43 protein-coding genes, 2 tRNA genes and 1 pseudogene are annotated in these 44,831 nt (G+C 66.5%); 30 read left to right on the plus strand and 16 right to left on the minus strand.

Annotation, left to right across the window (positions count from 1 at the left end):
- The 3 genes and pseudogenes from ACR2MZ_RS08285 to ACR2MZ_RS08295 form a co-directional block, all read left to right on the plus strand.
- A pseudogene (locus tag ACR2MZ_RS08285) lies at positions 1-644 on the plus strand (hypothetical protein); the annotation flags it as partial.
- Between the two features lie 443 nt (positions 645-1,087).
- Positions 1,088-1,450: a MerR family transcriptional regulator gene (locus ACR2MZ_RS08290; RefSeq protein ID WP_434004593.1), complete on the plus strand. Its 363-nt coding sequence runs from the start codon at positions 1,088-1,090 to the stop codon at positions 1,448-1,450.
- 36 nt (positions 1,451-1,486) lie between these two features.
- Entirely contained in the window at positions 1,487-2,611 is a 1,125-nt protein-coding gene (locus ACR2MZ_RS08295; protein ID WP_434004594.1) for a zinc-dependent metalloprotease, read from the plus strand.
- On the opposite strand, the gene ACR2MZ_RS08300 is transcribed toward ACR2MZ_RS08295, so the two are convergent.
- From ACR2MZ_RS08300 to ACR2MZ_RS08315, 4 genes are all read right to left on the minus strand, one after another.
- Positions 2,601-3,053 carry a DUF7768 domain-containing protein gene (locus ACR2MZ_RS08300; RefSeq protein ID WP_434004595.1) on the minus strand — a complete coding sequence of 151 codons (453 nt, stop codon included), beginning with the start codon at positions 3,051-3,053 and terminating at the stop codon, positions 2,601-2,603. The genes ACR2MZ_RS08295 and ACR2MZ_RS08300 overlap by 11 nt on opposite strands.
- A gap of 14 nt (positions 3,054-3,067) precedes the next feature.
- Positions 3,068-4,114: an NAD-dependent epimerase/dehydratase family protein gene (locus tag ACR2MZ_RS08305; protein WP_434004596.1), complete on the minus strand. Its 1,047-nt coding sequence runs from the start codon at positions 4,112-4,114 to the stop codon at positions 3,068-3,070.
- A 13-nt stretch (positions 4,115-4,127) separates the two neighbouring features.
- Positions 4,128-4,685 carry a hypoxanthine phosphoribosyltransferase gene (hpt, locus tag ACR2MZ_RS08310; RefSeq protein ID WP_434004597.1) on the minus strand — a complete coding sequence of 186 codons (558 nt, stop codon included), beginning with the start codon at positions 4,683-4,685 and terminating at the stop codon, positions 4,128-4,130.
- Positions 4,686-4,901: 216 nt separating this feature from the next.
- On the minus strand, positions 4,902-5,651 hold the full coding sequence (locus ACR2MZ_RS08315; RefSeq protein ID WP_434004598.1) for a metallophosphoesterase: 750 nt from the start codon (positions 5,649-5,651) through the stop codon (positions 4,902-4,904).
- Positions 5,652-5,735: 84 nt separating this feature from the next.
- Here ACR2MZ_RS08315 and ACR2MZ_RS08320 point away from each other — a divergent pair.
- The 5 genes from ACR2MZ_RS08320 to ACR2MZ_RS08340 all read left to right on the plus strand — a co-directional run bounded on the left by ACR2MZ_RS08320 (position 5,736) and on the right by ACR2MZ_RS08340 (position 10,474).
- A tRNA-Trp gene (locus ACR2MZ_RS08320) sits at positions 5,736-5,813 on the plus strand.
- Between the two features lie 15 nt (positions 5,814-5,828).
- A tRNA-Ile gene (locus ACR2MZ_RS08325) sits at positions 5,829-5,904 on the plus strand.
- A 50-nt stretch (positions 5,905-5,954) separates the two neighbouring features.
- The gene (locus tag ACR2MZ_RS08330; protein WP_434004599.1) at positions 5,955-7,118 is read left to right on the plus strand and encodes a potassium channel family protein; all 1,164 of its coding nucleotides are present in this window, start codon (positions 5,955-5,957) and stop codon (positions 7,116-7,118) included.
- A gap of 548 nt (positions 7,119-7,666) precedes the next feature.
- A protein-coding gene (locus tag ACR2MZ_RS08335) for an IS3 family transposase (protein ID WP_434004600.1) occupies positions 7,667-8,826 on the plus strand; the annotation gives its coding sequence in 2 pieces (ribosomal slippage) (positions 7,667-7,928 and positions 7,928-8,826; 1,161 coding nt in all).
- Positions 8,827-9,328: 502 nt separating this feature from the next.
- The gene (locus ACR2MZ_RS08340; RefSeq protein WP_434004601.1) at positions 9,329-10,474 is read left to right on the plus strand and encodes an ice-binding family protein; all 1,146 of its coding nucleotides are present in this window, start codon (positions 9,329-9,331) and stop codon (positions 10,472-10,474) included.
- A 239-nt stretch (positions 10,475-10,713) separates the two neighbouring features.
- Here ACR2MZ_RS08340 and ACR2MZ_RS08345 read toward each other — a convergent pair whose 3' ends face one another.
- Positions 10,714-11,001, minus strand: a complete 288-nt coding sequence (locus ACR2MZ_RS08345) for a hypothetical protein (RefSeq protein WP_434004602.1) — start codon at positions 10,999-11,001, stop codon at positions 10,714-10,716.
- Between the two features lie 916 nt (positions 11,002-11,917).
- Here ACR2MZ_RS08345 and ACR2MZ_RS08350 point away from each other — a divergent pair.
- From ACR2MZ_RS08350 to ACR2MZ_RS08375, 6 genes are all read left to right on the plus strand, one after another.
- The gene (locus ACR2MZ_RS08350; protein ID WP_434004635.1) at positions 11,918-12,394 is read left to right on the plus strand and encodes an ion transporter; all 477 of its coding nucleotides are present in this window, start codon (positions 11,918-11,920) and stop codon (positions 12,392-12,394) included.
- Positions 12,395-12,535: 141 nt separating this feature from the next.
- Positions 12,536-13,570: a hypothetical protein gene (locus ACR2MZ_RS08355; protein WP_434004603.1), complete on the plus strand. Its 1,035-nt coding sequence runs from the start codon at positions 12,536-12,538 to the stop codon at positions 13,568-13,570.
- A 51-nt stretch (positions 13,571-13,621) separates the two neighbouring features.
- Positions 13,622-13,825 (plus strand): hypothetical protein, encoded by a 204-nt coding sequence (locus tag ACR2MZ_RS08360; RefSeq protein ID WP_434004604.1) that lies wholly within the window; start codon positions 13,622-13,624, stop codon positions 13,823-13,825.
- A gap of 87 nt (positions 13,826-13,912) precedes the next feature.
- Complete coding sequence (locus ACR2MZ_RS08365; RefSeq protein WP_434004605.1) at positions 13,913-14,092, plus strand: hypothetical protein; 180 nt, start codon at positions 13,913-13,915, stop codon at positions 14,090-14,092.
- Between the two features lie 64 nt (positions 14,093-14,156).
- On the plus strand, positions 14,157-15,062 hold the full coding sequence (locus ACR2MZ_RS08370; RefSeq protein WP_434004606.1) for a pseudouridine-5'-phosphate glycosidase: 906 nt from the start codon (positions 14,157-14,159) through the stop codon (positions 15,060-15,062).
- Positions 15,063-15,095: 33 nt separating this feature from the next.
- Positions 15,096-15,917: a carbohydrate kinase family protein gene (locus ACR2MZ_RS08375; RefSeq protein ID WP_434004607.1), complete on the plus strand. Its 822-nt coding sequence runs from the start codon at positions 15,096-15,098 to the stop codon at positions 15,915-15,917.
- Between the two features lie 117 nt (positions 15,918-16,034).
- Here ACR2MZ_RS08375 and ACR2MZ_RS08380 read toward each other — a convergent pair whose 3' ends face one another.
- The 3 genes from ACR2MZ_RS08380 to ACR2MZ_RS08390 all read right to left on the minus strand — a co-directional run bounded on the left by ACR2MZ_RS08380 (position 16,035) and on the right by ACR2MZ_RS08390 (position 19,014).
- Positions 16,035-16,766 carry a YceI family protein gene (locus tag ACR2MZ_RS08380; protein ID WP_434004608.1) on the minus strand — a complete coding sequence of 244 codons (732 nt, stop codon included), beginning with the start codon at positions 16,764-16,766 and terminating at the stop codon, positions 16,035-16,037.
- A gap of 162 nt (positions 16,767-16,928) precedes the next feature.
- Positions 16,929-18,368, minus strand: coding sequence for a sugar porter family MFS transporter (locus ACR2MZ_RS08385; RefSeq protein ID WP_434004609.1), 1,440 nt, complete (start codon positions 18,366-18,368; stop codon positions 16,929-16,931).
- Positions 18,369-18,495: 127 nt separating this feature from the next.
- Positions 18,496-19,014 (minus strand): MaoC family dehydratase, encoded by a 519-nt coding sequence (locus ACR2MZ_RS08390; protein WP_434004610.1) that lies wholly within the window; start codon positions 19,012-19,014, stop codon positions 18,496-18,498.
- Between the two features lie 21 nt (positions 19,015-19,035).
- Between ACR2MZ_RS08390 and ACR2MZ_RS08395 the strand changes: the two genes are divergently transcribed.
- The gene (locus tag ACR2MZ_RS08395; RefSeq protein WP_434004611.1) at positions 19,036-20,358 is read left to right on the plus strand and encodes a M20/M25/M40 family metallo-hydrolase; all 1,323 of its coding nucleotides are present in this window, start codon (positions 19,036-19,038) and stop codon (positions 20,356-20,358) included.
- A 68-nt stretch (positions 20,359-20,426) separates the two neighbouring features.
- Positions 20,427-22,511 (plus strand): sensor histidine kinase, encoded by a 2,085-nt coding sequence (locus ACR2MZ_RS08400; RefSeq protein ID WP_434004612.1) that lies wholly within the window; start codon positions 20,427-20,429, stop codon positions 22,509-22,511.
- Here ACR2MZ_RS08400 and ACR2MZ_RS08405 read toward each other — a convergent pair.
- Both ACR2MZ_RS08405 and ACR2MZ_RS08410 read right to left on the minus strand, forming a co-directional pair.
- On the minus strand, positions 22,495-23,928 hold the full coding sequence (locus ACR2MZ_RS08405) for an alpha-amylase family glycosyl hydrolase (RefSeq protein ID WP_434004613.1): 1,434 nt from the start codon (positions 23,926-23,928) through the stop codon (positions 22,495-22,497). The genes ACR2MZ_RS08400 and ACR2MZ_RS08405 overlap by 17 nt on opposite strands.
- A gap of 53 nt (positions 23,929-23,981) precedes the next feature.
- Positions 23,982-24,389 carry a bactofilin family protein gene (locus ACR2MZ_RS08410; protein WP_434004614.1) on the minus strand — a complete coding sequence of 136 codons (408 nt, stop codon included), beginning with the start codon at positions 24,387-24,389 and terminating at the stop codon, positions 23,982-23,984.
- 227 nt (positions 24,390-24,616) lie between these two features.
- Here ACR2MZ_RS08410 and ACR2MZ_RS08415 point away from each other — a divergent pair, with 227 nt between their 5' ends.
- Complete coding sequence (locus ACR2MZ_RS08415; protein ID WP_434004615.1) at positions 24,617-25,504, plus strand: class I SAM-dependent methyltransferase; 888 nt, start codon at positions 24,617-24,619, stop codon at positions 25,502-25,504.
- Between the two features lie 9 nt (positions 25,505-25,513).
- The gene (locus tag ACR2MZ_RS08420; RefSeq protein ID WP_434004616.1) at positions 25,514-26,062 is read left to right on the plus strand and encodes a YqgE/AlgH family protein; all 549 of its coding nucleotides are present in this window, start codon (positions 25,514-25,516) and stop codon (positions 26,060-26,062) included.
- A 16-nt stretch (positions 26,063-26,078) separates the two neighbouring features.
- On the opposite strand, the gene ACR2MZ_RS08425 is transcribed toward ACR2MZ_RS08420, so the two are convergent.
- Positions 26,079-26,882, minus strand: a complete 804-nt coding sequence (locus tag ACR2MZ_RS08425) for an enoyl-CoA hydratase (RefSeq protein ID WP_434004617.1) — start codon at positions 26,880-26,882, stop codon at positions 26,079-26,081.
- A 126-nt stretch (positions 26,883-27,008) separates the two neighbouring features.
- On the opposite strand from ACR2MZ_RS08425, the gene ACR2MZ_RS08430 reads away from it, so the two are divergent.
- The 6 genes from ACR2MZ_RS08430 (at position 27,009) to ACR2MZ_RS08455 (ending at position 32,888) form a co-directional block, all read left to right on the plus strand.
- The gene (locus ACR2MZ_RS08430) at positions 27,009-29,141 is read left to right on the plus strand and encodes an MMPL family transporter (protein WP_434004618.1); all 2,133 of its coding nucleotides are present in this window, start codon (positions 27,009-27,011) and stop codon (positions 29,139-29,141) included.
- 48 nt (positions 29,142-29,189) lie between these two features.
- Complete coding sequence (gene rbsK / locus ACR2MZ_RS08435; RefSeq protein WP_434004619.1) at positions 29,190-30,164, plus strand: ribokinase; 975 nt, start codon at positions 29,190-29,192, stop codon at positions 30,162-30,164.
- A 103-nt stretch (positions 30,165-30,267) separates the two neighbouring features.
- Positions 30,268-31,200, plus strand: a complete 933-nt coding sequence (locus tag ACR2MZ_RS08440) for a nucleoside hydrolase (RefSeq protein WP_434004620.1) — start codon at positions 30,268-30,270, stop codon at positions 31,198-31,200.
- Positions 31,201-31,299: 99 nt separating this feature from the next.
- Positions 31,300-31,656, plus strand: a complete 357-nt coding sequence (locus ACR2MZ_RS08445) for a hypothetical protein (protein WP_434004621.1) — start codon at positions 31,300-31,302, stop codon at positions 31,654-31,656.
- A gap of 34 nt (positions 31,657-31,690) precedes the next feature.
- Positions 31,691-32,335, plus strand: a complete 645-nt coding sequence (locus ACR2MZ_RS08450; protein WP_434004622.1) for a sortase — start codon at positions 31,691-31,693, stop codon at positions 32,333-32,335.
- Positions 32,336-32,369: 34 nt separating this feature from the next.
- Positions 32,370-32,888, plus strand: coding sequence for a hypothetical protein (locus ACR2MZ_RS08455; protein WP_434004623.1), 519 nt, complete (start codon positions 32,370-32,372; stop codon positions 32,886-32,888).
- A 281-nt stretch (positions 32,889-33,169) separates the two neighbouring features.
- Here ACR2MZ_RS08455 and ubiG read toward each other — a convergent pair whose 3' ends face one another.
- Positions 33,170-33,973, minus strand: a complete 804-nt coding sequence (ubiG, locus tag ACR2MZ_RS08460) for a bifunctional 2-polyprenyl-6-hydroxyphenol methylase/3-demethylubiquinol 3-O-methyltransferase UbiG (protein ID WP_434004624.1) — start codon at positions 33,971-33,973, stop codon at positions 33,170-33,172.
- 60 nt (positions 33,974-34,033) lie between these two features.
- On the minus strand, positions 34,034-35,218 hold the full coding sequence (gene nagA, locus ACR2MZ_RS08465; protein WP_434004625.1) for an N-acetylglucosamine-6-phosphate deacetylase: 1,185 nt from the start codon (positions 35,216-35,218) through the stop codon (positions 34,034-34,036).
- A gap of 477 nt (positions 35,219-35,695) precedes the next feature.
- On the opposite strand from nagA, the gene ACR2MZ_RS08470 reads away from it, so the two are divergent.
- From ACR2MZ_RS08470 to ACR2MZ_RS08490, 5 genes are all read left to right on the plus strand, one after another.
- On the plus strand, positions 35,696-37,171 hold the full coding sequence (locus ACR2MZ_RS08470; RefSeq protein WP_434004626.1) for a DUF1800 domain-containing protein: 1,476 nt from the start codon (positions 35,696-35,698) through the stop codon (positions 37,169-37,171).
- 7 nt (positions 37,172-37,178) lie between these two features.
- Entirely contained in the window at positions 37,179-38,477 is a 1,299-nt protein-coding gene (locus ACR2MZ_RS08475; protein ID WP_434004627.1) for a DUF1501 domain-containing protein, read from the plus strand.
- Positions 38,478-38,510: 33 nt separating this feature from the next.
- On the plus strand, positions 38,511-38,705 hold the full coding sequence (locus tag ACR2MZ_RS08480; RefSeq protein WP_434004628.1) for a hypothetical protein: 195 nt from the start codon (positions 38,511-38,513) through the stop codon (positions 38,703-38,705).
- Positions 38,706-38,969: 264 nt separating this feature from the next.
- Positions 38,970-39,929 (plus strand): FAD:protein FMN transferase, encoded by a 960-nt coding sequence (locus ACR2MZ_RS08485; RefSeq protein WP_434004629.1) that lies wholly within the window; start codon positions 38,970-38,972, stop codon positions 39,927-39,929.
- Positions 39,929-40,483 carry a ferric reductase-like transmembrane domain-containing protein gene (locus tag ACR2MZ_RS08490; protein ID WP_434004630.1) on the plus strand — a complete coding sequence of 185 codons (555 nt, stop codon included), beginning with the start codon at positions 39,929-39,931 and terminating at the stop codon, positions 40,481-40,483. The genes ACR2MZ_RS08485 and ACR2MZ_RS08490 overlap by 1 nt, the downstream gene beginning before the upstream one ends.
- On the opposite strand, the gene ACR2MZ_RS08495 is transcribed toward ACR2MZ_RS08490, so the two are convergent.
- Genes ACR2MZ_RS08495 through ACR2MZ_RS08505 form a run of 3 tightly spaced genes read right to left on the minus strand, consistent with a single transcriptional unit; the run spans position 40,480 to position 43,556 of the window.
- Positions 40,480-41,868, minus strand: coding sequence for a PrsW family intramembrane metalloprotease (locus tag ACR2MZ_RS08495; protein WP_434004631.1), 1,389 nt, complete (start codon positions 41,866-41,868; stop codon positions 40,480-40,482). The genes ACR2MZ_RS08490 and ACR2MZ_RS08495 overlap by 4 nt on opposite strands.
- Positions 41,865-42,374, minus strand: coding sequence for a hypothetical protein (locus ACR2MZ_RS08500; RefSeq protein WP_434004632.1), 510 nt, complete (start codon positions 42,372-42,374; stop codon positions 41,865-41,867). Before ACR2MZ_RS08500 ends, ACR2MZ_RS08495 begins: the two co-directional genes overlap by 4 nt.
- A gap of 51 nt (positions 42,375-42,425) precedes the next feature.
- Complete coding sequence (locus ACR2MZ_RS08505; protein ID WP_434004633.1) at positions 42,426-43,556, minus strand: ATP-binding protein; 1,131 nt, start codon at positions 43,554-43,556, stop codon at positions 42,426-42,428.
- Positions 43,557-43,668: 112 nt separating this feature from the next.
- Between ACR2MZ_RS08505 and ACR2MZ_RS08510 the strand changes: the two genes are divergently transcribed.
- A complete protein-coding gene (locus ACR2MZ_RS08510) occupies positions 43,669-44,496 on the plus strand; it encodes an LLM class F420-dependent oxidoreductase (protein ID WP_434004634.1) in 828 nt (275 codons plus the stop codon).
- Positions 44,497-44,831: the final 335 nt, after the last annotated feature.

Genomic DNA, 44,831 nt, shown 5'->3' on the forward strand with positions numbered 1-44,831 from the left:
CCCCGTGCACGTTCACCGGACCGTTCACCGGCAGGGCCGGAGACTCTCAGACAGACACCATCACAGTCACCGGTACGAACCTGGGTGTAACGGTCACCGCCACCGCGCAGGCCACAGTGGCCCTCACCCCGGCCCCCGCTCAGATAGCTGTCACCAAGGTGGCGAGCCCATTGACCCAGGCCGAGCCGGGCGGAAACTTCACTTTCACCGCCACGGTGTCCAACCCGAGCCAGTTTGAACCGGTCACTATCACTCGCATGACCGACAACGTCTACGGCGACCTGGCAACGAGGCCGGGTAGCACCTGTGGGGTTCTCATCGGCATCACCCTGACACCAGGGGCGAGCGTCCAGTGCTCCTTCACCGGAGCATTCACCGGCAAGGCTGGGGACGCTCAGACCGACACCATCACTGTCGACGGCACGAACCTCGGGACCACGGTCACCGCCACCGCGGATGCCACCGTCACCCTCACAGCGGCGCCCCCGCCGCCTGCGTTGCCCCCCACCGGTCATGGGCCGGTGACGCCCACGGCGCAAAGCCCCTCCCTCATTGGGGTGGCGGTGGCGGGGACGGCACTGGTCCAGCTCCTCGTCGGCCTGGTTTGGCTGTTGGGATTCCGTCCGTCTCGCCGGACCTCCTAACCCGGCCCGGGGGCCGACCGATCCGCTGATCGGTCGGCCCTATCGACCGAAACTAGGCGACAGCGGAGTTGAGATAGCGCGAAAACCAGCGGGGCCTCTGGATGCTTCATGCCTCAATTCGGATCAGCGTCACCTGGACAGGATTCAGCCCCCAGGCCGAGGCGCTGGGCGCCCGCGACGATGAGGCTAGGACCGCCAATCAAGGCTCAGACAACCGCTCTCGCCAGCGAATCGGCCGAATTCCGCAAACCGGACGCTTACCGCCGTGAGGCGGCCGGCACTAATAGCACGAACTGGGGCCTCACCGGTCTTCTCCCAAGGGGACGGCGCGCCGCCAGCCACTCTGACAAACCCTACGGGTAGCATTAGCCGTAGTCGAAGCCGAACTGCGCACGGCGCCTGTCGAGCGGCGGCTTCAAAACAAGGGAATGCAAAAGAACCGGATGGAGACCACAGAGCGGCCCGGTAATCCTCCGCGGGCGGCTGTCGATGCCACGAACATCCACCTGGACAAGCCGATCTACACCCTGAGCGTCGCCTCCGAGATCCTGGAGACCCATCCCCGAACCCTGATGATGTACGAGCACCTCGGCATGGTCCAGCCCAAGCGGACAGTGACCAATCGCCGCCGCTACTCGCAACGCGACCTGATGAAGCTGCAGGCCATTCAGACGCTTACCCGCAAGCACGGGGTGAACCTGGCCGGCGTTCGTTACGTGCTGGCGCTGCTGAAGAAGCTGGAGACCAATGGCATCCAGCCGCCCGACGGCCTGAAAGAGATCGACGTCAGCCTCCTTGACGTCTAGCCACCCCAGCCCAGAACCGGTCTGGGTGATTCAACAATGAACGCCGGCCAGAGGCGCACAGCCGCGGCGGCGGTGACAGGGGTCGTCGCAGCAGCAGTCCTGGGCGAGCTGGTCAGGCCCCGTTCAGGTCGGACCGAGATGTTGGATTGGTCGGAAATCGAAGCGCTCGGTCTGCGCCAGCTGAAGGGCAGCGACCTGAGCGCAGTGGAGTTGGACCGCCTCGAAGCGCATTACGCGGCGCTGAGCTCTCGTCTTGAGGATCCCTTGCTCGAGTACCTAGGCGGCCTGCCGCCGGGTACGCAGCTGCCGCACTTCCAGGCGCTTGATCGGCCCGCCTGGCTGCGCCTCAATCTGGCAGTGCTGCGCCGAGCCTTGGATCCGCTCCAAAGCTCGCTCTCCCTGCAGCGCTCCCACCTCAATGACCTGGGCCAGTACGGCATCAATCGCTACACAGCCGGCATCCTCGCCTTCCTCGCCAAGCGCGTGCTGGGCCAGTTCGATCCGCAGCTGTTGGGCCGCGAACCAGTGCAGCCGGCGCTGTACCTGGTCGAGACGAACATCGCCGCCTTCGAGCGCAAGGAAGACCTCCCGGGGGAGGAGCTGCGCAGCTGGATCATCCTCCACGAGCTCACTCACGCGTGGCAGTTCGCCACCAACCCCTGGCTGGCGAAGCACTTGAACACCGAGCTGGAGCGCGTGCTCAAAATGGCGGCCGACCGTCAGGTCGGCTGGCAGCGACTCCGGGCTCTGACAGTGGGCCTCCCGCGGCAATGGGAGGCCATCCGCCGCTTGCAGGCGATCATGACGCTGGCCGAGGGTCACGGCAACCTGGTCATGAACGAGCTGGGCAGGCGCCTTCTGCCCAGCTTCGAGCGTCTGGAGAAGGCCCACGCCAAACGCTCGCGGGAGCGGAGCGCCTTGGAGCAGCTGTTCTGGCGCATCACTGGCCTCGAGCTGAAGCTGCGCCAGTACGAGGTGGGGGAGGCCTTCTGCCGACGGATCGTCGAGCGCCACGGCGTGGCCGCACTCAACCTGGCCTGGCAGAGTCCGGAGACGATGCCGCGACCGGACGAGTTCAAAGATCCCGAGCGCTGGTACCGGCGGGTGGTAGGCGGTCGCGCCCTGCCGGCCGGCCAGCCAGCCCGGCCGGTCAGTCCCTGAGCTCTTCCTCGGCAGTCTCGGCGCTGATGGGCAGCACCGCCACCGGCAGCTCCGAGATATCAAAATAGCGGACAGGTTTGTTGAGACGCTTGGCGATGCCAATCTGAACCTTCACCCCCAGCGACAGCGTTCCGAACACCCACACTTCGTCGCTCCTCGCAAGCAAGTTGTTCATAGCTTCTCGCACAGCGGCTTTGGGCACCGTGTGGAGCAGGTAGTACTCGAAGAGCATGAAGGGGCTGAGCGGCACCAGCCCTGAGTCGAGGATGAATTTCTGCACGTGGTGGCGCCAGAAGAAGTTGCGATTCGACATGGCGGCGTAGACGAGCTTCTTCGGGTGCCGCAGGGTCTCCTCCGCCTGATCCAAAGCGCTGGGCTTCGGCGTGGGGGCGAAAATCCGATCCAGGATGTCATCGGCGGCCTTGGTTGAGACGGCTTCCATATTGGCGACTTATCCTAACCGCGGCGCCGGCTTGGCGCGCGCGACCGGATAAACTCCTCCAGCTCCTGCTCGAACTGGTGATGCTGCCGATCGGGCAGTAAGGAAAGCACCCTGGCGTGTTCCAGGAATTCGCGGTAAGCGGATTGCGTGTCCAGCTCCGGGCGGAACTTGAGCAGACGCGTTGCCCGCGAGGTGCTGAGCACGCGTCCATGGCGGAGCAGGCTCAGGAGCTGATCACTGAGCGTGATGCCGGCCAGGCGCAGCAAAGTGGCGGTCAGGCCGGTGGCCAACGGCGGCAGTAGCGGAGCATGCAGCTTGGCTGCATCCTCGAGCAGTTCGGACAGGGGAACGGCCATTGCGGGGGCGATGTTGTAGGCCCCGGCCGGCCCGCTCATTGCTGCTCGGGCCAGCGCCGCTGTGCAGTCGGCGTGGTGAATCAGCTGCAGGCTGGGATCACAACCGAGCACTGTCGGAACCAGCGGCAGATTCAGATACCTGGCCAGCGGCTGCGGCTCCTCCGCGTTCAGGCTGTTGGCGAATCGGAGGATCAGCACCTGCAGTTTGCCGGTGCTCAGCGCGAAGTCCTGCGCCTGCTGCTCGACCTCGATCATGTCCTGCACAAAGGTCGGCGCCGAATCTGGACTCAGGCGCCGGTCCTCGCGGAGGGGGATGGGAAAATCGGGACCGGCGCCGTACACGTGCGCCGACGACTTGAGCACGAAGCGGCGCACCGGGCTGCCGGCTCCCGAGCAGCCCGCGAGGAGGTTCATGGTGCCGATCACGTTCGTCTCGTGGGCAGCTCTGGGGTCGGGGTTGAAGGAATCGACAGTGGTGGCCGTGTGCACGACCGTGTCAATGCCGACCGCCCGTACCAGCTTGCCGATCAGCGAATGGCGAATGTCAAGTCGGAGGAACTCACCCCTGCCGAAGTCGTAGCTGGGCTCCTGGGTGTCGATGCCGATGACCTCCGCCACGTCTGGCTGTTCGCTCAGGCGCTGGACCAGCCGGCCGCCCCACCAGCGCGCCACGCCGGTGACCAGAATCCGCCGTCGCCTCGGCATGCAGTGGACGGTATCAGCCGAGCGCGTGCACGCCGGGCAGTTCTCGGTAGAGGCCTGCGTAATCGAGACCGTAGCCGACGACGAAGCGGTCGGGGATGGTGAAGCCTGTGAAGTCGATCTGCACCGGCAGTTCGCGGCGGGCCGGGCGATCCAGCAGCGCCACCAGCCGCAGGGAAGCCGGTTTGTGGCTCTTCAGCTCTTTCCGGATGACGTTGATGGTGCGGCCGGAGTCGACTATGTCCTCGACCAGGAGAATGTCGCGGCCCGTCAGCGGTCCGTCGACCATGTGGGCGAGCTTGACGCGGCCCGAGCTCTGGGAGCCGCGTCCGTAGCTCGACGCGCGCACGAACTCCAGCTCGGCGGGGATGGAGAGGCTGCGCAGCAGGTCGGCCGCAAACACAGTGGCTCCCTTCAGGACGACCACCAGGACCAGCGGTTGCTCGCTATCGGCATAAAGCTGAGAGACCTGCTCACCCAACTGACGGACCCGCTTGCCAATGCGCCGGGCGGAGATCAGAGGCTTGCCGCCGTCCCGCACAGGAGGTGCCAGTTGCGCCAGACCAGCCTGCATAACCGCTGCCAAGTCTAGTTGCCTGTCTCAGCCAATTAGGCCGCATCTCGGGGCTCAGGAGGCCGATGCGTGCGTCAGGGGGCCCGGCCCTCCGTCGTCACGGATCTTGAGATCCGCTCCTCCTCGTTCCACCCTTTCCTTCGCCTAGGCCCCCTGACCGGCGCCCTTGACGGGGCACCTGCCCCGAGCTACGGCCCAATCCACTGACACAGGCAACTAGTGGTGGCCAAGCGGAGGGAGAGGTGCAACCGTCGCCCCGGCTGGACCCCCGCCACGGCGCCCCGCGCTGTGCTCGTAGCGGCTCAGGCCGCCGTCGTAGTTCAGGGCCCGGCCACCGTGATAGAGAAGCGGTTCGCGGCCTCTGTGAGGCACGTGGCCGTGGACGACCCGGGTGGTCGACATGCGGCGCAGCCAGTTCTCCAAGCGGAACTCCTGGCCCAGGATGTTCGGCCCCGACAGCAGGTCCCAAAGCAGGTCCTCGCGCCCGTTCTCGAGGAGCATCCGGCCGCAGCGGTTGATCTCGGCGACAGGCTCAGCGCCACTGTCCTCGACGAGTGCGAAGTAGCGGTCGGTTCCAGTGTGCTGGATGAGCGTGCCGTCGGCAAGCTTCATCAGCAGTGGGCGTTCGCGCAGCCAGTCCCGCAGCCGTTGGTCCTTGGCCAGCTCGTCCAAGTCATGCGGCTGCCCGCCCCAACCCAACCAGTAGGTACGGATGTCTGGCTGCCGAAGGGCCCAGAGCAGCGCGACTTCATGGTTGCCCAAAAGCAGCTCTGAGTTGGGCCGGTCGCGCGCGTAGCGGAGTGCGCCGACGCCGAACGGTCCCCGGTCGACCAGGTCGCCCAGAAAGATGGTCCGCCAGTCGCTGTCTGGATAGGGCCGCAGGGCTTTGAAGAGCCGCTCCAGGTCGCCGTGAACGTCGCCGACGATCAGAACCGGCAGCTCATTGGCCGCCTCTTGGCCGCTCACTTGGGGGATGGTACTGAGCGTGATAGCGGTCCTCGGCCGCGGTGGCGGGGCCGGCGAGCCTTGGGTAAACTTTCGGATGGCTTTAGGGGCGTAGCTCAGTCTGGTCAGAGCGTCGGTCTCCAAAACCGAATGCCGAGGGTTCGAATCCTTCCGCCCCTGCCAAGCTAAGCAGACGATGGGCCGCTAGCTCAACTGGTAGAGCGCCGTGCTGATAACGCGGAGGTACGTGGTTCGAGTCCACGGCGGCCCACCACGGTTTCACCCTCGGGTCCACTACGCCGCGAGGCTACATTTGATGGCTCGATGGCAATGGCAGTTCGCGTGGTAGAGGGCCTGTTCGGCTTCCTGATCGTGGTGGGCGTCCTCCTCGACGTCTTCCAGACGGTGGTCATGCCCCGGCCGGTCGCGGGACGGGTCAGGGCCAGCCGCTACCTGGTCCGTGGCCTCTGGGCGGCCGTACGCTGGCTGTCCCTTCGGATCCGCAACGTGAGCAAACGCGAGAGCCTGCTGGGCAGCTTCGGACCCTTCTCAGTGTTGGCGATGCTGGCGATGTGGGTGGTCCTGCTGCTACTGGGCTACGCCTTCATCCTGGACTCGCTTCGGGACCAAGTCAGGCCGCAACCCTCCGGGCTGGGCACCTCGCTCTACTTTGCCGCCACATCCATGTTTACCATCGGGTTTGGCGACTACGTCCCTATCCAGGCGCCTGCCCGGTTGGTGTCCATCGCCGCCGGAGCCACCGGGCTGGGAATGTTCGCGCTCGTAATCACCTTCCTCTACAGCCTGACCGCGGCCTTCCAGCGCAGGGAGGTGGTGGTGGTCACCATCGAGGCGGGAGCTGGTGCGCCGCCCTCCGGAGTGAACCTGCTCGAGACCTACGCCCTGGCAGGCGTCACCGAGGACCTTGGCCGGTCCTTCGAACGCTGGCAGGAGTGGGCGGCGGAGTTGCTGGACTCGCAGCTCTCCTATCCCTCGCTGGCCTACTTTCGCTCCAGCCACGACAACGATTCCTGGATCGGATCCCTCGGGGCAGTGATGGACGCGGCGACCCTGATCCTCACAACCATCGAGGAGAGCAGCGGGGGCCCCGGCAGCAACGAGGTTCCCCTGCCCCGAAGCGTGAAGGGCTGGGCCAAGCTGGCCCGCTCAGTGGGCGGTCACTGCATCGAGGACATGGTCCTCTACTTCCGCCTGGCCGACGGTCGAGAGCCCGGAGTCGAGCTGGAGGAATACCGAGCGGCCCGAACGCGGCTCGCGCTCGCCGGTTACCGGCTGCGCCCAGAGGCGGAGGCCTGGGAGGCGTTCCGCGAGCAGCGAGGCCGGTACGCCGTCCGGATCAATTCGCTTGCGGAATTCTGGGCCTCGCCGCCCGCGCAGTGGATCGGCGACCGCTCACCGCTCAAACACCGCGTCCACCACGACGGCCACGTCTTCTCCAGCCCAAGGACTGACAGCACTCAGGGTTAAGGGAGAGAAAGCGGTGGGCAGGTCCAAGGCGGTCTGAGTGCAGATCCAGCTCACCGTGGAGCAGACCCAGCGGCTGCGGGAATGCGCGAGGCAGCGGCGGATGTCGATCGCGGCTGTCGTCCGGGATGCCGTTGATTCGACATGCTGAGCTTGGAGGTCATGCGTCGCGTCGGCACCCAGGCGGTATTCGCGTTCGACGCCATTTCGGCCGCTTTGGTTTTGAGGTCAAGCCCAACTGACTGGCCCAACGACCGCTCGCCGCTACTAGGCTGGGCCCTTCGCCACAGTCCGCATTGCCGGCTCCGTGCCTGTGGAGCTTGAGAGTGTGGAGTCCTACAGTTACGAGCCAGCCTACGTACGAGGCGAGTAAGAAGCGGCCGAACAGAGCAGCCCGCACACTTGGACCGACCTGGCCGTCGTATGGCAGCGCAAGCATAAATGCCGCCAGCGCGACGAGCGTAATGCCGGCTGTGATGAACAGCCACTGGGGCCTGACCCGATAAGACGGACCACCATGATGTGGGGACAAGCCCACGAAGGAGGTCCAGATGGCTCGACGGGAGCGTCGGAAGTTCAGCGACGAGTACAAGGCCGAAGTGGTCGCTTTGGTGCGCTCTTCGGGTAAGAGCATCGGGGAGATCAGCCGCGACCTCGATCTCACTGAGACCGCCGTCCGCGAATGGGTGCAGCGCGCCGAAGTGGACGGTGGCAAGCGCATCGGCCTGAGCACAGCCGAACGCGAGGAGCTATCGCGACTGCGGCGCCAGGTCCGCCTGCTCGAGGAGGAGCGCTCGATCCTCAAGAAGGCCGCAACTTTCTTCGCCAAGGAGACCCGGTGAGCCGCTATCGGTTCATCGAGGTGAAGAAGGTCAATCACGCTGTCAGGACGCTCTGCCGCGTGCTCCAGGTCTCCAGAACCGCCTACTACCACTGGTCGATCCATCCTCTGTCCGCGCGCGCTCGCGCCGACCTCGTGCTCACCGAACGCATCGCCGCCATCCATACGCGTAGCCGGCAGACGTACGGAGCGCCGCGCGTGCATGCGGAGCTGCGGATCTGCGGCGAGCGGCACGGCCGCAAGCGGGTGGCGCGGCTGATGCGCGGCGCCGGCCTCGCCGGACGTGCCCCCAAGCGCTACCGCCGCACCACCATCGGAGATCCCTTCAGCATGCTGCCCGACCTGGTGCAGCGTGATTTCACGCCGACGCATCCAGACCAACTCTGGGTCGGCGACATCACCTACATCCGCACCTGGGAGGGCTGGCTCTACCTGGCTACTGTGCTGGACTGCTTCTCGCGCCGCGTGGTGGGCTGGGCGATGGCCGATCACCTACGCACCGAGCTGCCACTGCGGGCCCTGCACATGGCCCTGGCCCGGCGCACCCCTGCCGACACCCTGATCCACCACAGCGACCGCGGCTGCCAGTACATCTCCGAGGCATACACCGAGGTGCTCGAGAGCTACGGCATCCGCTCCAGCCTGAGCCGGCCAGGCAACTGCTGGGACAACGCCGTGGCCGAAAGCTTCTTCTCCACGCTCAAGCTCGATCTCCTGTACCGCCATAGCTGGCCAACTCGCGCCGCCGCGAGAAGCGCGGTCTTCGAGTACATCGAGGCCTTCTACAACCGTGAGCGGCGCCATTCGACGCTTGGCAACCTCAGTCCGGCAGACTACGAATCCGCCCACACCGCTGCGTGTTCGGGCTAACAACCGTGTCCGTTAAACCGGGTCAGGCCCATACCACGACGGAGCGGCTTGTTTGTCTCCCCCTCTGGCCAGTTGGAGAGGCTCGCCCACCCAGCCTGTCTCGCATGTCTACCCAGGACATTTGCCTAGTGCCTAGGACACTCGTCCTATGTATGTGCTATCCTCCGCCCAGGGGAGGAAGGGCGCCACTGTCCGTTTGGTCATTGAGGGGTGCTGCCAGTGCCATCGACTCTCCGAGGGCGCCGTCTTCCAGACCGTAGCCCTGACCGCCTAAGGTCGGGATGCTGGCAGCGAGGTTCGCGGTGAAGTGACCTTCACGATCCTGGAAGGGTCTTCTTCTGTCAACAACCTTTATTGCGCAGGACATCTAGAGCCGCCTCGGACTAGGCATCAGCAACGCGTGCATCGCTTGAACCGGAGAGTCTAGGAGACGAAAATGATGCGACGATGGAGCGCCACCCAGCGCTTACCCGCCCGGCTTCGGGAACCCAGATGGCTCGGAATGCTTGGCAGCGCGCTCGTCCTTGGCTCGGCTCTCGCCCTGGCGCCGCTCAGTGCCATCGCAGCCGTAGCACCCCGCCTAGGCACCGACACTAGTTTCGCGGTCCTGGCTGCCAGCACGGTGACCAACACCGGCCCCACCTCTATAACCGGCGACCTTGGGCTGAGCCCGGGCAGTTCGGTGACAGGGTTCCCGCCCGGTCAGGTGAACGGGGCAACGCACGTCGATGATGCGGTGGCAGTTGGGGCCAAGAGAGATCTATCAACCGCCTACGACGACGCGTTTGGAGCACCGTGCACGGCGACGTTGACCGGTGTCGACTTGGGCGGCCTGACGCTGGTCCCCGGCGTCTACTGCTTCGCAACTTCGGCACAGCTGACCGGCACTCTTACGCTCAACGGTTTGGGCGACCCCAATGGCGTCTTCATCTTCAAGACCGGGAGCACGCTTACCACCGCGAGTAGCTCCAAGGTCGCGATCATTAACGGAGGACCCTGCGGAGTCTTCTGGCAGATCGGTAGCTCGGCAACGCTGGGAACCGACACCTCATTCGTCGGCACCCTGCTGGTCAACACCAGCATCACCATGAACACTCGAGCCACCATCTTGCCCGGCCGGGCGCTCGCTGGAGCGAAGACGCCGAGTGGCGCCGTTACGTTGGACAGCAACATTATTCAGACCCCTCCTGGTACGTGCACCACCCCAAGCAGCTCGACCACCACCACCCTGACCACATCCCCCAACCCTTCAACAGCGGCCTCGCCTGTTAGGTTCGCCGCCTCCGTCAGGTCGGCCGCCATCCCGCCCGCCACTCCAGTGGGTAGCGTGACCTTCCCTGAGGGCTCGACGACGCTGGGCACGGCACCCCTTGACACCACCGGCAACGCCACCTTCACGACGCCTGCTCTGGCGCCTGGCAGCCACACCATCCGCGCTGTCTACCAGGGTGCTCCCGGCTTTCTCCCGAGCGCCTCAACGGCAGTAGTGCAGACCGTGACCCCAGCACCAACGCCGACGCCAACCCCCACCCCGACGCCCACCCCCGGCCTCCCAGGCACAGGGCACCCCGCTTGGTCTCTGGCGACAACTCCTTGGACGCCTGGAGTATGGGCGCCTCCGGAATGCCTCTCGATGCCAGCACCGTGATGCACCCGGATCCACACAGCTGAAGTCGAGCCGAACCGGTCCGCGCAGCACTCGCGGATCCGACACCCAGGGGAGGCCGAAATACGGTGAGTGCTAACCGGAACCTGGGACGCAGTGGCTGCTGGGTTCTTCGCCGCCCTCGGGCGCCTGAGGCCGCGGGCTTCGGCGGCTCGGGATGGAAGCGCGGGCCTCATTCTCATCCCGGTCGCGATTTGTGCAATCGGGTGCGCTTGGTATCACTAGACCAGACCGGCGTTCAAGGCGGGCCGCTTGATCCGCGACGCGCGGTGTTTGCCCCGCGATAGGGCGGTCCCCTTGCTGCACCGGGCGATCTTGATAGATCCGAGCGGAAAGGGACGCTCAAAGTCTGCGGCGAATGGTTCTTTGCGCAGCACTGTTGGCAGGATGCGTGCGAGGCATACGGTGACTATCTCCACCAGGTCACTGACTGGGAAGCCGAGGTAAACTACACGAAGAGCCTTCTGCACGCGGGCCACCTTGATGAGGCAATCGCGCGACTTGACCATTTCCGGACCATCCCCATAATCACCGACGAGAGCCGTGCGACCATGATCTCCGCCCTGGCGATGGCCTGGGCGATCAAGGGCGATGTGGCACAGGCGCGAGCGGTCATCGATACTGCTCACTTGCAGAAACGAAACCTGGACATCCCCGACATCAGCAATGCCTTGCCATGCGGGCAGCCTGCAAGTTCCTGCAGGGCCAACGAGCGCAAGCCATCGCGGACATCGATCGCCTCTATGCAGTCAACCCGGAATATCCGAACGTCACCGAGGAGAAGAGAGGGATGCTGGCTGGGACGTTCAAGCTGGAGCCACCCCAGCACTTTCCGGATTGGTACCCGAACGATGTCACCGCGTCGTCCGTAGCAGAGGCCGCGGCGCAGGTGTCCCCAGACGCCAGTGGCGGTGGGACGGCGCTGCATCGGTGCCCAAGCCACACGCAAGCCGGGACGAGTATGTCCAGTAAGAGCCTGCGGACATAACCCTCGTACCTCTTGCTGCCCTCGTTTCGCGTGACCGTCGCCATATACTTCGAGTCAGCCGGTCGTGAACAGGGCTACTGGATTTGCTCACCGCTTCAGGCGGCTTCGGCGGCGGTTCGGCATGACGCAAACCATGGCAGCGCACTCCACTTCAGCAATTTCTGGCGACGAGGAAGCTTAACCGTCTTCATTCAGCGCCATGAGTTCGCCTGGGACCTGGTTATAAGAGTTCTCACCGTTCCTTACGTGATCTTGGCGTTTCGTGAGGACTCGGCCACCGGACCAGCCAGTTACACCATTGTGGGTCTAGCTACAATCTTTCTGCTCGAATTCGGTGCGCGGTGCTACGATTCGTCCGATCGAGGCAAGTACTTCAGGACGCACTGGCTCGATTTGATCACAGCCATTCCGATACCTGACATTCCGGCCTCCGAACGATCCGACTCCTGCGGCTCCTCAGATTTCTAAGGGTGGGGGTCTCGGTCCGCCGCATGCTGTTGAGTCGTGACTGGGGCGAGACGGGGCTGATCTGGCCCACGCTTGCGCTCTTTTGGATCGTGTCAGCACTGGCGCTTTGGTCGGTAAAGCATGATGCACCAGGGACCAACATCACTACATTTCCGGACGCAATGACAGCCGCCTTTCTAACCGCGGCCACGCTCGGCTACGGTAAGCACGCGGTACCAGTGACTCAGGATGGCCAGATCATCGCGGCAGTAATCGTCTTCTTTGCTCTGGGACTGTGGGGCTTCGCGTCGAGCCGTCTAACTGGGATGTGGCTTCATGCAAGAGGGGATCTTGCCAGTGAAGATATGGTCCTGCGTCATCAGGTGAATGCCATGCGCGAAGAGCTGAGCGGTCATAACAGATGCTGTGCTCGGCAGGCCAAGGGTCGCAACGACACCCACTCTTGAGGAGCGACCTTCAGCAGGGGGCGAAGCGGACTCGGGGCGGCGGCAAGCCTAGCACCCTCCTGCGACGAGCAGAGCATTTCAAACAAGTCGCTGGGGTTCGTTTGCAGACCTCGTCCTGAGCCGCGTCGGTAGACTCCTGCCGTGAGCACTACCACGAGCCGCGGCGCGCTGCTCGTGGGAAGCGTGCCCGCTGCCAGCGCCGAGGAGGCGATGTCGGAGGCGTTGACCCGGCTCGGCGCTCGCCTTCAGACCCTCCCCGACGGCGAGACTGGCGAGCGCAAGAACTGGATCATCCACATAGTCGAGTCCTTCCGCTCGCACCCGGACCTGGAGGTGGCGAAGGAGGGCGACTGGTCCGACTACAACAAGACACCGCGGTTCAAAGTGCGCAGCGGCCGGAAGCTGACCGCGGACAAGCTGGACCTCGGCTATCTGCGCGCATTCCGCTCCAGCTATCCCATATTCCAGGCTGCCCGGGCCAAGGCGGGTCTGAAGACCCTGGCCTTCCAGGTCGGCATACCCGGCGACCTGGATATGGCTCTCTTCACCTTCGGACCGGCTGGGATCCTGAGGCGGCGAAGACTCTTCGCCGGGGCCACAGCCCGCGACATCAATGCCATCGAGGCTGAGGCGGGCGACGACGTGGTCTTCCAGATCGAGGTTCCGGCCGAGCTGGTCTTTGTCGCGCAAACGCCACGACCAGCACGCCCTCTCGTGGCGCGCTACATGGCGCGCGGCATCGCAAGGATGGTCAGGAAGGCGCCGGAGGGATCGCGCTTTGGGATCCACCTCTGCCTTGGCGACATGAACCACAAGTCGCTGACCAAGCTCAAAGACGTCGGTCCGGTGGTCCAGTTGGCGAATGCGATTATCAAGCGCTGGCCGGAGGGACGGCAGCTGCAGTACATCCATGCACCCTTCGCCGCCGCCGACATCCCGCCGACTCTGGACGCCGCCTGGTACGCGCCGCTCAGTCGTCTGCGCTTGCCCGAGTCGGTCCGCTTTGTGGCCGGCTGCATCCATGAGGACCTGAGCCTCGACGACCAGCGCCTGGTTCTCGGCCTGATCGAGGAGAGGCTGGGCCGCAGGGTCGACCTGGCGACCGCCTGCGGCCTCGGGCGGCGGGAGCCCGCTGCCGCGATTGCCGCGATCGACCAGACCGCCACCGTCTCCTAAGTCCTGGATCCAAGCAGCCCAACCGCCAGCCAAGAACTGTAAGCTGCCGGCATGGAAGAGCAGCCCAAGTACCTGTCGAAAGTCCGCATCGTCAGGGACCAAGGCCCGATCCGACGGGCGTTCCTGCCGGCGGAAACGGAGCCTGTCACCTTCGGCACTCACGACGAGGTCCGCGAGCACTACGGGACAGCCACAGGGCTCTACCCTGACCACGCAACCACCCTCGACTATGTTGTGGCCGCGGCGGCCGGTTGACTGACCGGGACCCTCGGGGGCGCGCTGGAGGCGCGCGGGATCGACGCGGCGGAGGGCAGGCTCAGCTCGGACGCTGAGGGCGACGTAGTGCTGGAGCAGAAGGTGCTGGTGATCAAGCGCATCCGCGTCCGCTACCGTCTGGAGGGCTGCCCGAGCGACAAACGCGAGGCGGCGCTGCGGGCCCACGAGTTTCACGCCAGCCGCTGTCCGGTGGCGGTTAGCATCGGCAGCGCCATCTCGATCAGCACTGAGCTGCAGTTCGCGTAAGGAGACGTCCTGACCCTCGCCCCGCCCAGACCGTCAGCAGCAGTCGTAAGAAGGCGCTAACCCAATGACCGAGCTCATCAAGCTCACCGAAGAGGTCGAGTCGGCTCTGCACGCCGCTGACCCTGTGGTGGCGCTGGAGACGACGCTCGTCTCGCACGGCTTCCCCTATCCCGAGGGTGCCGAGGTGGCGCTCGAGTCCGAACGGCGCGTGCGCGCGGCGGGCGCAGTCCCGGCCACCGTGGGTGTGGTCGACGGTACTGTCCGCGTCGGCCTTGCCAAGGCCGAGCTGGAGCGCTTCGCATTGGCCGGACAGAAGGCGCGGAAGGTGGGACCGCGCGATCTGGCCGCCTGCGCAGTGCAGGGGGCGCTGGGCGCAACCACCGTCGGTGGCACCCTCGCCGCTTGCCGCCTGACTGGCATTCGCTTTATGGGCACCGGCGGTCTCGGCGGCGTTCATCGCGGCTTTCCGCGCCCCCCGGACGTCTCCGCGGACCTCGCCGAGCTCGCTCGTGCCCAGGTGCTGGTGGTCGCGGCCGGCGTCAAATCCATCCTGGACGTTCCGGCCACCGCAGAGGTACTCGAGACGCTCGGCATACCGACGCTTGGCTGGCGGACTAACGAGCTGCCGCTCTTTTACGCCGCTCGGGGCGGTCCGGTCGTGAGTGCGCGAGTGGACACGGTGGAGGAGGCCGCCCGCGTCGCCCAGGCCCACTGGCGCCTTGACCGGCACACGGCGCTTCTCCTCGCCCGGCCGGCCGACGAGGGCCTCGACGACCTGGAGCCGCTGATCGAGAAGGCCGTCGCTGCTGCCGCCGAGCGCGGCGTGTCCGGCCAGGCGGTGACGCCTTTCGTGCTTGCCTACCTGCACGAGCACACGGGCGGGCGAACTGTTGCCGTGAACAAGCGCCTGATCACCGAGAACGCCGGCCTGGCCGCTGAGGTCGCCGCGGCCTTCAGCGCGCTGTTGTGAAGAGCCGCAAGCGGGCGTGCGATCATCGACTGCGTGCTTATCTGCACCCTCGGCGACCTGGTGCTGGACGTCATCGTGCGCCTCGATGGGCCGCTCGCCCCTGACGACGATGCGCTGGCCCAGACACTGGTGTCCGCCGGCGGCCAGGCGGCGAACGTGGCGGCCTGGGCCGCCGCCCTGGGCGCTCGGGCCCGATACATCGGCAAGCGCGGAGCCGACCTCACGGGCAGACTCGTCGACGAACAGCTGACGACGCGTCGCGGCGTCGACGTGGTCGGTCCTCTCGCCGGCCGGACGGGGGTTGTCGTCTCGCTGGTCAACGTCGAGGGAACCCGCTCGATGGCGTCCGATCGCGGCTCAGCCTCGGAGTTCACGCCTGACGAGTTTGAACCAAGCTGGGTCGAGCACTGTGACTGGCTGCACGTTTCTGGTTACGCGCTCGCGCGCGGAAGACTCGCGGATACGGCGCTCACGGCGGCCAGGGTCGCGCGGGATATCGGCGCCCGAATCAGCGTCGATGCGTCATCCTGGACGGTGATCCGCGATCTCGGCTCGCACCTTTTCCGAGAGCGAGTGGCTGAACTTCGCCCCACAGTCATCTTTGCGACCGAGAAGGAGCTGCACGCGCTCGGTGACCAACCGTGGCCGGGCGTCACGGTCGTGGTCAAGCGCGGGTCCCGCGGCTGCACCGTCCTGGAGGCCGGCGTGCGCAAGGACCTGCCCGCAGTGCCGGCAACCTTGATCGATTCGACAGGCGCGGGCGACGCATTCGCCGCCGGCTATCTGGTCGGCGGCCCCGCTCTCGCGCTCGAGGCAGGAGCCCGGTGCGCCTCGCATCTTGGTGCGATGCCGTGATGGATTGGTAGATGCCGATGTACGAAGCAGACCATCCTGGCCGACTGGCTCCAGACCGGCGACGTCAACACCCGCGACGAGACCGGCCGCATTCGCGGCTCCAGCCGCCGGCCCCGCTCAGGTCTTGGTGAGGACGAGCTGGAACTCCAGGGTGACTTCAGGCTGAACAGTGGTTATGGACACCTGGGGCGGTGAGATGCCGAAGTCAGTCATGTTGAAAGTGGTCGACCCATTGATCTGAGCCTGACTGCCATTCAGCTTTACCAGTGCCGTGACCTGCTCGGCCTTCGTTACACCGTGAATGGTCAGCTGGCCGGGGACCGTGACGGTCTCCGTACTGCCGCTCGGGAGGCTGGCAGGAAGGTTGACGCTCTGAGCCTGGAAGGTGGCTTCCGGGTACTGCGACACCGAGAGTGTCCTTGCCACTATGCGGTCCCGCTGCGAGACGTTGAACCCGGCGACCTGGTCGACACTCTGCAGGCTGGCCAGCTGAGCATTGAACTTGAGGCCCGTGGCCTGCACCCCACTGCCGGCCTCTTGTACGACCAAGCCGCCGGTTACCGAAGTGGTTCGAGCCACTGCCTCATGCTGGGAAGACTGCCCGGCGAACTGTTCTTTGACCCGATAGCCCGCCTGCGAGCCGCTGCCCACCGACCAGTTGCCGACCAAGCCTGCGCTGCTGACCGGACTTGCGCCGGGCGAACCAGGGGCGGCCGGGGTTGCCGAGGTGAAGGCAAGTGACTTGGGGGTCGTCCGGAGACCTGAGAAGAAGTACGCGTAGGCCGCGCCCAACCCGACCAGCAGGACGAGGACTACCGCTCCGACTGCCAGCACGATAGGTGGCTTCATAACGTCGTTCCTCCCCTGCTATTGGCCAGACTCCTCCCCTCCAAGTGAGAAACGATGGTCCGCCAGCCTGGGACATGGCTGAGAAGAACGTTTGCCTTTCCTGGGAATCGGCGGGCTTACCCGCGGTGAGTTCGAGCGGCAGGTCGTCTTCAGATTTCAGGTTCAGGCGGGCAGCGGCTTTGCTTCGGCCTGCTGCTCGAACAGGTGGATGACCTCTTCGACCGACAACCCCTTTGTCTCCGGGAGAAAGCGAACGATGAAGAGAATTGCAAGCAGGGAGAGACCGGCGAAGCAAACCATCACCCCCGCCAGGCCGATCGCCTGCTGCGCGGCCGGAAAAACCTGGATCAGGGCGAAGTTCGCCACCCAGTCGATGCTGGCGCCGATCGCCGCTGCCCGGCCGCGGACGGCAGTGGGAAAGACCTCGCCCTGAATGAGCCAGCCTGTGCCCCCCACCCCTATCGCAAAGCAGGTGATGAAGAGGGCGAACCCGATCATGACCACGACGATCTGGGGCACACCGGCCAGGAAAGCGACGCCCGCGCCCGCGAGCAGGATGAACACCGCCATGCCCGCGTAGGCGGCGATGGCGAGCGGCTTCCTGCCCACCTTGTCGATGTAGCGAAACGCGAAGAAGGTCGCCACAACGTTGACAGCGCCCAGAATCGCTGTGACCTGGACGCCGGCGACGGCCGAGGTGACCGCGTCCGAGTGCGGACCCTGGAAGAAGCCGGCCATCAGCTTGGGACCGTAGTAGAAGGGGATGTTGATTCCGGTGATCTGCTGGAAGATGAAGAAGACGCAGACCACTATCAGCGCCCGTTTCACACCTGGCGTCCAGTTGCTCTCCTGCGCATGCTTACCCTCTTCCTCCTCCAGCCGCTCAGCGGTCGCCCGCACCTCCTCCTCGGTGACGTCCATGCCCAGGATGCCGAGCGCCTTCCGCGTGTCGGCGAAGCGGCCGTGGAGCATCAACCACCTGGGCGATTCAGGCATGCGGGCTCGTAGGGCCAACCCGATCAGGGCGGGGACCGCGCCCAGGCCGAGCATCAGCCGCCAGTCGACGGTGCCCGCCGCTCCCGGTGCGACCTTCAGGATGATGATGGCGATGATGTAGGAGACCAGGATCCCCACAGTGATCATCCACTGCTGGATGATGCTGAGCGAGCCCCTGCGATCGCGAGGCGCGAACTCGCAGATGTAAGCAGTCGCGATGGCGGAATCCGCCCCGATGGCGAGACCGATGAGCGTGCGTGCAGCGAGCAGCATCTCGATGTTGACCGCAAACGCTGACAGGATCGCCCCCACCGCAAAGATGGCGGCGTCGACGATGAGCAGGGACTTTCGTCCGAAGCGGTCAGTTAACGGGCCGGCCGCGATCGCGCCCACCGCTGCCCCGATGGAAGCGCCGGCGACGAGATAGCCCTCAGCGAAGTTGGACAGCTTGTAAGGCAGGAAGCCGAGCGCCGAGCCGATGTTGGCTGTGTCGTATCCGAACAGAAATCCACCGATCGTCGCTAAGAGGCCCAGGTACCAGTAGAAGGATGTGGCGCCCTGGTTGTCCAGCCTGTCGAGAACGCCGCGGCTCTTACCGTTCGTCATCGCTCAACTCCCCTTGCTCAAGAGATTCCCGCAGGTTAACCTACCTCGTGGGCTGATTCGCTGCCACGCCCAACAGGAATCTGACCAGCCGGAGTTGCTTGTGCTAGTTAGATGTTTGAGCGCCGCGTCAGGGGTCGGGCCAGTCCTGCTTGGCGGTGGGGAAGAGGTCCTGCGAAGGTCCCTGGCCGCGCTTGTAGACCAGGAAGCTGCGGCGGTAGGTCATGATCACCTCGCCGTCCTGGTTCACGCCTCGTGTCTGCACCGCGACTATGCCCGCGTAGGGCCGAGATGTGCTCTCGCGCTTTTCCAGCACGCGGTTCTCGACGTAGATGGTGTCGCCCGCGAAGACCGGATGGCTCAGCTTGATGTCTGTCATCTCGAGGTTCGCCAGTGCATTCTGACTGACCTCGCTCACCGACATGCCCAGCACCAGCGCGATTGTGAAGCCGGAGTTGATGAGGATCTTGCCGAAGGGTGTCCGGCCGGCGTAGTGGGCATCGAAGTGGATGGGGTTGCTGTTCATGGTCAGCATGGTGAGGAAGGCGTTGTCCGCCTCGGTGACAGTTCGGCCCAGGGGAAACTGGTAGACGTCGCCGATCTCGAAGTCCTCGTAGAAGCGGCCCCGCCACCCCTGCCTCAACGTCATCTCTGCGATGCTAACGTCATCGTGCCGAACGCCAACGCGCGCACAGTGACCGAGCAGATGAAGGCTGAAGACGAAGTCGTGGACCTCTGCCGGGAACTGCTCCGATTCGACACCTCCAACCCGACCAGCAATGAGCAGGCGGCGGCCGATTGGGTGGCTGAGAAACTTCGCGAGGTTGGGCTCCAGCCCGAGCTGCTGGCCGCAGAACCTGGCCGGACGAACGTCGTGGCTCGCCTGCCCGGCGCGGATCGGGAGCGGCCGGGCTTGGTCGCCCACTCTCATCTCGACGTGGTTCCGGCAGTGGCGACCGATTGGCGGCAGCCGCCCTTCGCCGGGGTCATCGCCGACGGCGAACTCTGGGGGCGGGGCGCTCTGGACATGAAGAGCTCCGGCGCGATGTACCTGGCTGCCGTGCGCGCCTACGCGCGCTCGGGCCGCCGGCCGGCGCGCGACGTGGTGATCGCGTTCACCGCCGACGAGGAGGCCGGCAGCCGGCTCGGCATGGCCTGGCTCGTGAAGGACCAGCCACGGCTGTTCCAGAACTGCAGCGAGGCAGTCAGCGAGATCGGGGGCTTCAGCGTCAGCCTGGCCGGCGACCAGCGGCTCTACCCCATCCAGACGGCGGAGAAGGGAGGGCTCCAGCTTGTGCTGCGAGCGTCGGGCCGGGCGGGGCATGCTTCGATCCTGAACGCCGACAACCCCATTCCCCGGCTCTGCGCCGCCGTCGCCCGCCTCACCGAGACTGTGCAGCCACTGCTGTACATCGAGGCCAGCCGGTCGTTCCTCAAGGGCGTCGCGGAACTTCTGGGCGAGCCGTTCGACGAAGCCCGGCCCGAGCTGCTGACCAGGCACCTGGAAAGCCTCGGCCCGATGGTCGAGTCCTCGCTGCGCAACACCATTCAAGCGACGATTTTCAATGCCGGCTACAAGAACAATGTGGTGCCGGGCGAGGCCGCTGTGCGGCTGGACTGCCGGGTGGTGCCCGGTCACCGGGCGGGAGTGGTGGAAGAGATTGACCGCATAGCCGGGCCCGGCATAACTGTTGAGGTGGAGATGGCGGGCGATGGCGTCGAGGTCCCTTACCAGGGCCGGACCTTCGAGGCCATGCAAGAGGCCCTGCGCAGCGAAGATCCCGGGGCAGTCATCCTGCCCTACTGCATGTCTGGCGGCACCGATGGTCGCTTCCTGGCTCAGATCGGGATCCACTCATTCGGCTTCTCGCCCCTGCGCCTGCCGGAGGGCTTCGACTTCACAGGCCTGATTCACTCAGCCGACGAGAGGGTGCCCGTGGAGGGACTTCGCTTCGGCGCCCGGGTTGTTGACCGCTTTCTGGCAGTGGCCTGACTGCGGGAGTCTGACTTCACATCTCGATGGGTTTGCGAAGAGGCTTTCTGGCGCACAATTCGGGTCGCTTGAACACGCAACGCGGCCCCTGGGCCGGGCGGGAAACGAGGCTGAGCGCGATCGAGATCGATCGCACCAGCGCGCTCCTCAGCCTGCTGCTCGCGGGGGCGATAGTGCTGCCAGCGCTCCTCTTTCGCAGTCAGCGAATCCAGCTCGACTGGTTCGTCCCGGTCGCCGACGTGGTGGCGATCGGCTGCCTTGTCATCTGCCTCGTAATGGCAGCGCTGGACGCCTTGCTGCGCCGCGAGACACGTTCTCTGCCCATCCTCGCCCTCTCGATGGCGCTGGGACTGCTCTGGATCAGCCACTTCCTGGCCTTCCCAGGCACGCTTCCGGGCAACAACGTGGCCCTCAAGAGTCAAATCGCGGCTTGGATCTTCCTGACCGTCAACCTCCTGACGCCAGCATTCCTGGCGGTGACCTTCCTCTACAGGTCCCGCCCGCTGCGCTCCAATCCTCTGAGCGCTGTGGTCAGAGCCACGGCTGCCGGCGCCGCTGTCGGCCTCGGCGCCTGCTTCCTTGACGTCCTGCTGGCGGCTTCCCCAATCACCAGGGTGGTGATGTCCGACTCCTTCACGCCGCTCGCTTCGCTGCTGGGAGCGGCCGGCCTGGTGCCGGTGATATTCGCCTTGGGACTATTCTTGACCGGTCACCACGGTGATGAGCGCGTCGTCAACGGCGTGGTTGCAGCCTTGGTCTACGCTGGCGCGGCGGCCTCCGTCATGGTTTTCGTGCCTGGGCGGTTCACTACCCTGTGGTACGGCGTGCACACACTGCCGGCGCTGGTGGCGGCTGCCCTGCTCACAGGCGAGCTGGCGCTCTACGAGCGGTCGGCCCGGCTGGGTGTCGCCACCGCCGAGCGCCTGGCGATAGGCGTTGCAGCCGCCTCGGACCTCGGTCGGTCGCTGGAGGCGCAGCAGGTGGCGGCCCGGGTACTCGGGCATTCTGTGCGAGCGCTGGACGTTCAGGGCGGCTTCGTCGGGCTTCTCCGAGGAGACGTCATCGAAGTCCGCGCGGCCGAGGGCCGCCCCGGCGAGGTTCCGGTGCCTGGAACTGACCTGCCGGTGGCTGGCAGCTCGTTTCTGGCCCAGACGATCGCCGCGGCGGGGCCTGTCATCTTCAACGATGCGCCCGATTGGCCCGGCGCCGCCGAAGGGCAGGCGAGGTCGCTCAGAGTGCTGAGCGCTCCCCTCTCGATCTCCGACCGCGTCATTGGGGTTCTTGCCCTCTGCCGGGGTGACCGCTTCCAATCCGCGGACCTGGAGACGATGGCGATCCTCGCCAGTCTGGCTGCCCTGGCGCTGCAAAATGCGACGCTCTATGAAGCGAGCCAGGAGGCCAGCCAGTCCAAGGACACTTTCCTCAACATGACCGCCCATGAACTCCGTACGCCGCTGGCGGTGGTCACCGGGTACCTGTCGATGCTCACGACTGGTGATTTCGGCGCCCCGCCGCCCAGCTGGGCGAGGCCGATATCGATCCTGCAGGCCAAGGTCACAGAGCTTGCCCGGCTGGTTGAAGGCGTGATCGCGGCCAGCAAGCTGGAGGCCAACATGCTGGCTCCCCTGAGCCAGCCCGTCAACCTCTCTGACTGCGTCAATGCGGCTGTCGAACGCGCCCTGCCAGCCGCCTCCATGCGGGGTGGCCGGGTCCGCTTCGAGGACCCGGAGGAGGTCGTGCTGGTCGATGGGGACCTCGAGTTCGTGGGTCGCATCCTGGACAACCTGATCATGAACGGGCTCAATTACTCGAGCGGCAAACCGGAGGTTCAACTGCTGCTCCAGCAGGAGGGCGAGTGCGTGCAGCTAATGGTCAGTGACAGGGGCGTCGGGGTGCCTGAGGAGGAGCGCGAGACAATCTTCGAGCGCTTCACCCGGATCGACCACTCGGAGCTCGGCTACCCACCGGGAACAGGACTCGGCCTCTACTTGAGCCGCTCGCTGGCTGAGAAGATGGGCGGCCGATTGGAGCTGCAGCAGAGCGCAGCCGGAGAAGGGTCCATCTTCTGCCTGACGCTTCGCCGGCGGGAACGGGAACACGACTCCAACTCAGCAGCTGCGGCTGCCCCGAGAACAGCTACTCCGGTTCGTTGACGCGAGCTTCCAACCGCCCGAAGTCCAGCTGGACCACAACTTCACCGCGCCTGTAGCGCCAGACCCCGGTGGGGGCGGCCAGCGGTTCATAACCACCCTCAAGCCGACCCTTGACCCGGATCAGCTCGCGGGTGAGGTTCAATACCGAGCCTGGCTTCTGCCGCTGGACCTCAACGTTGATCAGCGGGTCGGGCTCAAGCGGTAGCCAGGGTTCGCCGCTGGTAAACCCGCCCTTCGCCTCGGCGTTCCAGCGCATGGGCGTGCGCTGTGGGTCGCGGCTGGGGGTTGCGCAGTCACGTACGCTTTCATCCGGCACCTGACCATCCCGCAACCCAATCTCATCTCCCTGGTAGAGCACTGTGGCGCCAGGCAGCGTGAGCAGCATCGTCAGCGCCAGGCGAACCCGTCGCTCGTCGCCCTCAGCCCAGCGCGTCGCCAGGCGGGAGACATCGTGGTTGGAACCATGCCAGACAGCTTCCGCCGACTCTGGCAGTACAGCAAGAGAGCGCTCCACGGTTGTCCGTAGAGCGTCCATCTCGAACGGTCTGAAGACCAGCATGAAGTTGAGCGCCAGCTGCAGCTCGTCGTCCCGACCGTGATACGCAGCCCACTCCTCGGCGTCGAAGAGGTGCACCTCGCCCATCAGCAGCCGCTCCGGCACGTACGCCTTCGCGATCTCGCGCCAGCGTCGATAGATCTCATGCACCTCCGGCTGCCGGGCGCTGTAGCGATTGCTCAGGCCGGCCAGCTGCTGCCAGGGCGGGTCCTGCTCGGTCGCGGCCGGATTGTCCCGTAGTCGCCGATCCTTGACCAGCGCGTGCGCCACGTCGATGCGGAAACCGGCGACGCCCCGATCGAACCAGTACTGAAGGATCAGTTCGAACTCCCGCTGGACGGCTGGGTTCCACCAGTCGAGGTCAGGCTGCCCTGGCAGGAAGTTGTGCAGATAGTATCTGCCGGTTGCTTCATCCCTGGTCCAGGCAGGCCCCCCGAACGCAGCCAGCCAATTGTTGGGCCTGTCAGTCCAGACGTAGCGGGTCAAGCGCAGCTCGGGATCGCGGAACCAAGGGTGCTGGTCGGAAGTGTGGTTCGGCACCAGATCGAGCAGCACCTTGATGTTTCGACCGGCTGCCTCGGCGATCAGAAGGTCCAGATCGGCCAGGCTGCCGTAAGCAGGGTCGACCCGGTAGTAGTCCGCCACGTCATAGCCGAAGTCGCGGTTGGGCGAGACCATGATGGGGCTCAGCCAGATCGCGTCCACACCGAGCCACTGCAGGTATTCAAGCCGGCTCCGAATGCCCGGCAGATCACCTATGCCGTCAGCGTTCGAGTCGAGGAATGAGCGCACGTAGATGTGGTAGATGACGGCGTTGCGCCACCACCGCTCCCTAACTGTCGCTGGCCTGGAGGGCGCCAACGGTTTGCTGCTCACGGCCGTACCTGCCGACGATCAGGCCGCGCGCGGCGATTTCAGCCTGAGCTGGGCCGCTCCATCGTGACGTTGCCGTTGAGGACGGCACCATCTTCTATGACCAGGCGCGCAACTCGAACATTGCCGTTGATGATGCCGGAGCCCGACACCTGAAGACGTTCCCGAACGGCGGCTTCGCCCTCGAAGTTGCCCCGGACTGTCAGATTTCGGCTCTCCAGCCTCACCTTGGCGTTGGCATCAGCGTCTACTGTGCAGTCCCCCCCGAGCGTCGCTTCGCCTTCGAGCAGGCCCTGCACCCGCAGGTCACCGTGGTATACGAGCTTGCCGACCAGCTGATCCTCCGGGCCGAGTGTGATGCTGCCACCCGCCGGCTCAGCGCGGATCTTCGACCCGCGGCTGTGGCCAGTCGCCTCGTCAGTCGCCATGATTCCCTCAGTGTCTACCATTTGTCTCTCTCCTGGATGCCGCGTGCCACAAAGCGGGCCGCTTCAGCAAGCTTGGGGCGGCGCCAACCATAATGGGCGCTTCGGCGGCGATAGTTCTCCCAGCCGCCTCGGGGCGGCCGACTAGCATCCTACTGGAGGACGGGGTTGCTGCTCTTCCAGTGTTGAAAGGGCAGATTGTTGAAGGCAGCCGAGGGCTGCCGCTCGGGGCGAAAGAGGCGGAAGAGTGATTGGAAGCACGGGAACTGGACACTAACTTGCAGGCACCAGCTGTGGGCAGCCGGAACAGTCCGCGCCCCGGAGCGGCGGTGGCCGAGTTCTTCGACTCCTGCGCCGAGTCGTACGAGGACTGGGCGGCGGGGCTACGACCACGAGTGGCCACCCGGCTGCTGGAGCTCGTGAAGCCTGAGCCCGGCGCGATCTGCCTGGATGTCGGCTGCGGCACGGGACTGGTCGCCAAGCCGCTGGGGAATCTGGTGGCACCCGAGGGACACGTGATAGGCATCGACATCTCGGCCGGCATGCTCGAATTGGCTCGCGGTGGGGCGCCTGGAAACCTGAACTATCAGCGGCTCAGCGCCGAGCCCGACCTCTGCTTTCGCGATGCCAGCTTCGATCTGGTGACCTTCGGCGACTCGCTCGCCTACCTCCGTGATCCCTACAGGTCGCTGAGCGAGGCGCGTCGCGTGCTGCGGCCAAGCGGCCGGATCGGCATCTCAGTCCATCGCCGATCGCTGGATACGCTGGCCCAGCAGGTCTTCTTCGGGGTGCTGGACGAGTTCGCGGGAGAGCAGCCCATCGCCCTCCGCCAGCCGCGCAACCAGCGCTCCCTGCTGGGCGAGGCCGGGGTGCTGAACGGCATGCTGGAGGATGTGGGATTCACCGAGATGACTGAGACGACTTTCGTCACAGGCGGCCGCGTTCGCTCTGCGGCCGAGTGGCTGCACATGATGGCCGGGGCGGGCCCCCGCCCGTACGCGCTCCTCCACAGCCTCGGCCTCCACTTTCGCCAGCGAATCCTCCAGGCCGTCCAGTCTGAGATGAGCCGGCTGGGCGAGGATGCCTTCCATTACCACCTCGCCTACACCATCGTGGCCGCCACAGCTGCGCGGGGCTGACGAATGGTGATGCTGGAACGAGGCAGTTTACTGGTCGCCACGCCGGCCATCGCCGATCCCAACTTCGAGCGCACTGTGATCCTCCTGCTGGCCCACTCAGCCGAAGGCAGCCTGGGCGTGATCCTGAACCGGCCTTCCCAGCTCACCGTCCATGAGATGGCGCCCGCCTGGAGTACTGTCTCGAGCGAGCCGGCGGTTATCTTCCTGGGCGGCCCGGTGTCTCCGGAGTCGGTCATCCATCTCGCTTTGGCCCGCGACGGCGAGGCGCCCGATGCGTGGCTGCCGTTGCTCGATCGGCTGGGTGTGGTGGACGCGAGCGCTGATCCCGAGCAGCTCCGCCGGCCTCTGAGCCAAGCGCGAATCTTTCTGGGCTACGCCGGCTGGAGCCCCGGGCAGTTGAAAGAGGAGATCGACAGCGACGGCTGGTACGTCCTGCCCGGCAGGCCGGCGGACGCCTTCTCCGGCCGGCCCGAGCTGCTCTGGAGCCGGGTCCTGCGCCGGCAGGGTGGCGAGCTGGCAATCGTCGCCACGTACCTCTCCGACATCGAGCTGAACTGACAGAAACGAAGGAAGCTCAGACGCCCTGCCAGCGGGCCGGGCGCTTGGCGAAGAAGGCTTCCAGACCCTCCTTGAAGTCGGCGCTCAGATAGGCCTCCACCACCAGGTCCGAGCCGCCCTCGGCGGGCATGAGCTGGGCGGCGATGCGGCGCAGCGCCAGCTTGGTGGTTCGCATGGTGATGGGCGCGTGCCCAGCCAATGTGGCGGCGAGCTCCTCCGCCCGAGGCAGGAGGGCCGCCTCGTCAGCTGTCACCTCGCTCAAGAGGCCCGCCTGGAGGCATTGCTGAGCGTCGAGCAGCTGCGCGGTCAGCAGAAGGTGTTTGGTCCGGGCCACACCCAGGATGGAGACGAGCCTGACGAAGTTGCCCATCGAGAGCGTGTTGCCGAGAGTGCGGGCAATGGGCACACCCAGTCGGGTGCTGGGAGAGCCGAGGCGGAGATCGCAGGCGAGCGCCAGGGCGGCGCCGCCACCAGTGCAGGCGCCCTGGATGGCGGCCACCGTGGGGATCGGGATCGACTCGACGGCTGTCAAGACTGACTCGATACGTTCCTCGTAGGCGAGAGCGTCGGCAGCCGTCTTGAACTCGTGGAACTGGCTCATCTCCGTGCCCGCGGCAAACGCCTTGCCGCCCGCACCGCTCAGGACGAGCACCGTGAGCGAGCGGTCCTGGCCGGCCTCCTGGGCCACCTGCCGCAGCGCGTCGTACATGGCGAAAGTGATTGCGTTGCGGCGCTCCGGCCGGTTGAAGGTCAGCCAGCCGATCTCGCCCTGAGCGCCGCGCCGCTCGTAGAGCAAGTCACCGGCCGCCAGCTCAGTCATGGCTTCAACCGTAGCAACCGGGGCAGGCGAGCCTCCTCAGCACTGCGCCCCACCAAGCCATGCTCCGCGCGAGGCAGCTGCCCGAGCCGCGTGGTCGTGATGCGCCACTAAGCGACGATGGAAGGGATGGAGCCATCCCGCCGTCTCGCCGTGGCCTGGGGCGGCTTCGTCGCCCGCCACAAGTGGTACGTGCTGGCCGCTTGGCTGCTGCTGGTGTTGGGTTTGGCAGGCTTTGCCGCCTCGACGGCGCGCCAGCTCTCGCCGGCCGGGTTCGAGACCGACACCCAGGCCGCTCGGGCGGCGGATGTCCTGAAGGCCGAATTCCCAGAGCGGCGGGCGCCGGCGCTGGCAGTGGTCTTCCAATCGGACTCGGCAGCTCTGGAAGACGCCGCTTATAGCTCCCAGCTGGCGGCTTGGCGCCTCGACCTGGAGCGTCTCGCCGGGGAGACTTCGGCTCCCCAGAGCCCGACAGTGGTGGTCGGGCCGATTCCGAGCCAGGACCGGCGGACGGCTGCCCTGCTGCTGGAATCGAATGAACAGCCCGCTTACTTCCTGGCTGCAGCTCGGGAAGCGAGCGGCATCCACCATGAAGGGCCGGCCCGGGTGTTCATCGGCGGTTTTGCCGCCGTTTACAACAACTTCGTCATGCACTCCGAGCAGGATCTGGCGCAGTCGGAACGCCTCTCCGCTCCGCTCGCCCTGCTCCTGCTGCTCTTGGTGTTCGGCGGGGTGGTCGCCGGCGCGCTGCCTGTGCTGACCGGGCTGGCCACCGTCACTGTGGCCCTGGCTCTGCTCGGCTTCGTAGCCCGGATTCACACGGTTTCGGTGTTCTCACTCAACGTCACCTCGGTGGTCGGCCTGGGGCTGGGCATCGACTACTCCCTGCTCGTCGTCAACCGCTTCCGCGAGCAGCTGCGGGCCGGCGCCGAACCCGAGGCGGCGGTCGCCAGGACGGTGGGCACAGCCGGTGTGGCCACTGTTGTATCGGGCGGAACGGTAGCGATCGGCTTTGGTGCCCTCATGCTCTCGCACCTCAACGTGCTGTGGTCGATCGGCCTCGGCGGCTCGCTGGTGGCTCTCGTCTCGGTCCTGGCGTCGCTGACCTTGATCCCGGCTCTCCTGGCGGTGTTCGGCGCCCGGGTCGACTCCCTGGCGCTGCCCTTCACGCGCAACCGCAGTTTGGCCGGGTTCTGGCGCGGTCTGGCCGGCAGCGTCATGCGCCGGCCGCTGGTCTTCATAGTCATCACGTTGGGAGTGATCCTGCTGCTGGCGTCGCCCGCCCGCGCGCTCCGGCCCGGCGTGCTGGGCTCGGAGTCTCTGCCGCCTGACGACGGCGCTGTGCAGGCCCAGGCTCTCGGGGAGAACCGCTTGGGCTTCGCGCGGCAGCAGCCGGCCATTCTGGTCGCCCGCGGCGTGCGTGATCTGAAGCAGGCGCGAGAACTCGAGGCAGACGTCCGCAGCGCCGCCGGCGCCCAGCCAGTGACCGGGCCTGGGGACGTACCGCCCCAACAGTTGGGCCTGTACTTCAAACCTGGCTACGCGGTGTACGAGGTGAGCTCGCCGGGAGACGTCAACGACCCCAGCACGCACCTGTGGCTGGACAGGCTCCGAGGCGCCAGCTGGCCGCCCGGTGTGACAATGCTGATCGGCGGTGAGCCGGCGGCCTATCAGGACTTCCTGAACGTCCTGGCCGGCGATGTGCCGCTGGTGATCGGCGCGGTGCTGCTGCTCACCTTCCTATTGCTCGCGATCGCCTTCCGGTCGGTGGCGCTCCCGCTGAAAGCTGTGCTGATGAACCTGCTCTCGGTGGCCGCCGCGCTGGGCGTGCTGACCTGGGTCTTCCAGGAAGGGCATCTCGCGGCCCAGCTGCGCTTTCAGACCGCCGGCTTCACCGACGCCACGGTGCCTGTGATCATCTTCGCCGGGCTGTTCGGCCTCTCCATGGACTACGAGGTGTTCCTGCTCAGCCGAATTCGGGAGGAGTGGCTGAATGGCCGCTCGAACGCCGAGGCGGTGGCGGCCGGGATGGAGCGAACCGGCCAGGTGATCACCTCGGCGGCGTTGATCCTGGTTGCCGTAACGAGCACGCTGGCGCTGAGCCAGCTGTCTCTGAACAAGGGCTTCGGCCTGACGTTTGCGGTCGCCATCCTCCTTGACGCCACGCTGATCCGCCTGCTGCTTGTGCCGGCGATGATGAGGATCCTGGGGGACCTCAACTGGTGGCCCATGCGCCGACAGGCTCTGCGCCGAGCCACCTGAGAAGGCACACTTGAGCCGGTTGAGATTCCGGCAGCGAGAGTTGAAGGCTTGAGAAGCGAAATCCCCGCGCGGGTGAAGAGCCTGAGGGCAGTGGTGGTGCTCGGCAGCCTCAACACGGATTTCGTGCTCGGCGTGCCGCACCTGCCCCGGCCCGGGGAGACTGTGGCGGGCGGCTCGCTGGCCACTCACTCCGGCGGCAAGGGTGCCAACCAGGCAGTGGCAGCCGCGAAGCTGGGAGCCGCGGTGGCGATGGTCGGCCGGGTTGGCGACGACTCCTTCGGGTCCGGTCTCCGCGGCAGCTTGGCGGACGCGGGCGTCGACGTCGGCGGGGTGGAGGCCGACCCGGCGGCGGCCAGCGGGGCAGCGCTGATCCTGGTCGACCCCCAAGCTGAGAACGCAATAGCCATAGCGCCGGGCGCCAACGCGCAGGTCGGGCAGGCGGATGTTGACCGTGCGCTGAGCCTTCTCAGCGCCGGTGATCTGCTGGTCCTGCAGCTCGAGATACCCCTGGCAGCGGTCGAGCACGCAGCCCGCCAGGCACACGAGCGAGGAGCTCGCGTGCTGCTCAACGCGGCTCCGGCGGCCTCGCTCAGTGACGACCTGCTGCGCACTGTCGAGGTGCTGATCGTGAACGAGGATGAGGCTGGCTCGATCTCGGGCTTGGCGGGCGAGCAGGCCGGCCGCGAGCTCAGACGCCGGGGTGCCGGCGCCGTCATCACCACGCGGGGCAGCCAGGGCGTTGTAGTCGAAGACGAGCGCCGGATCGAGCTGCGGGCGCATAAGGTCACAGCTGTCGACACCACTGCCGCTGGCGACGCCTTCGTCGGCGGCCTGGCCGCCGCCCTCGCTGCCGGGGCCGATCTGGCCACCGCTGCGCGACTGGGGAGCGCGGTGGCGGCCGTGGCAGTCACGCGGCCGGGCGCTCAGTCATCCCTGCCCGATCGGGAAGAGCTGCTCAGGGTCACTGGGCTGGACTGGGAAGCGGCCCTGGCCCAAGCCTTCACAGCAGCGCACAGCAGGTAAGGAGGTACGCGCTCGTCTACCTCGTCATCACGTGCGCCGATGCTGCGGTGGACCATGCTCAATCGACGCTCCCTCGGCCGAGCCACCCTGGAGGTTCCTTTAGTTGCCTGACAAGCTGCCGGTCCTGCTCGACTGCGACACAGGCATCGACGATGCCCTGGCCATTCTGTACCTCGTGAACAGCGGCCTCTGCGATCTTGTCGCCGTGGGCAGCGTGCACGGCAACGTCACAGCGCTCACGGGTGCTCGGAACACGATCCGGGTCCTGGATGTGGCGGGGCTCTCGGGCATCCCGGTGGTCGTGGGGGCGGACCGGCCCCTGGCGCAGCCTGTCGACATCTCGGCCCACATCCACGGGGCAGACGGCCTGGGTAACACCAACCAACCGGCCCCCAGCGCCGACCCGGCTCAGGGAGAGGCGGCGCAGCAGATCATCCGCCTGGCGCGTGAGCGACCGGGTGAGCTGACCCTGCTGGCCATCGGGCCGCTGACCAACCTCGGTCTCGCGCTGCTGCTGGACCCCGACCTGGCCAAGCTGATACCCCACGTAGTGGTCATGGGCGGAGCGGCCATCGCACCCGGCAATGTGACAACCCACGCTGAGGCGAATATCTGGCACGATCCGGAGGCGGCCAACCTTGTCTTCACAGCCGGGTGGCCGGTGACCATGGTGGGGCTCGACGTGACCATGAAGACGCTGCTTAGTGAGGCCGATCAGAAGCGCATCGAAGACTCCCAGCGCGACACTGCCCGTTTCTCCTGGGACATCCTTCAGTTCTATCTCGACCGCTACCAGGAGTTCATGGGTTTCCGCACCTGCGCCTTGCATGATCCGCTGGCCGCCGGCATAGCGCTTGAGCGTTCCTTCGCCACCTACCGGAAGGCGGAGCTTCGGGTGGAGCTGCGGGGTGAGCACACGCGGGGCATGACTGTGGCCGACCTGCGCCCGGGCCGTCAGGCAGAGAGCCCTGTCGAACTCGCTCTCCAAGTCGACGCGGAAGCCTTTCGAGAGAAGTTCCTGGACACGATCTGCTGAGGGAGCCAGTCCTTCGGCGGCGGAGGTAGCTCATGGGCAGCCGGTTTCTCTGCAGCTGGGACGTTGTCATGGAGGGCTCCCGCTGGCTAAGCTCTGGCCATGGCATCCGAAGCCGAGTTGAAGCAGCTTCTGACCCGCCTGCGGCGCGATGCTAGGGAGGCGGAGCGGTTCAGGGCTGAGCTGGCACGCTCACGCGAGCACTTGGCGGCAGCGGAAGCTGAGCTGCTGCAGCTCAAGGCGGCCGAGGCTCAAGTCCGAAGGAGCGCCGGTGACCTGCGCCGCGGCTTGGAGGAGGTGCTCCAAGTCGAGCACGGGAAGCGGCAGGACCGGCGGCTCGGCCGCGCCCAGCGCCTCGCCGGCCGGGCCCTGGCCCGAGCCGACAAGCCGGCGGCCGGCAGCCGCAGAGGCCAACGTGGGAGCCCCGACGGGGGTCGCTCCCAGCTGAAGACAGGCTGAGCAGCCAACGTCGCCTGTACCATCGCCGCGGCCCATGAACAGCACAACAGTCCTGCCCACGCGCGGGGGCCGACGCCAGCGCCGGTTGGGAGCGCGACGCCTCTTGGGGCTGGCGCTGTTGCTGGTCGGGCTGATCTTGCTCGGGCTGGCTGGCGGTGAATATCTGCAGGCCGCCAACGAACAGAGGCAGCTCGACACCCGCTGGAGCCAGATTCATGACACGGGCGTCACGCCGCCTCTCCCAGCCGGGCAGGTGCCGCCCGCCAATGATCGGGCGCAAGATGGCATCGCCTTTGCCATCCGGGTGCCGAAGTTCGATTATCGAGCGGCCATAGCGGAGGGTGTCAGTCTCAAGGTGCTGGCGGCCGGCCCGGGTCATTATCCGAGCACCCCCTGGCCGGGGCAGCACGGGAATGTAGGGGTCGCCGCTCACAACGTTTACTGGATCAAGTTTGGGGACCTGCAGCCTGGCGACGAGGTCATCCTGGAGACGCGCTGGGGGGACTACCACTACAGAGTCACAGAGCGCCAGATCGTGCAGCCCAACGACACCCGACCGCTGGCCCAGACGGGGCCGGACCGCACCACTCTGACCACCTGTTGGCCGCTCTGGGCCGGCAGCTTGGCGCAGCAGCGCTTGGCGATCACCGCCGTGCAGACGGAGGCGCCACAGCGTTAGAGCCGGCATGCTGGACGATCCGGAATCTGTCTGGGTGGCGAACCGGGGCGGCGCCTGCACGGCGGCATCGGTGCTGGCGGCGCTGCGCTTACTGGGACTGAAATCCCCACTTGAGCTGGGCGAGGTCACGCTCGCTCTCGGCGCTCGTCAGCCCTTCGGCCCTCCTGTTCTTCTTGACTACTTCGGCTTGCCCGGGCGCAGAGCGCGCCTGGATCGCCGGATCGAGGCCTTGGCCGGTGAGCAAGGCCTTGCGGTCAGGGCCCTGACCCGGCCTACCCTCCCGGGGCTGCCGGTGCGGCCGGCGAAGGACGAGCTGCTGGTGGCCAACCTAGCCTGGGGCCAGGAGAGGCCAGGGGTGTATGGCTCCTGGGGCTGGAACATTCTGCGACCGCACACATACTCGACCGGCGGCCACAGCGTGCTGCTCACGGCTGTGGAGGGGCGCCAGTGGCTCGTTTTAGATCCCAACCATGCCGGCCTTCAGCGCTGGCCCCGGCCGGGCGTCGCCGTAACCCTGACCAGGATTCACAGGGCTGCGAGATCGAGCCGCTAAGCCCGCCGGGTCCCCGAGTAGCTAAGACGCTCTTGTTTGAGGTCGTCCTCCCCCCGCCCCGGGGGGAGGCAGCTGGGGGGCTTTGGATTGCAGGCTGGACCAGAGCCGCCATGTCGGTCCTGGGCTCTCGCCGCATCTCCTGGGCGCCCGAGAGGGGTTTGACGGACGGTGGACGCAAAGGTCTCACCGCAGGGCGGCGGGGGCAAGGCGGGCCGCTGACGCCCCCTCCGAGCCTTCCCCCGCGCCGCGGGGGGAGGACGCAAAAATGCCTGCTCGGCTTCTCAAGATCTCGGGACCGGGCGGCTTAGCCCGCCGTCCTTGACGGCGTGGCCGATGTACAGGATCGAGGTGTCGCGGCTCAGCTTCATGACTGCGCGCTCGCCCAGCTCCACCGCGGTCAACCGGCCTCGCTTCTGTTGGCGCAGGAAGCGCAGGAGGGCCAACGGGCCGGCGGCGGGTTGGAGGCCCGTGTAGCCAAGGCTGCGCAGGCCGTGACGCCCCAGACTGCTGACGAGCTCCGAGGGCCTGATGAACTGGTGCCAGTCATGGAGATCCTGGGGCATGATGGTCGTCCACGACCACTCCTGCAAAAGCTTGACCAGAACCAGGCGGCTCCGAAGGGTGCGGTTGATGGTGTCGTAGAGGTACAGGCCGCCTGGCTTGAGGGCACGACTGGTCTCTGAGATGACCTTCTCCAAGTCGTCCACGTGCTCCAATACGTCGCAGCAGCAAACGATGTCGAAGGACGCGTCGGGGAGCGGCAGTGCCTCTCCGCTGCCCGCCAGATACTCGATCTCCAACCCTCCACTCACCGCGTGATCTCGTGCCACCGCCAGCGATGCCTCCGCAGGGTCGATGCCGGTCACGCGGCCGCCGAGCCGCCCGAGCTCCTCTGCCAGCAGGCCGCCGCCACACCCTAGGTCAAGCACCGTCTTGCCCCTGAGATCGATGCCCAGAGACGCGGAGACACGCCCCAAATACTCCAGCCGGCCGGGATTGAGTGCTGTGCGGATCGCCGCGAGCGGACTGTCGTCGCCCCACCAGAGGTCGCCAGGCCGGTCGTAGATGCTGTTATCGACTGGCATTTGGTCTACTTTCCGGCTGACGATTCTCGGCCGAGGTCGAGCGCAGCTAACGCAGGCTCATCACTCAGCGAGCAAATCGGCCGGTCGGCCCTGCCCGGCCGCCTCCTGCCAGACACCGCGCACCACAACCGCCTGCAGCTCGAGATCCGCCCCCAGCACCACCAGGTCAGCCTGCTTGCCCACCTCAACGCTGCCCAGCCACTTCGCCAAGCCCAGCACCTGGGCCGGCACCTTGCTCGCGGCAGCGACCGCGGTGGGCAGAGACTGCCGAGTCTCTTGGACTGTGCGCCTAACCGCGCGATCCATGGTCAGCGTGCTGCCAGCGAGCGAGCCGCGCTCCTTCAGCGCGGGCCGACCTTCACTGACCCGCACCGCGAGCGAGCCAAGCTCATAGTCCCCATCCGGCATGCCGGCCGTCGCGATTGCGTCAGTGATGAGGGCGACGCGTCCCGGCGCGGCGTTGAAGACGATCTGGACCACCTCCGGGGCCACATGCACACCGTCGTTGATCAGCTCGCAGACGACCCGCTCATCGCTCAGCAGCGCGCCGACCGGACCCGGATCACGATGGCTGAAGGGACGCATCCCATTGAAGAGGTGGGTGCCGACCCGGGCCCCAGCCTCGATGGCAGCTGACACCTGCTCGCTCGACGCATCTGTGTGGCCGACCGCCGCCACCGCACCCGCCGCCACGGTTCGCCGGACCAGATCCAACGCCCCTGGCGCCTCCGGCGCCACTGTCACCATGCGGATGCAGCCCCTGCCGATCTCGAAGAGCCGGGCCAGTGCTTCTGGATCGGGCGGCAGCATGAACCGTGGATCCTGGGCGCCACAGCGCCGCCGGCTGAGGAACGGGCCCTCCAGGTGGCAGCCCAGCACTGCGGGCTCTTTCTGCTCGACCAGGGTCGCGATGCGGCGGACAGCTGCCTCCATCCGGACCAGAGGCGCGCTGACGAGGCTCAGCAGCAGTCCCGTGGTGCCGTGGGCACGGTGGTAGGCGACAGCTCGGCGCACCTGCTCCGGCTCGCCGTCCACCACTGAGGCGCCCCCGCCGCCGTGGACGTGCATGTCGATGAAGCCAGGTGCCAGAAAGGCGCCGGCCAAGTCACGGCGGGGACCGTCAGCGACCGGCCGAGGGCCGGCCTCGACCGCCTCGATTCGGCTGCCGCTGATACGCAGCCAGGCCTGATCGACGACTCCAGCGGGCGTGACGAGGCGCGCATTATGGAGAATCAGCGAGCTCACCTGGTGACGAGCTGCTCCAACTTCGTCACAGGCGTCTGCCTAGCATCTCCGGGCATTATGCGTGAGTCCTGCAGTGCTCTGGACGTGCCTGTGGTGGGCTAGAAAAAGGAGACGGTGGCCCGCTTGCGCGAACCACCGCTTCCCAGGGGAGCAAGGTCTTGGGGAGAGGCGGCGGCCCGCTTTCGCGAACCACCGCCTGTTGGGAGGAAGGGTTCTCCTGAAAAGGCGGCGGCCCACTTTCGCGAACCACCGCCGGCATGGGAGGAAGGGTGTTTTTCTTTCTACTGCTAGGACGCTCCAGCGTGGCGCATTGTTCAGTTGACACATGATTGAGGTTGGGCGCCAACCCGAAACCGGGCTTGCTGACTCTCGATGGTCCGGATATGAGAGTGCCAACCGCCATATAGGAGGACCGCAATTACAAAGGCTTGACACTGCGGTGACCACGGTGCGAGCGCCGCGCGGTTCAATGCTGACATGACAGTCGCCGCGCCCGAGGAAAGCAGCTCGGTTCCAGCCCAACCGCGTCGTGGCCGCATCACGCGGCGACAAGCGCTGGCGGCGGCCGTGGCCGGCGGGGCGGGGATCGGCGGCCTCCGGCTGCTGGCTCTGGCGCCAGCGGTACAGCAGGCACTGAGCGGCGGCCATGGCAGCGGTCTCGACTGGGTATCACCTCTCAACTCCGAGACAGCGCGGGTGAACCACCTCCTCCGCCGCACCACTTTCGGCGCCTCTGCCGCCGAGCTGGAACAGGCCGGCTCGGACGGCTACAACCGCACTCTCGAGCGGCTGCTGGAAACGCCGCCCCAGCAGCCGCCGCCCTACGAACTGCTCGGCGGCTACGGCGTCGGCCCGGCAGCGCTCCAGAACTGGTGGCTGCAGCATATGCTCACCAGCAAAACGCCGTTTGCCGAGCGGATGACGCTGTTCTGGCACAACCACTTCACCAGCGACTACCGGAAAGTCGGGGTCCGCGACCCCTTCATCTACTGGCAGAACCTGACCTGGCGGAACATGGCGCTGACCGATCTGGGCTCCATGCTGACCAAGGTCACCAGCGACCCGGCCATGCTGCGCTATCTCGATCTTGCGACCAGCACCGGCGCCAACCCCAACGAGAACTACTCCCGCGAGCTGATGGAGCTGTTCACGCTCGGTGTCGGCAACTACAGCGAGGACGACGTGCGGGCGGCTGCCGCGGCCCTGGCTGGTTGGCGGGAGCCCACAGCCGATGGCTCAGTCGAGGCAACGCTGGATCAGAAGAATGGCGTCACCCGCCGCTATCCCACCTGGAGTGGTCAGGCGTCAGGTCAGTTCGCTCCCAACCGCGCTTATCGGGGCGGCCCACTCAAGTTCCTCGGCAAGACTCAGGCCTGGAGCACCGAGCCTGTGCTGAAGCAGCTGTTGGCCGAGCCGGCGACAGCTGAATTCATCTCGCGCAAGGTGGCTGTCCACTTCGTGACGCCTCAGCCCGACGGTGGCTACGTCAAGCGGCTGGCGGATAGGTTCCGCTCCAGCGGCTACGACATGAGGACGCTGCTGCGAGAGGTCTTCACGAGTCAGGAGTTCACCACAGGCAGCTATCGAGCCTTGGTCAAGTCTCCCATCGAGTACATGGTCTCTGGGCTCAAGGCACTTGGCAATACAGGACCCCAGGCTGTCACCCTGGCCGGGGCCTTCTCTCATCTGATGGGACAGGTGCTGTTCGACCCGCCGGACGTGGGCGGCTGGCCGAACAACGACTCCTGGGTTTCTTCCAACACGATGCTGGCCCGGGTCAACTTCGCCACCGCGGCACTGACTCTGACCAAGCAGCTGCCCGCCGCCGGCTCCGCGCTCGGACACCTTGACTCCGTCTTGGGCAAGCAGACAGCCAGCCTGCTCAACCAGGCTCCAGACGACCACGCTCGCTGGTTCATCGCCCTGGCCTCGCCAGAGTTCCAACTGAAGTAGGTAAGACATGACTGAAGAGATTGGGATCAACCGTCTTGACCGCCGCTCCTTCCTCCGTTCGGGGCTAGTCTTCGGCGCCGGTGCCGCCGCCCTGGCGGCCGGCTACGCGGCAGTCCCTGACGCATTCGCCCGAGCCGTTTACGCCGCCAAGACCAACGGCGTCCAGAACGACCACGTGCTGGTCATGATCCAGCTTGCAGGCGGCAACGACGGCCTCCGCACTGTGATCCCGCTCACGGATCCCAAGCTTCACGATCTCCGGCCCAAGCTGGCCGGGATGTCGCTCGCGGGCGCTCTGCCCATCACCGCAGAGTTCGCTCTGAATCAGAACCTGAAAAATCTGAAGGGCCTCTGGGACCAGGGCAAACTCGCTGTGGTGCAGGGCGTTGGCTACTCCCAGCCCAGCTTCTCGCACTTCGAGTCGACGCGCATTTGGGAGACTGGCGATCCGTCTCTGCGCCAGGTCAACGGCTGGCTGGGCCAGACGTTGGCCCAGCACTACGACAGCGCGGGTCACCCCCTGACCGGCTGCGCCTGCGGCGCCACCGACACGCCGGGCGCCCTGCGCGATCTGCAGGCCACCATGACTGTGATCAGCGACCAGAAGAAGTACGGCTTCACTGGCGGCAGCGAGGTGGAGGCAGCCGTGGGCGCGCTCTACCAGGGCACGCCAGGCATCTACGGCGCGCTTTTCGACAGCTCCATCGCGACAGCTGGTGAGAGCGTCAACGCGCTGCGCACCTCAGCCGCCAACTACCAGCCCCAGGCCACCTATACCGATCAGGAGCAGCTCGTCTATTCGTCCAAGAACCAGCTTGCCTCAGCCCTGCAGCTGGCGGCCGAGCTCATCACGACAGGCACCGGCGTGCGGCTGCTCCACGTAACGCTGGGCGGCTTCGACACCCACTACACCGAACTGACGCGTCACGACGACCTGATGGGCTACGTCGACAGCGCGGTCGGAGCCTTCTACCAGGATCTGGCCGCCCACGGTATGGCGGACAAAGTGCTCATCGCCACCTGGTCGGAGTTCGGCCGCCGGCCCAAGGAGAACGCGTCGGGCGGCACCGACCACGGCTCCGCGTCGCCGGTGTTCCTGATCGGCAATCCCGTGAAGGGCGGCCTCTACGGTGCCGCGCCCAGTCTGACCGACCTCGATCCAACCAACAACCTCAAGTACACGGTGGATTTCCGCTCGGTCTATCAGGAGATCCTGGCTGGGCATCTTGGCGCCGACCCGAAGGAGATCCTGGGCCAGAGCTTCGACCGGCTGGGCGCTCTGCGGCAGCCGGCGCTGGCCTACTGAATGCGGCCCGCTGGACTGAAGGCGGCCACAACCTTGCTGACGGTGGGTTTCACCTGTCTGGCGGCGCTCTACGTCAACGCTCACGTGAAGAACGCCGCGGCGCCGCTGCATCCCGCTGTGGTGAACCGGCCCAGCGCTCCTGCGAGCCAGCCCGAGGGCAGCCTCAACCTCTCGCCCAGCGTGAAAACCGGCGACGTGACGCCGGTCACCTCGACGTATGCCTCCTAGCCTGTCCGGTCCCCGAGTAGCTGAGACGCTCTTGGTTGAGGTCGTCCTCCCCCGCCCCGGGGGGAGGTAGGTGGGGGGCCTTGGATTGCAGGCCGGACCAGAGCGGCCATTTCGGTCCTTGGGCATCTCGCCGCAGCTCCTGGGCGCTCGAGAGGGGTTTGACCGACCTTGGACGCAAGGTCTCATCACAGGGCGGCGGGGGCAAGGCGGGCCGCTGACGCCCCCCTCCCAGCCTCCCCCCGCCCCGCGGGGGGAGGACACAAAATGCCTGCTCGGCTTCTCAAGATCTCGGGGACCGGACATCCTAGCCTGTCCGAGCGGCGCTTTCAAGCGCTGGGCACTGACTGCCACGTGCTGGCGGTGGAAGCTAGCGCCGAACGGATGGACGGCGCAGTGGAGCACATAAGCGCTGCTCATCGGCGCTTCACCCGCTTCGAATCCGAGAGCGAGCTCAGCCGGCTCAATGCTGCGGCAGGCGGCTGGCACGCCATCTCCACTGACCTGGAAGCGCTCCTGCGTGCCGCCTTGCGCAGCTGGGAAGAGACTGCGGGCTGGGTGCACGCCGGCGTGCTGCCGGCGCTGCTGGCGGCCGGCTACACGAGGCCGCTGCGCCTCGGCCCCAGCCCGGCTCACGGGCCGCCGGGGCCGCCGCCGCCGCTGCCCACCATGCTCGCGGTCCTCCCGGGCAGGGCTCGGCTGCGGGCTGGCACCGCCATCGATCTAGGCGGCATCGCAAAGGGTTGGTTGGCCGATCAGCTGGCCGGCTGGCTGGCGCCGAACTGCCTGGTCAATCTGGGCGGCGACCTGTTCGCTCGGGGCGGCGGCCCGGACGACGCCGGCTGGCCGGTTCGAATGGCGGGCGTGACCCTGCTGCTGCGCGACCAGGGTGCTGCCACCAGCAGCAGCCAACGCAGAAGCTGGTGGTCGGCCGGCGGCCGGCAGCACCACCTGATCGACCCTCGCACGGGCCGCCCGTCCGAGAGCGATCTGGCCGAGGTCTCAGTGGTGGCCACCAGTGCTCTGGAAGCCGAGATGTGGGCCAAGACGGGACTTCTTCTCGGCTCGGAGCAGGCGCCCCTGCTGCTGATCGGCCGGACGCTCGGCTTCTGGCTGGGGATGCAAGGGGAGGCAGGCCTCCCCCTACAAAACCCCACCCGCCCCGCGGGACGGGAGACCTCGGTGAACGCACGCCTCCCCACCCAAGCTGTTTCGCTGAGCGACTGATGGATCAGCAGACGCTCTTTTGGGTGATCGGCAGGATCTCCGGCCTGGCCTCGTTTGCGACGCTGAGCCTCTCGCTCCTCACGGGCCTGGCACTCCGCACAGCCGTGCTTGACTTTCTCGGCCCCAACCGCGGCCTCCGCTCGCTGCACGAGTACACGGCGCTTCTCTGGCTTCCGCTGGGCGGCCTTCACATTGCCGGCCTGCTGCTTGACCAGACGGCTCGCGTAGGACCACTGGACCTGCTGGTACCGTTCCAGGCGCCCTACGACCCGCGTGGCCAACTTGCCATCGGTCTGGGAACGGTGACCCTCCAGTTGTTCCTTCTGGTCGCTCTGACCGGCTGGCTAAGGGGGCGCCTTTCGGGGCAGCTCTGGCGCTGGCTGCACCGCCTCTCCTACCTGGCGTTCGGCCTGCTCTTCCTGCACGCGGTTCTGGCAGGTACCGACTTCAGCGATCCGCTCGTCTCGGCGTTGACGTGGTCGATGGCAGGCGCGCTGGCGGTGCTCAGTCTCGCCCGCATGGTCTGGGGCAGGCTCCCCGCTCGCCGAGCCTAGACGGCCAGGGCCTCACGCAGCTCCAGGATCTGGGACCGGCCCGCCGCCTCGGAGTGCGGATCGGCAGGCTTGCCCTGCTGTTCACGCTGCCACTTGAGGCGGGCCAGCCGGAGCTGCGCGGTCTGCAGCCGGGTGAGCCTGCGGTAGGTGCGCCAGCCGCCCAGTGCGAAGGCTGCGTAGCGGCTGTCCAGGCGCCGCCAGGCGCTGAGCAGGACTGGAACCTCCCCCGCCCCGACCGCGCCGCTGGCGGCAGCCACCTCCTGCTCGAGCTGGCGGCGCAGACCCGCGCCCTCTACTTCCAGCCCCATCACCAGCACCAGCAGCACCACCACTGTGAAGGGGCCGGTCATGAGCACATTGCGCGCAGGGATGGAGATGAGCAGGAGCAGAGCGTTGCTGCTGGAGGTGGGAAACAGGGAAGCCCACGCGTCCCAGGAGAAGTGAGCGGCCACGGCCAGGAGGAGGCCGCCGAGGATGCTGAGGAAGCGCTGGTGCCGCTTGGGCAGCAAAGCTGCGGCTCCGATCCCGGCGCCGATCAGCGCCGTATAGGTGGGATGGCCCAAGAACATGCCCAGGACCTGCCTGATGAACCACTGCGCCACCCCAGCCGCCAGCGGGCCCACCCAGGCGGGCCCGGCTTTCGGGTCGGGGACCAGACCTGAGAACAGGTAGTAAAGGTGGGCGATGTACGTCATCGTCTCCAGAAAGTTGAATCCGATGCCGACAGCGGCACCGTAAACGATCCCCGCCACCACGCCCTGGAAGCGCTCGCGCAGGACGAGATAGAGCAGGAAAACCGCCACTCCCTTGGCCACCTCTTCGTTGCTGCCGGCCATGAAAGCTATCGAGAGCTCAAGTGGCTGGCCCGGCACCAGGTCGTAGTTGGCCATCTGCCAGAGCGTCTCCGAGAGCGACACCAGGAGCGTGGCCGCCAGGGCTCCCCAGACGAGCGCCGCCAGCAGATAGGGCCAGGGCTGGCTGTCATAGCGGTCGAGCCAGCGCACCGCCAGCACAGCCAGGCCGGCGGTGGGCGCGCAGGCGAGGCCGGCGACCAGGGCCACCTCGGGGCCGGCCAGCAGCAGGTAGGTGAAGACGTCCATCACCACCAGCCAGCCCAGCAGGCCGAGGCCGAAGAGCAGCAGCGCTCGTCGGAGATGGCTCGAGCGGCGATTTGGTTCGCGAACCGCTCGCAGGCCGTAGACCCCGCCGGCCAGCGCCAGCCCGCCGGCCACCAGCCCGAACCAGCCGGTCCACTGCGGCGCTCCGTGGGAGCGTACGTTCGCCACCGAGGTGACGGCCATGGCCACCAGGAGCAGCACGCCGATGGCGCCGGCGCCCAGGAAGGCGCGTAGGGGACGGGCGGGGCGGGAGACAGCGACCGTCATCTGTAGCGGTCGACGATGACACTGGTGCGGCCCACGATCTCCAGGGGCAGTCCCCCGGAATAGCGCAGGATCATTAGCGTGTGGCGGCCGGGTAGGAGAGGCGTGGCTGTCTGACTCGACCGCACAGGCACCGGTTTGGCTGCCGCTGCCAGTTCCCCAGCCCTGGCCGGGCCCACCGAGCCCTCCACCTGTTGGAGCGCGCCGTACCACTTGGCCCCCACAGTTGTGGCCGCAGGCAGCGTTTCCCAGCTGACCAAGCCTGCAAACTCCTGACCGGCGGGAAAGTGTTGCCGCGGCTCGCCCTTGATGCTGCTGCTCGCCGGGTCATAGGTGTAGACGCTGGCGTCGGTGTGCAGAGCAGAGTGGCGGCCAGGTGGCGAAGTGGCCAGAAACGTCACCAGCCCGACCACCAGGATGATCAGGCCGGCGTAGCCCGCCAGCAGCATCGTGTGGTAGATCCGGCTCGGATTCTCGGGCTCATAGCGGCCCGACCTGGGAGAGGTCATTCAGGACACAGAGGCTAACAAGGTCCGCACGCCGCGGAGTAAGAGCGCCGATCAGCCGGCGAGCGGGAGACGAAGCGTGAAGCGGCTGCCCCTGCCGAGCTCGCTCCAGGCCAGGCGAAGTCTCCCGCCGTTCAGCTCCGCCAGGTCCCTGGCGATGGCCAGGCCCAGGCCGATGCCGCGCCGGCGGGGCTCCCCCTGTCCACCCCCGCGCTGGAAGCGCTCAAAGATGGTCTCCTGCAGCTCAGGGGCGACGCCTGGGCCATGATCGCAGACGCTGATCTCAGCCTCGTCACCAGTCCGACAGGTGGTTAGGCGCAGTTCGGGTTTCCCATCGGAATAGTTGAGGGCGTTGTTGACCAGGTTGTCCAGCACTATGCCGAGCTGGTGACTGTCCACGTTCACAGGCAGCGCCTCGTCCGAGACCTCGTACTGGAGGTCCGCCTCGAGCAGAGCCACCCGACCCTTGGCGCGCTCGGCGGCCAGCTTCACCAGCAGGCCGGCGTCAAGCAGCTGGCGATTCACCTGCAGACGGCCCGACTCGAGCCGAGCGGCTGTCAACACGTCGTTGACCATGGCCTTCAGCTCCTCCACCTTTTGCTGGGTGCGCTCGATTGGGAGGGCCCACATAGGGGGCACCTCGCCGAGCTGGCCCTCGGCCATCATGGAGAGGTAGCCGCCGATCACGCTGAGCGGGCTGCGGAACTCATGGGCAACCAGGTTCAGGATCTCGCCCTTGATCCGGGAGGCGTCGAGCGCCTCCTGCCGGCCTGACTCGCGTTCCTGCTCAGTGCGCCGGAGAGCCGTGACGTCGTGAACCGAGAGCAGCCAGACTTTTTCGCCGCCGATGCTGGTCGGGGCGGCCCGGACCTCGCAAGCGGCGCCGCCCGGCTCGGCCTCAACTGTCTGCGAGGACCCCGCAGCCAGTGGGATCCCCCGCAACCGTTCGGTCAGAGAGAGCCGGGAGCCGCCCAGCAGCCGCCTGGCCGCCCGGTTGAACTGGATGACGTCCCCTCCGGCGGAGAGGACGACCAAGCCGTCAACGGCATTCTCGAAGAGCGCTCGCAGCGCGTCGGCGTGAAGCAGGTCCCACTGCCGCGCACTTCCGGACTGCACAGGTGGGGATGTGCCCGAGTGAATCCCTCGGCGGCCCTCGATCAGATCGGACTCAGCCCGTCCAGCCATGAATCGGAAAGGCACCCCTACGCAAAACAGGATAGCAGCGCTGCAACATTCTCTACCCAAACCGTACCACTAGATTGCGCTTTCTGTTCTGCCTGAGAGAAGATGGACCTCGATGAGATTCGGCATCGCCATCTTTCCGACCGACTATGCGATAGGCATGGCCGAGCTCGCCCAGGCCGTCGAGGAGCGTGGCTTCGACTCCCTCTGGGTGGCTGAGCACAGCCACATCCCGGTCTCCCGGCAGACTCCCTACCCCAGCGGCGGCGACCTACCGCAGGAGTACTGGCACACGCTTGACCCCTTCATCGCACTCACCGTCGCCGCCGGAGCGACTTCCACTCTCAAGCTGGGCACTGGTGTCTGCCTGGTCGTCGAGCATGAGCCGATCGACCTGGCGAAGCGAGTGGCCAGTCTCGACCACGTCTCCGGCGGCCGCCTGCTCTTTGGCGTCGGCGGCGGTTGGAATCGCGAGGAGATGGCCAACCACGGCACCGAGTTCAGCCAGCGCTGGGGCGTGCTGCGCGAGCGAGTCGAGGCGATGAAGACGATCTGGGCCGAGGACGAGGCGGAATTTCACGGCAGGCACGTCAACTTTGACCCACTCTGGCTGTGGCCCAAGCCAGTCCAGAAGCCGCACCCGCCCATCTGGCTCGGCGGCAACGGGCCCAACACTCTGAAGCGGGTGGTGCGTTACGCAGACGGCTGGATGCCCAATCGAGGCCAGTGGCTCGACCGGATCGCCGAGTTGCAGGGGCTGGCGCAAGAGGCGGGGAGAGGACCGATCCCGGTCCAGGTCTACGGCGCCCGCACCGATCGCCAGGAGGTGGAGCGGTTCCTCGCGGCCGGCCTGGAGCGCTGCGTGTTCTACGTGCCGCCCGACGGCCGGGACGCTGCGATGCGCCGGCTGGAGGAGCTGACCGAGTTCGTCAAACCGTATTAGTTGCCTGTAGCAGCCGAAAAGACGGCATCTCGGGGCTCAGGGCGCCGATACGTGCGCAGCATTCCCCGCTTCGCGGGTCCCCTAAGCGCGGGGCCCGGCCCTTCGTCGTTACGGATCTTCTGATCCGCTCCTCCTCGTTCCACCCTTTCCTTCGCCTCGGCCCCCTGACCGGCGCCATGAGCGGGCGCCTGCCCCGAGCTACCGCCCAATCGGCCGCTACAGGCAACTCGGGCTGAGCTCAGCCTCCGGTCTCGGGCACCGGGGGGGGGGGCGCACGGCTGCGAGCCAAGCAAAAGAGGGAGAGCACCCCCCATCGCACTGTCTAACCCCCACCC

The organism is Candidatus Dormiibacter sp. (assembly GCF_050999135.1).
GTDB lineage: Bacteria > Chloroflexota > Dormibacteria > Dormibacterales > Dormibacteraceae > Dormiibacter > Dormiibacter spiritus.

Excerpts from the sequence above, each read along its gene's own strand:
- ACR2MZ_RS08290 (WP_434004593.1), top strand. The coding sequence starts at position 1,088 with ATGGAGACCACAGAGCGGCCCGGTAATCCTCCGCGGGCGGCTGTCGAT.
- ACR2MZ_RS08295 (WP_434004594.1), top strand. The coding sequence starts at position 1,487 with ATGAACGCCGGCCAGAGGCGCACAGCCGCGGCGGCGGTGACAGGGGTC.
- ACR2MZ_RS08300 (WP_434004595.1), bottom strand. The coding sequence starts at position 3,053 with ATGGAAGCCGTCTCAACCAAGGCCGCCGATGACATCCTGGATCGGATT.
- ACR2MZ_RS08305 (WP_434004596.1), bottom strand. The coding sequence starts at position 4,114 with ATGCCGAGGCGACGGCGGATTCTGGTCACCGGCGTGGCGCGCTGGTGG.
- hpt (WP_434004597.1), bottom strand. The coding sequence starts at position 4,685 with ATGCAGGCTGGTCTGGCGCAACTGGCACCTCCTGTGCGGGACGGCGGC.
- ACR2MZ_RS08330 (WP_434004599.1), top strand. The coding sequence starts at position 5,955 with ATGGCAATGGCAGTTCGCGTGGTAGAGGGCCTGTTCGGCTTCCTGATC.
- ACR2MZ_RS08340 (WP_434004601.1), top strand. The coding sequence starts at position 9,329 with ATGCTTGGCAGCGCGCTCGTCCTTGGCTCGGCTCTCGCCCTGGCGCCG.
- ACR2MZ_RS08345 (WP_434004602.1), bottom strand. The coding sequence starts at position 11,001 with ATGGTCAAGTCGCGCGATTGCCTCATCAAGGTGGCCCGCGTGCAGAAG.
- ACR2MZ_RS08360 (WP_434004604.1), top strand. The coding sequence starts at position 13,622 with ATGGAAGAGCAGCCCAAGTACCTGTCGAAAGTCCGCATCGTCAGGGAC.
- ACR2MZ_RS08370 (WP_434004606.1), top strand. The coding sequence starts at position 14,157 with ATGACCGAGCTCATCAAGCTCACCGAAGAGGTCGAGTCGGCTCTGCAC.
- ACR2MZ_RS08380 (WP_434004608.1), bottom strand. The coding sequence starts at position 16,766 with ATGAAGCCACCTATCGTGCTGGCAGTCGGAGCGGTAGTCCTCGTCCTG.
- ACR2MZ_RS08385 (WP_434004609.1), bottom strand. The coding sequence starts at position 18,368 with ATGACGAACGGTAAGAGCCGCGGCGTTCTCGACAGGCTGGACAACCAG.
- ACR2MZ_RS08390 (WP_434004610.1), bottom strand. The coding sequence starts at position 19,014 with ATGACGTTGAGGCAGGGGTGGCGGGGCCGCTTCTACGAGGACTTCGAG.
- ACR2MZ_RS08410 (WP_434004614.1), bottom strand. The coding sequence starts at position 24,389 with ATGGTAGACACTGAGGGAATCATGGCGACTGACGAGGCGACTGGCCAC.
- ACR2MZ_RS08420 (WP_434004616.1), top strand. The coding sequence starts at position 25,514 with ATGCTGGAACGAGGCAGTTTACTGGTCGCCACGCCGGCCATCGCCGAT.
- ACR2MZ_RS08425 (WP_434004617.1), bottom strand. The coding sequence starts at position 26,882 with ATGACTGAGCTGGCGGCCGGTGACTTGCTCTACGAGCGGCGCGGCGCT.
- ACR2MZ_RS08430 (WP_434004618.1), top strand. The coding sequence starts at position 27,009 with ATGGAGCCATCCCGCCGTCTCGCCGTGGCCTGGGGCGGCTTCGTCGCC.
- ACR2MZ_RS08445 (WP_434004621.1), top strand. The coding sequence starts at position 31,300 with ATGGCATCCGAAGCCGAGTTGAAGCAGCTTCTGACCCGCCTGCGGCGC.
- ACR2MZ_RS08450 (WP_434004622.1), top strand. The coding sequence starts at position 31,691 with ATGAACAGCACAACAGTCCTGCCCACGCGCGGGGGCCGACGCCAGCGC.
- ubiG (WP_434004624.1), bottom strand. The coding sequence starts at position 33,973 with ATGCCAGTCGATAACAGCATCTACGACCGGCCTGGCGACCTCTGGTGG.
- ACR2MZ_RS08470 (WP_434004626.1), top strand. The coding sequence starts at position 35,696 with ATGACAGTCGCCGCGCCCGAGGAAAGCAGCTCGGTTCCAGCCCAACCG.
- ACR2MZ_RS08475 (WP_434004627.1), top strand. The coding sequence starts at position 37,179 with ATGACTGAAGAGATTGGGATCAACCGTCTTGACCGCCGCTCCTTCCTC.
- ACR2MZ_RS08485 (WP_434004629.1), top strand. The coding sequence starts at position 38,970 with ATGCCTGCTCGGCTTCTCAAGATCTCGGGGACCGGACATCCTAGCCTG.
- ACR2MZ_RS08490 (WP_434004630.1), top strand. The coding sequence starts at position 39,929 with ATGGATCAGCAGACGCTCTTTTGGGTGATCGGCAGGATCTCCGGCCTG.
- ACR2MZ_RS08495 (WP_434004631.1), bottom strand. The coding sequence starts at position 41,868 with ATGACGGTCGCTGTCTCCCGCCCCGCCCGTCCCCTACGCGCCTTCCTG.
- ACR2MZ_RS08500 (WP_434004632.1), bottom strand. The coding sequence starts at position 42,374 with ATGACCTCTCCCAGGTCGGGCCGCTATGAGCCCGAGAATCCGAGCCGG.
- ACR2MZ_RS08505 (WP_434004633.1), bottom strand. The coding sequence starts at position 43,556 with ATGGCTGGACGGGCTGAGTCCGATCTGATCGAGGGCCGCCGAGGGATT.
- ACR2MZ_RS08510 (WP_434004634.1), top strand. The coding sequence starts at position 43,669 with ATGAGATTCGGCATCGCCATCTTTCCGACCGACTATGCGATAGGCATG.